Genomic DNA, 49,644 nt, shown 5'->3' with positions numbered 1-49,644 from the left:
GCTGCTTGACCATGTCAGATGATCGTGTGCTTTCAGCGTGTTGAGCTTGCCGACCCCGGCACCCGCCGCATTCGCAGTGTCGGCGTCAGTTCCGGCCATCCGCAAGAAAACATCCTGCAAATCGGGCGCCTTCCAGTCGCCGCCGCCGAGGTCAGCAATGCGGCCCCAGCCCTTCGCCCAGGATCCTGAAGCAACGGTCAGGCCCTGCTCACGGAACCAGGCAATCAGCCGACGCTGCTTCGGATCGGACTCCGACCAAACTCCGCCCGTGACCGGCATTTCCCATGCCCGGGCCGTAGCCGCGAAATGCTGCGGGATCGTGGCGCACAGCGGGTTTCGGTAGCCGGTGAAGTACGCCGTGTTTGTCCAGACCCAGGGCATGCAGCCCATGTCGGTGACGATGATCGGGCCCTGGTCAGCGACAAGAGCGTCGACCTCGGCGAAGGTGGCGCCGGGGATGCCGGAGATCAGCGGCTTGTACGCAGCCCCGACCCATTCCGCCGGTCCCTTGCCGATGATGTAGATCGGCCCGATGTCCAGCGCGGGCACGTCCACCTGGGCATACATGGGCAGATGCGCGCGCAGCAGCCGCCCCTCGATCGCCCAGGCGCTGTTCGCGGCATTGCGGCGTTTGAACGTGCCGGTCCCCGTGTCGGCCCAAGTCGAGTACGCCCAGGCCATAGCCGCCGGATCGGTGCTGCCCGCGAAATCGGTCGCGATGGTTTCCAGGGCCTTATTCATGTCCTGCACGAGCTGCAGCCCAGGCAAAGGCGGTGTGGTCGTGATTTGCACAGCTTCTTGGGTCATGTCGACTCCAAAACAAAAGGCCCGCTCAGGGCGGGCCGGGGTTGATGCGAAGGAAAATCAGAATCCCTGGCTCAGCCAGTTGATGACGGCGGCCTTCGGGGTGGATGCGTTGAAGATCTGAATGTCGAACCCGGTTTCGTCCGAATTCGTCAGCACGTAGCGGTCGCCGTCCACGGCATCGAACAGTGCGATCTGGACATTCGGCACGGCGTGGAAGATCTTTTCGTATTCGATCCGCAGGCCGGTAGTCGGCACGGTTATGCCTTCAGCCTTTTGGATCAGATCCGGCACGTCCACGACCCACGTGAAATGCTCGACAAATGGCACGATCAGCAGGTCATCAGTCTCGATCACCAGTCGGACCTGGAAATACCTCGCATTGACCAGGCCAGGCGTGTAGTTCAGCCACGGCCCGTAGACTCCATCCTCGCCGGCGGTCCGATGCTGCGGCGTGGCTATCCAGTGCTGGGCATTCGATGCGTTCAGGATGTCTGGGTTGGCCAGGACATCGGCCATGCTCAACACGTCTTCGCCGAAATTCAGGGCGTAGGCATCGATATGGAAATCCAGCCGCACGGGCGCGACGAAACCAATGTCCACGGTCTGTGCAGACGTATACACGCCGCGCGGCTGAGCACCGCCGTACCACAGCACATCACGCACGGCCAGGATGTCAGGCTCGTCCAGGACATCACCGGCGCCCACCAGGGTCAGCATGTCATCCCAGACGTAGGCGCCCTCGCTGAGCACGCCATCCCAGGCCGGATCCTCGACCTCGGTCAGCAGGACATTGCGCACCAGCGCGGCCCCCGACACCAGCAGGCTGTCTGGCTGACCGTAGATCGCCTGCCCCTTGTAGACGTAGCGCGCAGCGACCCAGTACAGGCCGTTGCCCGCTGTCAGGGATTCGAGCATGGGCGTGACCGCCACCGTGCGCGAGTTCGCCCAGGACTCGCCGACACGGATCTCGTAGTCGGGCTGCCGGACATCCACGACGCGGCCCCAGGTCAGTACGGTCAGGCCGTCACGAAACACGCTGGTCAGGCCGGTCACTGCGGGCAGCGGTGCGCGCAGGCCCTGAACCGTGTAGCTGCGCATCGCTGGCTTGCCCCGGCCCAGCACTGAAACCGGCGTCACTGTGATGTCCAGCACGTCGCCCGTCTGCGCCTGGATCGTCATCTTCCGATCGACAACGCGCACGGCGGGCTGTGCGGCGCCGTTGACCGCGATCACGACATCAACCGGCATGGCGACCGAGAGCGCCCAGCCAATCTGCACGCTGTTGATGTCGGCCAGGACGTTGACGATGCCCTCCACGACCGTGATGCCGAACACAATGCCGGCCAGCAGCGCACCATCACGCGGCGGCGTGTAGCCGTACGGGTTCGTCTCCGAAGCGTAGTATTCGGGCTCGTCATCGACCGCCGAGAACCGCACGCCATCCTGGGTCGGCTGCACGTCCACGATCTTGAACCGCCGCCCAGGGGTTGCCAGGGGGTCGAAGAAGAACGCCCAGTCGAGCGCCGGCACATCCTCGAACCCGGCATCGCCGGGCAGCGCAAACCCCGTCATGTCGCTGGTGATCGTGACGGTGTCGGTATCGGTTGCAATCCCGGCAACCACGACAGTTTTCATGTTGCCCTCGGGGTCGCGCAGCATCATCGTGCCCGAGCCGGTGGGGACAGATTGCGAGAGCATGATCTGGTTGCCAGACCGCCCCACTAGGCGCCCGGAATATCCCCACACGGTCAGGTCGTGGCTGATCTGGACGACGTCGCCGCGGCTGGCCACCCAGCCCTCGATGTCCGTCTCCCAGGTCGTGCGCCGGCGGTGCCAGACCTGGGAGGCCGCGATCAGATTGGCTTCGCGTCCGGCCATGTCGGCGACCGTGCAGCCGTCCAGATCGAGCTGCAGGGGGTTGTTCGTGGTCGTGGCGCCCGGCACCTGAACCCGAACCTCGTCCATCTGGTAATCACGATTCTCGTTGTCGAAATTCAGGACGATCTCGTCGGGCGTGTCGTCATTGATATACGCGACCTTGAAGCTGCCGGCCTTGATGTTGAACGGCCCGAACATCGCCACGACCGGCTGATCAGCGGCATCCCACACCACACCCAGTTTGCCGGTCTGCCACGTGGGCGAAGCGCGGCCGGCGCGCGCGATCATCTGCAGGACCTGGGCGCTGCTCATCTTGCGGTCCAGGACATAGTCGAACGTCAGCTTTTTCAGGTCACACCACGCGCCCCAGGCCTTGATCGCCTCGATGTCGATCTGTGCGTCGGTGAGGCCGGCGCCATAGATCCGCCCCTTGCCCTCGATGGACTTGCCCATCGCGAACCACAGGTACCACCAGGCCGGATTGCGCGTGTGCTGTACATCGAAATGATCTCCAGTCCACACCGGCGCCTGCGCCTGGGCCATGGCCGAGAACTCATCGATGGCGCCATTGAGCTGGCTGGTCGCCTTGATCCGCAGCGCGACCCGCAACTGGCCTGTGTAGTCTGCGTCGTCAGTCTGGAAGCACAGGATCTGGGAGACGGCCGTCTCATTGCTCTGACGACTGCCCTTGATGTCTGCGGTGCTTTTCCAGATGCGGACCTCGTACTGGCCTTTCGCGACGGCCCAGGACACGGTCTTGCGCGTCGGCTCCTGGCGGGCGCCGTAGATGCGCACGCCCGGGCTCGTGACGTAGCCCAGCAGCGGGTCCGGCGCAATGCCACGCCATGGGCGGCCCTGGCGGTACGGATGAGGTAGCCAGCGCCAGACGCCAACGCGCTCACGTGTGCAAATTGGAGTGTCGCCGTTCGTGCACCAAGCCGGAGAGATGACCACTGTCTCCCCGTCCGTGTGATCGGAGGGGTTCGTGGAGCCATACTGGATTTGCTGGTAGTAATACGACCACGTGCTATCGCCCTCATTGATATACCGCTCTTGGAATGACCAGTAATGCGTCGCGTAGATGGCGTCCGTGATTGAGCCGGCATCGATCCAGGCGGTATCTCCCACTTTGCGGTACTGGACTGCCACATCAACGGACATGCCGCCGATCGAGCCTTGATCGTTGATGTTGAACAGTTGCGCGGCCAGATCCACAGAGATCGAGGTTGTGTCCAGCGGCGTGGTGCGGCTGTTCACCACGCCGGATTCCAGCACGAACCCATCCAGAGTATCGACGTTGCCCGGGAACATGGACAGCTTGCCGTCCTCGTCGGACACCTGGATCTGGACGTCCTGGTAATCATTGATCGAGGTCGCGCCGATCTTGAAATCCGTGAGCACACACTGGCCCGCTTGCAGACCGAAGTGGAAGACCTGATTCAGGTATTGCGTGTCGCCGACGTACTCGGTGAAATACTTGGCGCCAAGGTCCGGGACAACCTTATGACGCCCGAAAATGAGCGTCATCGGCTCCCACAGGCGCAACTGATTGCGGCCGCCCGAGATCGAGTAGGTCGGCGAGGCGTCGTACTTCGCGCCTGTACCCAGGGCTTCGGCGGTTGCGGTCGGCGGCGGCAGCAAGGCATTGATCAGCAAGCTGCCGCCGATCATGATGCCGGCAGTAACCAGCGAATACCCAACCGTCCCGGCAACAAATCCCATTGCGCCGGCGAGATACGGCGCGGCAACAACCAGCGCGATCATCGCGACCGTGCGCAACACCTTCCCGCCACCGCCGCCGCCCTGGGCGATGGCGTGAATCACGATCTGGTCACCCGTGCGCGGGATCAAGCGCTGCCACAGGTGATGTGGCACCACGCGGCCATTGTGCTGAACGCGGAAAGCTGAACGCGGCAGGACAATGCCATTGCGCTCGACGTACGCACCCAAGGTCTCGCCCTGCAAAAAGGCCGCGACGGTAAGCGTGCGGCCTTCGGGCGTAAACGGGTGCGGCTGGACGACCAGCGGCGTTACTTCGTTGCGATCCACCGGTAATATCCTTCCAAGGAGTAGGCCCAGCGGGTCAGATCCCGCATTCGCTGGCAGACCACCATGCCAGCCGATTGATCGTTGTGCAGTACCCAGGTTTCGCCGCCGATCAAGGCAACGGCGCCGCAGTGAAAGAACCGGCCCCGCGCCACGAACAGCACCGGCTGGGCGTCAATGGGCGCATCCACGCGCTCGGCATACGTCGCCTTCAGCCGGTCCAACTGCTCAGCCTGGCCGCGAAGGGACGTTTCGTGCGCGGTCGGGATGCCGGGATAGATGCCCAACACCTCGTTTGCGACCTGCTCAGCCAGGTTCATGCAATCCGCCACTCCTGGGATGTAGGGCTGGCCGATGTATCGTCCGCTCCAATGCGCCATCAGTACGCTCCCGGCGTAGTTTTCGGGTCATACCGCACGGCCACGGCAGGCAGCATCAGCGTGTTCTGAAAGCCCAGGTCAGCGGTGACGGCCAGGTTGTCGATCGAGATCCCGGACATATCCAGCGTCATGTCGTACTCGAAGACGTCCGGATCACTGCGCAGCGCATGGATGATCCGGCACTTCGCGCCCTTGCCGCCGCGGCTATATTCCAGCCACTGGGTGAGTTCGCGGCCGATGTTGTCGACGCGCAGTTGGGCCTTGGGCACCTGCTCGGCCACGTCGTCGGGCAGCACCAGTTCAAATGGACAGGCCACATATTCATTGCCGCGCGCAGTGATGTTGACCGTGTCGTTGACCACGCGCACCGGATCATCGAGTTCCGGATGCTGGATTTCCAGCAAGACCAGGAACGGCTCATCGGCGGACGTGGCCAGGAGATTCCGGCGTCCGGCGGAGGTGTAGGTGTTGGGCATAAAAAAACCGCCTCGCGGGCGGTCGGTCAGAGTGTCGTAAGCCTCAGGGGATGATGTAATCCAGGTCCGGCCTGGTTCCGGTCAGCGCCTGAACCGTGTCGGCGATCTTGGGGAAGTCCATCTTCAGGAAATCGGCACGTCCCCTGATTCGCTTCTCGTCCCATTCCCCCGCCAGTGTGTCATCGACGCTGGCCTGAAGCATACGCGCATGCATCGAAAGCAGCATCCAGGCTCTGACTGTCTTGCCAGCAAGATCAGCCCCGAGCAGACCAACCTTGCCGGCCATAGCTGGCCATACCGTCAGATCAGGCGCCCGCAATGCTCGCACGATTGCCATGCTCTTTCCTGAGTCCGGAGGGACGCACGCCTGCATATACAGACTGCCCAGCATTTCCGCATACACGCCCATCTCAGCGCCAATGGCAGCCGCAATGGCTTTCGCTTCATCGTTCATGATCATGTCATCCCGGCGGCGCATGAGGCGGGCGTTGTAGAGCGCACCCAGCAATATCGCCACCAATCCAATTGCGCTACCCAGCGCATCTCCAAACCAATTCGGCATGGCTTCCCCCCTTGTGAGGGATTCAGCTTACCGCCCCAGGGTTTCGATCTGGCAGGTGGCCTGCCAAACAGCCCCCTGCGGTTCGCCCCACTTCCATTTGCCGGAAACGAGCCGGGCCTGGACGCTGTTGCCTGTCAGTGGCTCGGTCCAGGTGAACCAGGCTGCGCCGCCGGAAAGGTCAGCAGCGATCCAGGCATCCAGCGCATTCTTTTCGGCCAAGCTCATCACGATCACCGTGGCGTCCCGGGTGACGATGGGTGTGGAATACCGCGCGCGCTGCTTGGCGATGCCGTTGTCCATCTCGGAACGCAGGACGCCGTAATCCGCTTCTTCGCCGTATCCAGCGACGATGAGCCGGGCGTATGTGGGCCAGGTTGCCATGCGAAATCCCAATGAAAATGTCCGCCAAAACTTGGAGCCCTGGCGGGCGGGGTGGTACGTTACTGGTTCCTACGCCTGTAACTTACCGGAGAGAACTATGGCGATTGCCGCTCAAAGCATCCGAAACGCTCTTATCGGTTTCTCAGAAAAGGGGATTGACCCCAACAAGCTTGCGGGGCTGATCGGCCAAATTGTGGATGATCATGCTGCCCTAGCGCGCGTCGTAAACCAGCAGGCCGCAGCCATCAAGCGCCTTGAAGAGCAGATCCAATCTTTGAAGAAATCGAATCCACCCGCCGAATAACTGCTGTCATCCGCTCAGCAATCTCGTCATCAGACCCGGCAAGATTGCCTTGATCGTCATACAGATCACGACGCGCCTCCTGAGCCAGCGTATGCGCCAGAGCGATGAGCAATTCGTTCGTGATTTGCTGTTGGCCTATCCTTCCAAACCCGCCCATATCAACCTCCAAGTAAAAAGCCCCGCTCAGCGGGGCATCATCAAGTTGTCAGTGCACTACGCAACTGGCTCCTGATCGACTGGTTGCGCATCACCTTGGTCATCACCACATCAATCACCCACTGCTCGCCGTTGAAGCGTGGCTGGCCTTGCTGCGTGGCCTGCATCTGCTCGCCGCCCTGATTGATCAGGTTGATGGCGACGTTCGGGGCAACGCCCCCGCCATGCGTTGACACCCCAAGCCGTCCATCCGGACCGCGCTTGAGCGGCATGATGGCCTCGGGGCCGGCTTCTCCCATGAGACCAAAAGCGCCGCCCTTGGCGAACTGAAAGAGCGTCGGGCTGCTGACGATGGTATTTCGGTAGTGCTCAAGGTCAGATCCAGGGCCGAACACGTTGCCCTTAGCTGACGGCATGACCGGCAGCGCCCAGGATGATGTGGCAGGCAGCGACGATCCGCCAAACATCCCGGACAGCGCGCCGCCCAAAGCACCAGCCAGCGGCCCCGTGATGGACTGCTGGATCATGATCCGCACCATGTCGCTGATGATGCTGTCGGCCAAGTCCTTGAAGGAGAGCTTGCCGGTCGTGACAAAGGTGGTCAGCGCATCTTCCATGCCCCGGAAGCTGTTCTGCACCATCTGGCCGATGGATTGGTAGACGTTCGCCGACTCATCGTGATAGTTGATCAACGCATCTTTCGCGCCTAGCAACCAGTCGCCCTGCTTTTCCTTCAGCCGGGCGTAGAAGTCCACCGCCATCTGCTCTTCGCGCTCCATCGCGGCCCTGAGCGCGGCTTCGTCTTGTTCGGACAGGCCAACGGAGGAGTTGCGCCGCTGTTCAAGCAAATCTTGATACTTGTCGCGGATTTCCTGCAGCGACTCATTGACCCGCCGCGCCCAGTTGCCCTGCCCCATGGCTTCGAGCTCGCGGTTGTATTTCGTCTGCGCGATGGTCAGGCGGTTCTCGACCAGATCGCCGATCTGACCGTACCGTTTTTCCACATCCGCCAACCGGGCCATGCCATCGGCGGAGCCCATCCAGTCCTCGATGCTGTCGTACAGGATCTTGCGTTTCGAGCCTTTGCCGGATTTGCTGCCGCCGGACGGCTTTACCGTAACAGGGGCAAGCTGCGGCGGATCGAACAAGGGCATGTCGAACGCATCGTTCAGCCCACGCAGAGCCTTGTCGCGCTCACGGCCCATCATCGCTTGCCAGTAGGACCGCTCTTGAAGCAGGCCGCGCATCTGGCCCTCATAAGAGTCTTTCGGGTCCCCAACAATAGCCATGCCACCGCCAGGGCGCCACAGCCTCAATTTGTCGTTTTTGGTCCCCTCTAGCTTCTCGATCTGCGCGTTCACCTCCGCCAACTGTTGCGCCGCTGACTTGGCAGGATTCGTCAGACCGTACTTCCCGAGCGCATCGAAGAATCCGTCGGAATAGCGCATCCCGAGCGCGAACTGATTGGTCAGATTCAGAACCTCTTCAGCCACATTCGCCAGCAGCCCGACAAACTCTTGAAAGGACCGTCGGGTTTCTTCCGACCCCAGGCTGGCGGTCAGAGAATTGATATCTGATGTCAACCCGTCAATCGAGCCGTCGCCACCCGTCATCAGGTCGCTGACCTGGTTCTGAAGCGCCTGCATCGCGCCGCCCAGCGTGTTCCGTGCCGCAGCAGCAGCGCCCCCGTAGGACGATTCCAGCGCCTCTATGACGATGCCCTGGGCTTCAGCAATGCGGCCAGTGTCCTCCAGCGCCTTGGCCATCTTCTTCTGATCGTCGGTGAACCGGAAGCCCTGACGCGACAGCGAAGCAAGGCCCTCGCTCGGAATGTCCAGCGCCCGCCCGACGGTCTCTGCGGCCTGGGTGACGCTCATGCCCATGCGGATCGACGTATCGATCACCGCCTGCATCGCACGCGGAAACATTTCATGCGCGATGTTCGAGTAGGACAGCAGTCGCGTCTGCGCTTGGTTGATCTCGCCCGCCGTGAAAGTGGACATGGCTGCCATGTCGGAGGCCATCGCGTTCAGCTCAGCCCGGGTGAAGCCAGCGGCCATTCCCGTGGACTTCAGCACGGCGGCCAGCTGCGCCTGCTCCATCTGCGCGTTCTTCGTCTCGCTGATGAATTTGCCGAAGATCGCGCCCAGCGACAGCGTGCCGCCGATGCCGGCGATTGCGCCAAGACTTCCTAGACCGCGCATCAAGGTGCCAAGGGACGAATTCGCCATGACCACCGCCTGGCGCATCCTGTCGGTTTCTGCCTTGACCCTTGCTGCAGCCGCCCCGACGGCGGTCACGCCAGCCGCGCCAGATGCGCCGGCGCCCCTCAGGCGATTGAGAGCCTGCTCGACAGCCGGGCCAGACTTGGCAAGGTCGTTCAGGTCCTCCTTGGCTTTACGGGCCTGAGAGCTATCAACCTCAAGGCCGAAGCTTACGATGTCATCTGCCATTTCTTGCGCCCATGAAAAAGGCCCTGCATAAGCAGAGCCTGGGGATGAAGAGGCCCACTAGACAGGGCTGAAAATAAAAGCAGCCATGATATTATTTCATCGCCTCAAAGCATGCCAGTCCACCAAGCAGCAACACAGAACACTGCTACGGCACACATGGTTTTCAGCGGAAATACGTGCAGCGCACTTATCCAAAATGAAATTTTTCTGCGAGAGGTTTCTTCTGACTTTACGATTTGGCCATCTTTAAGAAAGGGAAGCCAATATTGTTCCATGTGGCCGTCATCGAAGAATGAACTGTGACCGCCACGATGGTAACGATCATGGACAGCCTGGGTCTTGAAGCCACTGGTTCCGCTTGATCCATACCCCCAAGACGAAGCCTTAGCCAACACGGGCCAGAAATCCGACACTGCGACTTCATTTACAATCGCGCCGACCCTAGACTCTACTTTGTCCCACCTGTACTCAGTCGAGATAATCGAGCCGCACAATATCACCCGATTGACGCGCACGTCAGTCGCATCCTCAAGCATCTTAGCCAACAAGTAAGTACCAAAGCTGTGCGCTACAACAGACACTCGCGGCTTAGGCTCACGCTTCAAAATACCACGGAATTCACGCTCTATTTTCTGTAGCGGCTTCGCACGCGTAAACAGCGGACAAAGAAAACGGAAAACATCCATATATCCGTACCCGATCGGTACGGCGTCAATTCCCAGTTCAACCAACCGGTCTCGCAATCGTTCCTGCCACTCTGCGTGAGTTCTAATACCATGAATCAGAACAACAACATCACCACCATCGCCCGCTGACTTTCCAATCTCAAGCCCTAGGAGAAATGCATGCTCTGCAATCTGACGCTCTCTATCAGAGGACAAGGCAGCCAGGTGCGCCTGAACATCTGCCAACGTCTGGGCGGTAGCCTGACTTTTGACACGCCTAGCAGCCTCACGCATTCGCAGAACGCTCCTGTGTGGGGGCATACATCAAACAGACTTGGTCTAGCCGAACCTCAACATCAATACCCAACCTAGTATCGAACATCACCTGAGGGACGTGAGACACCGAAGGATAATCGCCAATACCGCCCATTGCGTCAGACTCGACGCGGACGAAGCGACGCATAAGTCCCATCTGGACCAAGCTTGACAAAACGAGCACCAGAGCACGATTTGAACTCGGCTTCGCTATATCGAACAAACGGCCGGCTTTGAACTCAGCGTTGATGGGCAGCCCCGGACTATCCAAAAATTGGCATAGCCGAAGAATCGCCTCTCCTTCCTCTGGAAACTCAGCGATTAAAGAGTCGTATTTGCTCAAGAACGTGCTCATAGTCGCTCTTCGCGCACTTAGCGGGTAGAGCAAATTCATTAGGCTCTCCCGACAATATTACGTGGGTCTCGGCCGACATTTTTTGCGTTGGTTTGAAATATATATTCGTCGAATCACAGTAGGCGTTTGCGTCACCACCCAACAACACATCCAGGCTATCAGAAACAGCGTCATCATCACTTAAATCGCTGCCCACTCGACCAGTTGCGCCGCGAAGCACATTTCCTGCCGCGTTTCTCATCGTCGCGTCCACGCTCCGAATTTGCTCTGACAGTGCCTTACGATTCTTCCAAATATAGTCTTTACCGGTTGTGATGGAGTGCTCGGTAAACTCCAAGGAATCTATCAGTCCATCTATTCTTCCGAAAAAATCGTATATATCCTGTTCATATTTCGTGGTATTTCTACGAGAGGCAATCCTGATCTCCAGTGCGCCGCTAATATGCAGCCTTGCTATGTTTACGGCTCGTTCGTTAATGCGGTCGTACACCTTTAGTAGTTGCGTGCCGCGCTGCTCTACTCCAAGATACTTGGTGTATACCCTAAGCTCCACCTCTTTGATGACGAGAGCAAAGTCCTTGTTACTACCCGACTCCCATCGGACATCAACTATTTCTGTGCCCTGAGGATCCTCTACAAGCTTCGAGGCGCCAATAAGCCTATCTAATCCCCGCGACCTAAGCTCTCGGTCTACTTTGCCCCTATCCATCATCGCTCTGGCAGCTGATGGATCACAAGAGTACAGAAATACGTGCTGTCGCCCGTATTCCTCTGCCTCCTGTACAAGTTTTTCCAGATCATTGTTCGAAATCGCTTCATCCTGAAGGTGCTTTAGCAACCTCAGATTGCGCATAGCCGTCCAACTGCCTGCAGAGTGGTGTAGCCCCTTGCTCTTCAAAAAAGCAGAAACAACAGCAAGGCTGGTGGATATTTCCAACAGGTTAATCAACAGATGTGAGCGCTGCAAATCGACTGGCATACGTGGGGTTCTCCGACTCTTCGGAGGGCAGCATACCATTACATTATGTTTCATGGACAGAGGGAGTTCCCTACATCCATCCCGCTCAACGTCCCCCTGCCTCGCCCGGCGCGCCTCCTGTCTTTCCATGCAGCAGGGAAAGCGCCCGGTGGCAGAGTCAGATGCTTATATTTCTTGTATAAAACTTATAATTAACTTATAATTTGTCCATGAACTCGATCTTCTGGACCCCCAAGGCAGCCAAGCAACTGCGCAAGATTGACCGCCAACATCAGGCGACGATCCGCGATGGCGTCAGTACCTTGGCTGCGATGCCAGACTGCCAGAACATCAAGGCGCTGACGAACCACCAGTACGGCTACCGCCTGCGCGTCGGTAACTACCGCGTCTTGTTCGATTGGGGCATCGAGGTCAAGATCATTGAAATTCAGGAAGTGAGGAAACGCGATGAACGCACCTACTAACATCCAGATCATCAACGGGCCGGGCGGCACCCCGGCCTTCGTGGTGATCCCCTATGATCAATACATGGCCGACCGCGCCCAGGGAGACGGCCTCATCCCTCATGATGTTATAAGCCGCACCGTGGATGGAGCCACGCCCGTGCGCGCTTGGCGCGAACACCTCGGCCTCACGCAGGCCGAAATGGCGAAACGCCTAGGAGTCAGCCAGTCCGCCTATGCCCAGCAAGAAAACAGCGAGCGCCTGCGCAAAGCCAGCATCGAGAAGATCGCGGAGGCGCTTGGCATCTCGCCTGCGCAACTGGATATATAGCAGCGGGGCGGCCCACTACTGTCAAAAAATAGCCGCCCGTAGGCGGCTTCATATGCTTTCATGCTGGCTACGCCTTGTCTTCATACCCTGGCGGGATCCAAGACTGATCGCGCTGCGTAATCCGACCAGTCACGCTGGACTGCAGATCCACAAGCCCCACGTTATTCTTGACCATTGGCGTTAACTTACAGCCGCAGTGACAACACACCACGGCCTCATTGCGCACAAACTCCGCACAATCTGGGCAGGTCACATGAGTCTTCGGAGACGGCCTTAACCGCTCTTCGCCCCTATCTGGGAGACCTACAACAGCCAAGAGTCCAACAGGCCCAAATAAAAGACCAACAACAAACCAGCACGTAGTGCAGCGATACTTTTCGCTAGCCACGAATGCCGCAAGGAATGCGCATGCCAGCCAGGACATGAGCGCCCAAGATGCGAACGACATCCCCAATAAGGCCATCAATTCGTGCATCCGTGCCTCCGTAAGTTGTTGTTACGGAAACTATACCCTACTCCCGCCTCATTTCCTCCAGCGCCGCCGCCTCCATCGTCCGGATGTCCTCAAATAACCGGTCATATTCGTCCCGCTCCAGATCCATCCGGTCCATCTCGTGGAACAGCACGTTGTAATCCAGCCCAACCACACCGAGAGCGCCCGCACGCCATTGCGACGACAGCCTGGAGAAGAGCGCCACGGCCTGGACATTCTCCGGCCACAGCGGCACATCCCGCTCATAATCCGACGCGGAAATACCGAACGCGGCCGCCGCGCTCCCGCCAGGATCCTTCCCGTACAGAAACGCGGCGACCGCCTTCAGTTTCCCCGACGGGCCCCGGCCAGCTCCCGCAGGTAGACGGTCAGGAATTCGGACGCCGCGCCAGGGTAGTTATCCAGCAGCACGGCCAGCGTTTCCTCGGAGAACTCGACGTCCTTGTCCTTCCAGCCTACCAGAACCTCCTGGACAGCATCCAGGTCGAACTTGTGGGCCGCCAGGAACGCTTCGCGCTCGGCCGCAGTCTTGTGCCGAAATTCGCAGTCGATGTCGAAGGGCTTGCCGTCGCCGGGCGGCTGGATCGTGACCTTGGCCCGGAAAGTGGGGTTCGGCGTCAGTTTGATGGCCATGAATCCCCCTTACACCAGCGGCTTGTAGCGCATGAAATCGGGCGCCGCCATGGTCAGCACCAGCGGGTTCGTCATCATCTGGCCCTGGTCCAGGGACGGATGCTTGTCGAAGCCGACGTACATCATGTAGACGATCTCGGAGCCGTTGGCCAGAACCAGCTTGATAGCCTGCGGCGTGAGCGATGCGTCAGCCGCCACGAGCGCCTTGAAGATGTCCGTGTCGCCGCCGTCGTCGGTCGTGCGCATGGACAATTTCTTGGCGTTTTTCACGGTCGGGATCTGGCGCTGGATGCGTTCGGCTAAATACTGGAACTGGTAGAACTGCTGGTCGCCGCCGTCCATGGCGGGCTGGGTGATCTTCGGAATTTCCAGCCAGGTGGTGACCTTCTTAGCCTTTGCGGTATTGGTCGCCGCCGGGAAGTTGGTGGTGTTGGTGGTGTCGAACCCGCCCAGATCGAAGGCGTCGGTGGTCGATCCTTCAACCCGCAGAATCATGCCATCCAGTTGCGCCCAGGGCGACGTCATGGCGATGTAATCGCCATCGGTGTAGCCGTGAGCGACAGCGCTGGCGACGGCAGGGTTGGCGTTGGTGATTGCAGTGATGCTGACTTCGGTCGCCAGCGCGGTGCCCAGGAACAGGCGGGCGCCGTCGGGGAGGGTTTCTCCGGCCATGATGTAGCTCCAAAAAAGAAAAGCCGCACACGGCGGCACAGATGAAAAACCCGGCGCGGAGCCGGGTCAGTGAATGAAGAGTGACGGCTGCAACTGGGACTCCAGTGCTTCGCGCCGTCGCCTGAAATCGGGAATGGCGTACTTACGCTCCAGCATCAGGCGCGATCCGAAGGACGCTTTGACCTGGGTGGAGACCTCCTCTGCCACCAGCGCCTGAAGTTGCTGATACAGGTTCTGCGTGCGCTGGCTTAGTGCATCACGCATGCGGTAGAACTCGCGGATCAACCGGACCTTGAATGCCACAACCTCGTCTGTGTTGCGCATCATCGAAATCAGCAGAGCGGCCTGCTGCTCGTTCAACATGGCGTATTCGGTCGGGGCGCCGCCGCCCTGTGGGCGTTTCACCACCCGCATTTCAAATGCCAGTGGGCCGAACTCCTGGAGGATGGCCGCATGCTGCCGGATCAACTGGATGACGCTCTTGTGCCTGGCCTTCATGCCGCGCGCGATCACGAGGCTGGATGCCAGGGGTTCACCGCCGATGACGGAGACCAGTGGCTCGAATGGTGTTTGCATATTCACTCCCTGCAATGCCCTGGAAATGAGGATGGCCGCAGCAGCGCCCCAGGGAAGGCGATTTCGGATGCCTCCTAGCTGCGGCCAAAACAAAGGCCGCCCAACCGGACGGCATGAAATTGATTGATGAACGGGTTACTGAACAGCCGTATACCGGCAGTCCATCGGGATCGTGTAGGTGCTGGTGTCCTGCAGGGCCGGGCGCTCGCGCATGGGCGTCGCCACCATCACAGTGAACCCAGCAAAGGTCATCCGGGCCTTGGCCGGGTACTGCGCGGCGATCGCTGCGGTCAGCGCCTCCGCTGCGGTCGGGCCAGTGCCGGCAGGACAGACGACGTTCACCTGAAACAGCCCTCGGTATTCGCTCAACTGCCCGGCCATGGTGTTGTCGACCGTGTCGGCCGGCAGCAGGAAGCAGCGCAGGTACGGGCCGGTCGCGGGCGGCTTAAACGCCACGTTCTCGAAGGCGACCGGAATGGCCGGCGTCTGTGCAGCAGCCCAGTCGGCCAGCGTCTTCTCGAAGGCGGCACGGATGATGGCTTTCAAAGCTGACCCCTGACGTAATCTCGGATGGCATTGGGCAGGTTGGCGATGGTGATCCGCACCATGCCGGCCGGCGCCTTCGTGTGCGACCAGCCTTCGTATTCAATCCGCTTGGCATACGGCAGCGCAGTCGTGATGTAGAACTTCGGGCCGGCCTCCTGACTTTTGACCGCTGCGGCGATCTTGGTCAGCGTGGCGCCGCCGGCCTTGTCGGTCGTGTCGGTTGGGCCGTTCTTGGGCACGCTGACGCCGAACCCCCAGGAGCCGCGCAAGCGCCCGGTATCTACTGGCGTATTCATAACCACGCCCTGGGCGGCCAGAATCAGCGCCTGGCGCACGGCCTTGTCGATGTTCCCGTTGGCTTTCTCGACCAGGCGGGATAGGTCTACAGCGCCGCTCATCGCCGCAACTGGCATTCGTAGAGGACCGGCACGCCAGCGGGCGCCGTAGCCTTCACGCTCACCACCGTGAAACTCTCCCCGAATGCCTGAACACGGAACCCGGGGCCAATAGCCGCTGGGACGCCTTCGGGCGACAGATACAGCTGCTTGTCCCCTGCTTCGATCAGGCTACCGGCCGTGAATGCCGCGCCAGACTGATGCAGGCCGAAGTCGAACACCACGCCAGTGCAGGGATGCTCGATATCTGGCTGTGTCACCATGCCCTGTCCGGGGATGTATTCGGACGCCCCGGGCTGAATGAGCGTCACCGGGCCGCCCGCATCCAGCAGGGCCGCGTGGGCGCTCTCGGCGATCTGGGGGTAGTCGATAGCCATGTCAGCCCTCTGCCTGCGCCGTCGCCACGTCGAACGGGCCGGTTATCTCGACTTGCTCCGGCGCAAGCACCAACAGAACCCGATTCGATTCCCCGACCCCAATCCGAACACGGGCCGCGACCGCATGCGTCAACTGCACGCCATCCACAAACACCTTGCCGTGGCCATGGCCCGTCATTTCAATTTTGATGGTCTGGCTCATTTCAGTCGTCCTCGTCTTCCACCGCTGCGTCTTCGATCAACTGCGCCTTGCACATTTCCAGCACGCCCACAGCCAGCGCAAACGGAACCGTGCCGTCGTATTTGTGGATCGCTTCCAGCACATCGCGCACCATGGCGCGTGAAAGATCAGCGGGGCCTGATCGAAGCAAGTCCATCACGCCCTCACCACCGGAACATTCCATCCGCCGCCAGAAACCCAGCGACGCAGCAGCGAATCGACAGCGGCAAACCGCTTCTGTCCGCCATTGACCGGCTCGGCATAGGTGGTGCTGATCGGGCCCACGGTCTGGCTCACGATGGCGCGCGGATCGACGTCCTGCCACAGGTCACCAGCCTTGCAGGCCAGTTCGCAACAGGCCGACACAATCTCACGCGGCACCACGCCAGGCGCCGCAGTGCGCGGCCAGGCCAGCGCCTGAGTATCGGTCGATTCGCCGCCCTTGAAGCTGTACTGCGCGTCCAGGTATTGGGTGGCGCGTCGAAGCCGGGCCTCTTGCGCGGGCTCGTCGCCGGCGAAGGTCAGGCCGTGGGCGGCGGCGTAGGTGGCGCAATCAGCCGCGCTCACGTAGCTTTCCGCGTCCGCCTTGCCGGTGCCGTCCTCGACGATCAGCGCCATGGCTTACGCCCCCTCGCCGCCCTGGGCTGCGGCGTCCAGGAGCGCCTGCAGATCGGCCTTCTTGGCCTTCGGGTCGAACTCGATACCAAGCTCGATGAGCTTGCCGCGCAGTTCGGCCACGCCGAGCTTGTCGCTTACGCCCTCGCCGCCCTCGCCGCCCTGGGCTGCGGTGTCTTGGCGCTTGGCGCACTGCGTCCAGCCCAGTTTCTTGTGCTCAGCCAGCGTATTGGGATGCACTTCCAGATAGTCAGCGCCTTTGCTGACCGGGATCAGATGGGACATTTCGCATTCTCCAGAATGCTGGGGCCGAAGCCCCAGCGGTTCATCAGCCGATCAGCAGGGCGACGTGTTCGGGCTTCACCACCGCGCAGCCCCAGGCCAGGCAGACCTCGTACTTCACCTGGCGGTACTGGCGGTACACCCGGACCTCGAACGTCATGCCGGTCACGGGATCCGTGATGGTCATGGCGTCGTCGGCGGAGTCACCACCTTCCGGCACGGCGGGCGCGCGGGCGGCCAGTACGATGGCACCCCGGGCAAACGCAGCGTTCGGCGTGTAGTTCGCGCCGATGGTCATCGCGCCACCATCGGCCAGGGCGGCCAGCAGGCCGGGCTTGCCGATACCGAGCGTGGCCGGCCCGGTGATGCCAGTATTGACGACATACTTGTTGGTGTCCCCGTTGAAGGTCACGATGTCGCCAGCCAGCACGGTGCCGGTCCCGGTTTTCAGCACGATGCCGGAGACGCCCGCAGCGTGCGCACCATCGGCCACGTAGCCCGCGCCAGTGCCCTTGGTATGAAGATTGATGCCGCCCGAATAGCGCAGGGCGAAGTTCTGCACGCGATCGGTCATACCGTTGCGCAGCATGTCATTGGTGCCGGCTTCGTTCACCTTGAAGAGCACCGATTGCTTGCCGCGCAGATTCGCCATGGCCATGGAGCCCAGCACCAGCTGGCGGTCCACGATGGGCGCGCCGTTGACGTCCAGGATCTGGGCCACGCCCGCGAAGTCGGACAGATCGCCAGCGGTGCCAAACGGCGCCGTGCCAGCCGTTCCATGGGCCCGCGAGGCGCCCGCCATGGCCGCCAGGGACAGATCGACTTCCACGGCATTGACCAGCTTGCGCATGGCGTCGGTGAACTGATCGGCCAGGATCTGGTTATAGACACCGGTCGAGCCGACTGCCCGCTGCTCTTCGCCGTTCCAGCGCACCGGAGCCGCCTTGGACTTGGTGATGGTGACGTCCGTGTGGTCGACGGTGGTATCGCCCGAGTTCGCTGGTTGCGCGCCCGGGGTGATGTCTTCCAGTTCGCCCGCTTCGCCCAGAGGCACACGGACGGTTTGGCCGACGGCGGCCCGCTCGGCATTGGAGTCGCGGCGAACCGCAGGGATGAAGCCGACCATTTCACGGGAAACCGTATTCAGGGCGGCATACAGGGTCGGGATAATCCCAGTCAGGGTGTTAGCCATGATGTTGATCCTTGAAAAATGAAACGAAGGTTGAATTGCAGGATCATCCGACCCTGATAGCGCCAGGCCTCATCCGAGGCGCCAGCCGGGGCAATGCGTTAATCGGTGAGCGTAACGGCCTTGTCGCCGGTGACGGCGGCCATCTGCTCGGAGGGAGACAGCTTGGAAAACTGCTCGCGGCTCATGGTGCGGGCGCCACCTTGACCGCCGCCACCGCCGCCAGCCCCGCCGCCGTTCGCGCCGGAGGACTTCAGGATCTGTTCCTTGTAGGGGTAGCCATCGACCAGCACCTGCAGGGCTTCGTCGAAGTCGGCCAGTTCGCCCGGGCGGGCCGCGGAGAAAATCTTGTTGCCGTTGGCGTCGTACGCCACGGTCTTGCCGTCCTCGACCTTGAAGGCCTGACCGAAACGGGCCTGCACCAGATCGGCGGGGATGGCGAATTTATCGGCGATGATCTTGGACCGGGCAAAGCTGCCGCCGATCTTCTCGGCGTAGAGTTGGTCTTCCAGCGCCTTGGCCTTGCTGTTCGCCTCGTCCAACTGCGCCTGGAAGGCCTTGCTGGCTTCGGCCTTCACTTTTTCAACCTCACCGGCGTCGATAAGCTTCTTGCTGTCCAGGTTGGCGACCGTTTCCAGCGCCTTGATGGCGGCGGCCGGATCCTCGATGCCTTCGAAACCCTTGAGCGCCTTCTCGGCAGCCTCTTTGGCTTCGCGGTGGCTCTTGGCTTCGGCGTTCAGGCGGCTGATCGTGTTGCGAGTTCCGGGGGCGTCGAACGCCACTTCCTTGCCGTCGTCTTCGACGTACACTGGCTTGCCGTCCTGCACCTCGGCGTAGGTCTTGCCGTCCACTTCCAGGATTTTGAGCTTCATTGCTTTGCTTCCTCGGCCATCCGGCCACTATGGGCATCTGCCCAGGGCGCCTGCTGCCGTCCGGCGATCAGGCATAGAAAAGCCGCCCACAGTTGCCTGGGGCGGCCAGAAAGAAGAAACCCGCCGAAGCGGGTCTATTTGATGGGTTTCAACTCAACATTCATCGGCACGATCAGCCCGCGCTTGTAGCACTCGGCGCAGATATTCTTGTGGATCAGTGTGCCATGTCCGGTTTCAGTGACGCCAGCCCGGATCGTAGCCGCAGCGCGCCCGCCGCAGCGGTTGCACTGAAGCATCCCTGGCGGGCGATCCATGCGGCGGATCCTGCGGCGCGTCTTTTCCTTCTCATCGGGCGCGGCAGGCGGGACGATGTAGAGCATCGGCTCATTCTATCCCCGCTCGCTCGAAAGCAGCGTGATTTCGTTCGGCCAACTGGTCCAGCGTGAGGAGCCGCCCCTTGTCGTTGTGGAAGGCCTGGATATCCAGCCCGCCATCCCTGAACAGCTTCCCGCGCGTCGGGCCCAACACATCATCCTGGACGCTGGCCGGCTGGCTTTTCAACCATGGGCCATAGGTCAGGTTTGCGTCCACATAGCCGTCCTGGCTCGATTGGGTTCCGCTGAATTTCGTCTGTCCCTTGAGCAGCCGCAGGCCTGTCGATCGGCATTGCCAGTGCGCGCGCCCAGGACCCCCCAAGTACGGATACTGGTGGCCGACCGGCTTATGGCCGGGCGTGTATTCCAGCCCAGAGCGGAGCCGGCAAATATCGCTGGTGCGCCCGTCCAGGGTCGAGATCCAGACCTCGTTTCCCAGAATGCCGTCGTTCGCCTCAAAAAAATCCTCACGCGCTGACTGCGCCGTGTGGCCCAATGCCGTGCGGACCACACGCTCGACGCTGCGCCGGTCGCCTTCCAGCAGGCCGTCCGCATAGTTGTTTGCCCTGGTGCCCCTGATCTGTTTCACGATCTGGCTCGTCGTCTGCCCGGACAGATACCCGGTGCGGATCGTGTCGCGGATGCGCATCATGCGGCCGCTCTCCATGCCAGCGGCCCACTCTTTCAGCAGTCTGCCCTGGAATGGCCGAGACAGCGCGGCCGCCCGGGTCTGGGCGGCCGTGATGCCGGCGAAGTCGACCTCGGGCACGGCATGCCGGTACAGGTTTCGAATGAACACCGCCTCAACCGGGGCCAGATCCTGCATAGCGCCCTTGATGCCTTGATGGACCGCCGCATAGGCTTCAGCGTTCAGCGTACGCACCGACTGCAACACCTCTTCGATCTGCTTCAAGCTGGCCGAGGCCGGCAGGCTATCGAGCGCCACCGCGATGCGCTCCATGAGCGCCGCATCAGTGCGGTTCAGGATGGCGACAATGCGGCGAACCTCGGAATTCGAATAGCGGGTCAGGTCGATCTGGTGGCGCGTCATCGCGTCCAGGACGCTGCGCGGGAGCGATGCCATTACAGCGTCCCCAGCGCCGGACCGTCAGCCTGCGCACGTTCGATTTCAGCCGTCGGATCCAGGTCCGGCGCCAGCATGCCGCGGCGCTGCTGCTCGCGGATCGCCGTCTCCTTGCTGATGAGCCCCGCCTGCTGCATGGACAGGATCAGTTGGGCCGATGCGTCGGTCAGGGTCGCGGCACCGAAGTCCTTGAAGAGGCTGACGTGGCCACCCTGCGCCTCGCCCACCCAGTCCGCCATGAATTGCAGGCATTGGTCCAGGCTGTCCTCGAAAGCCTCGGTGATGCGCTGCAGTTCGGACTTGTTCGCCTCGGCATCGTTGTTTGCCTCGGTGGCGGAGCGCTGACCAGGCTTGGCGACCAGCAGTTCCGCGCCGGTCTGGATCATCTGGTCTTCCAGGTCCTGCAGCGACTGGCGGCCGGCGGCAATCGCAGCGCCGCCATGTTCGACGAACTTCAGGTCGCCGCCCTCGGGAATGCGAACGGCAGATGAAGCGCCGACGGTCAGCTCGAAACCTTCGTCACTGGTGATGGCGGCCAGGATCGGCACCCGGGCAACATGCAGGATCGTGTCCTGGTCGCTTTGGCTCTGCCAATGCTTCACGTTCAGGTGCGCCAGATCCAGCAGCGGCGACACGCCGGCCATGAATCCGGTCTTGCGGCCATAGAACGGCACAAACGGGATTTTCTGCAGGGTTGTCACGCCAAAGTCCGTCAGGACATATTCGCCCTTCTCGCCCTCTTCCCACAACTCCCATGAGCCGGGCCGCAGCACACGCACCCGATCGACGGCCTTGGTGCCATAATCGCCGTCCTCGACCTCGGCTGATTCGGACAGCCGCAACTGGGTCAGGACCGTCACGCCGCTCAGACGAAACGAGCGCCAGCCAAGGATCTGGTTGTGGTTGTAGCGCACCAGATACGGGCGGGCATTCACCGCCCGTTCATCGGCAACCGTCCTCACGCCATCGGTGCGCGGATACTCGACCAGCACGCCCGCAGTCCCATAACCCAGCGCCTCTTCCATCATGCCGGCGGCAAACGTGTGCAGGTTCGTGCCCTGCAGATCGGCATCGTCGCACCACTCACGGATGCGGGCGGGGACATCATCGCCGTAGGTCAGCGCCTTGGAGAACGGCTTTCCGGCCATGACACCCAGAGTGCGGGCGAGCGCCGGAAAGAGCGTAGCCGTGGACAGCCGTGCCTGATAGCTCTCGGTCGACTCGTTCGGCCACTTCGGCAGCCGTCGCGCCGCAGCCGCCCGCATCGCTCGCGTGCCGCCCAGCAGATCGGCGACAAGCTGCCAGTCTTCGGCGTAGCCTGCGACCTGCGCGGATGGTTCTTGGACTTTGAGTGCCATTACATTCTCAGGGGTTGAACGATAGCCGCCCCGCGCCGCTTGATTAGCGGCGCCAGCGCATAGCGGCTCGCGTCGATGTAGTGGTTGTTCTTGTCCACGATGTCTGTCAGCACATCACCGGTCAGCCGATCGACCTTGTAGCTGTACGTCCTCGCCTCGTGGAGCGTCTTCGTGCAGCGCGGATGGATCACGATCTCGCGGTATGACCGCAGGTGTGCTATGCCGTCCTCGACGCTGCCCTTCCACTTCTCCACGCCGACAATGCGCGGCAGGCACTTGCGTGTGTCACGGCCGTTGCTCTTGACGTGGCTGATAGTCTCCGGCCGGGCCGAGTCGGCGCGCACCGCGTGGCTCTCGATGCCCGGCAGCCGGGCAATCATGAAGTCCGCGATGTCGTCGTTCTCGAGCCCGACCTTTCCGGCCTCATGCTCGATGTACAACCGCTGATCGTGAATCCAGCACTTGACGCCTGCCGTCGGGTCCTGGCTGAAACCCCAGTCGATACCGAAGTACGGGCCGTCCCAGTCGGCGGCCGGCGTGAACTCGGCCACTCGGTACTTGCCGGACAGGATCTGCGCCTCGCTGTTCTCACGGTAGGCGCCATCCCAAATCCAGGCGTAGGTCTGGTCGTCCAGCAGATTGCGGTCGTTGAGCCGTTCCTCGTCGAGCTCGGGTGGAAACCAGGGGTTGTCCGTGTAGTTCAGTTCGGCGATCCGGCTGTTGACCGGCGGGCTTTTCCGGAACCGCTTGTCGGTCGGGCTGCCGTCCTTTTCCGGGTTCCAGGTGACCCAGATCTCAGAGCCAGCCTCGCGCACGGTCGGGCGCAGTTTGATCCACGCCGTCTCGCTGACGTCCTCGGCCTCATCGACCCACGCGATCAGGATGCGGGCCTTGGACTTGATGCTGTTCAGGCTGTGGCGCAGACCGGCAAAGGCGTATGACACCCGCCGATTCTTCGTGCGGATGTACTTCTCGCCGATGTCGAAATAGGCGTCGAGCCAGGGCACGGACAGGATCGCCTGCTTGACCTCCTCCATCGAGGAGTCTTCCAGCGAGTTCATGTACTCGCGACCGCACAGTATCTTGCCCGAGACGCCGGCCTCGGCGAACATGTACGCCCGCACAGCCGTCATCAGGGCGAAACTGCGCGTCTTGCCGCTGCCACGCCCACCATGGGCGCCGCGATACCGGGCCGGGCCGCTGAAAACCGGGATCAGCTTCGGCGGTAGCTCAATCCTCGCTTTGCTGGACATTGGGGGCCACCAGTTCGATCGTGGTGGGCATGGTCGGGATGGGACCGCCGTTGGGGCCGCTCACCTCTCGTTTGTTCGTGAACATGCCGCCCTGCTCCTTGGCGGCCTGCTCGAGCACAGCCGCCGCGGCCGCCACGTTGCCTCGCGCCATGTGCCGGTCGTAGATCTTGCCCAGGGCGCGCAGCCGGAAGGCCTGGTCCGCGATGGGGATCTCTGCCACGGCCTCACGAAACTTCTTGCGGGTGTCCTCGAACAGATCGCGCCACTTTCTCGCCAGCTTGGCGCCAGCCACCTTCGTGGGGTCGTACTGGGCGACCTGCATGCGCGACACATCGATACCCATCTCTTCCTTCAGGGCCGCCGATACCTCGCTGGGGGTGTCGTAGCAGGCCAGCGCTTGGACGATGAAGCGCTTGGCCGCATCGGTAAGCGTTGCCATGCAAAACTCCTTTCAGGTCAGGCGGCGGCCCTCAGGCAGGTGCCGCATGCGTGCGCGATGCTGGCGCCTGAGACGGCCGGCGGATGCTTGGCTGCCTCGACCATCCGCGCCACCTGGGCGCTGGCGCCGTAGCGCTGCACCACGCCGACGAACTCCTCGACGTCATGGCCGCGCATTGCCAGCCGGGGCATGCCGTCTTTCGTGAACTTGGGCGCCCCGAATTCATCCTGCTCCTGGCCGATGTGATAGAGCTCGTGCTCGATCAGCGCGCAGAACTCGGTGTCGCTGCACTGGGCGCAGTAGTCGGCGGCCAGGGTGATCAAGAATTCCGGCACGTGCCCGAACCACTCGCGCAGTTGCTGCTCCTGGCGGGCCTTCTGCCAGCCGCCGGCGCGGATCATGACCTGTTCGGCCTGGCCCACTACCGTGCGGCCGCGCTTGGTGAAGGCCGACGACGCCCACAGGAAACCGATGTCGGCGTCCAGCAGGTGGGCATGGTCGGGATTGTGGAGCGGACCGGTGTCGGCCAGGATGGTGTCTTGCACCCAGGCGGCCACGTCCGGCGCTGGCGCCAGGATCGTGTCATACAGGTCGTCGGCCAGCGGAGTCTGTGGTGGCGAAGGTCGAGAGTTGATGGCAGCCCCTTGCATCAGTCGATCAACCCCGCTACAAAGGACTTTTTACGCATCGGAACTAAATATGCCAGACGCACAGAAATCAGACCTGTCCGATCTTCCTATGCACCATCTTCTTTTTTTGAAAGTTCGTGACGGCGGAGGGCCAAGTGTTGCTCACAGCGTTGCTGAGCTGCACGAAATATCGGTCGACGCTGTGAAACAAGCGTGCCGCATTGCTTGTGAGGAACAGTTGCGGGAGCGCGGTGAACTGCAACCCTACGAAGTTTCAGTTTACAACTGGGCGCGCTCGTGATTGTCAGAATGCTGTCGACCTAGAAGCCCCTCCCAGCTCTCTGGGGGGTTTGTCGTGGTCTTTGGCGCCATCCCTCGGTTAGCGACGGCTGGCACTCCTGAGCCGATAGGCAACTTGTAGCCCATGCCGATATCGTCCGAATCTTTGCGCCTGAAAGTCCGAAGATCCAGCGGTGCGCACTGACCATCAGGTAGGCTGAGGCGCAGCCATGTCCGGCCCGATATCGATCACGACAGCATGGCGGCCTGGCTTAGTGATGTTCAGCAACTTGGCGATCTCAGCGGCGGACTGGCTGTGGTCGTAGTGGACGTAATCAGCGCGGGCCGTATTGGGGAGATCGCTCTTTGGCGCACCAGGGCGGCATGCATTTCCATTCTCATCGATCAAACAGTCCCCGCCGAAACCCACGAACAGCCCTTGCCGCCTTGCCAGAACATCGATCATGTCGCGGTTCTTTTGGATATGACCCATGCTCCACTGACGGCCTTCTTCCAAATCATCCAGCACCGGAGCAAGTATGAATTTCAAGATGCGGAAGTAAAGACGACGAATCATTTTCGTTTCCCAAAAACACCGCGCCCCACTCAGCATTCACCAAGCGGGGCGCGAAACGAGGCTACGAACAGCCCCGGGAGGAGACAACCAGATAGCCGTGGTTTGCGGTGGCGTTACAAAACTCATCCGAAACCACGGAACTAAAAACTAGATTTATCTGTCAACCTTACTTCTACCTTAACAGCAGAAGGATGGATCTATGAAGTGCCCTGTATGTAAAGACATGGATCTGACCATGTCATCGCGCCAGAACATCGAGATCGATTACTGCCCACAGTGTCGCGGAGTGTGGCTGGATCGTGGTGAACTCGATAAGCTGATTGAGCGTAGCGCCCAAGAAACCTCGCCAACACCCCAACATCAACAGCCCTCACCCCCTGTACGCGACTACGACAGGACATATTCTGGTTACGAAAAACGATACAAAAAGAAATCGTTCTGGCACGAAATCTTTGATTGATTCGATCGGCCGGAGATCAACCCGGGCGGCCTGCAATGCAGGACTTGCGCCGCACCCACGAAGGGCCGGAAATGAAAAACCCGCCTCGATGGGCGGGTACGTTTTCTCAGGGCGTGAGGTCTCTGCCGATATTCTGGCAGTTAGCGTGGCAACTCTCAACAACTCCATGTGGCAGATTGCCACGCCACACATAGAACGCGGATGTCTCGCCATCCTTGATCTTGGCCACATGCCCAGAGTCGATCAGATGATCCAGTACGCGGCGCACGCCCTCACGCACAGCGTTTCTCTCCCTCTGCGACATTGTCCGCCCGCGTGACACATCGCGCACGATCTGGGCCATGCGATATTCACGCCCTGGGTACGGCCGCATCAAGCCCAGGATTTCAGGCGCATACTTCACACTCAAACTCCTTGAAAACCTCGATCTTGAATTCGTCCAGGCAGGCCGCGTACTGATCCCTGGTGATCTTCAGGTCAGCCCTGGCGCGCCGCTGGCGGCTGTTTCCGATCCGAACCCATGCCGGCCGCATTTCTCCCTCGTGCATTTCCATGTGGCGCTCCCACTGGTCATAGCGGGACCGGTGCGTGTACTCGTACTGCAGCACCCGGCGGGTGAGTTGCGACATGTGGTCGAAGATGACCTGCACCCGGGCGGCCCGCTCGGCATTGAAGATGATCTTGGGCGGCAGGTCGTCTGGCTCAGATTCCCAGTCCGGGGCCTTCCAGCCGCGTTCCGCCGAATAGCAGCGGCTCGGCTCCCTGGGTTCCGGCGATTCGCCAGCCCAGCACCAGGCAATCCAGTTCTCGATCTCGGCGCGCACGAAGGACGGATACTGCATCACCGCCTCCAAATGGGTGAATTCTCGTTCCCATTCCCCGCCCTGCCGGCGGTCGCCTGCATCTTGGGTTCCGCCAGCGCGGCGCGGTCCAGGTTGTGACGCATCATGGACAAAGGCTTGATCGTCAGCGGCCTGAACTCGGGCGGCGTCCGGCGGCCCGCGACCGGCATGGAATCCAGCCAGGCGCGGATGAATTCGGTTTGATCGCCCACGCATGCGCGGCCGGTCTCGACTTCGATGGCGTAGACCAGGGCGTTGATCTTCTGCAGCGGCTCCTTGTGGCCGGCCTTGCGCAATGCCTCCCTGGCGCGCTCGTGGGTGTGGGATTTTCGGTGGAGGTAGTCGGCCATCAGCAGGCGCCCCCGATTTCGATCATGACAAAACCCTCTTTCTTTGCGTCCAGCACGCGATCGAGCGTCACCGGCACAAACCGGCTGTCGTCCACGCCCAGGGCCTTGGCGATGCCGTCGAGACTCGCCTTCATGGCGGCGTGCAGGTTGTCCAAGTCCCGGCGGATCCTGTCGGGCGCGGCGAACGTGATCTTCACGGGGATCTGCTCCGGCAGGCACACGGTGTTGCGACCCACGGCCTGCTTGGCCGACATGGCGCCATCCATTCGGGCCCGGGCCTTGGCTGCTTGAGTTCCGGCCCAGTGTCGGCCGTTCTTGCGGTTGGGCATGAGCCTGGAGTCCGGCCAGGGAAGAACGATGGTGATGTGGTCTAGGGCTTGCATCTTGCGTATCGCCCCGGTATTGAATCTTTCCGCACGCTTGAGAGCCGCCAGTTGATCAGTTGCCGTGGGAGGAAATGCCAGGTCTTCCAGGGTCATACTTCTTCCTTCTTCAATCTGAACTGTCGAATCACTTCTTCTTCCAGGTATCTCTGTGCGGCCTTGCCGCGGCGTCGGCCGATGGCGTCCAGTTCAGGCTTGCGCTGGCCGTAGGGCAAAGAAAGGATGTGGCGGGCCTCGCACTCGCGCCGGCGCCGTTCGATTTGTTGGGGCGTCATGCGGACACTTCCTCGCCCAATGCACGTTTTGTCATCGTGACGGCAATGGATGCGTAGGCCTTCGGGTTGGCAATGATCTTCTTGGCCCAGGCTTTCGGGTCGCACGGTTTTTCTATCGCGGCGGCGGCCATGGCCTTGATTCCGGCGTCGGCTTGTTCCTTGGTCGCGGCGGTACCGCCAGGGGCTGGCAGCGCGGCGGTAGGCGCCGGAACGCCATCCCAGGATTGGCGGGCCAGTTGGATGCTGTACGCGGCTTCCCAGCGACTTTTGAGCGTCTGCCAGGACTGGTTGAGCATGTCGTAGTTGCCGATTTCAACGGCAGCCCAGTACACGGCCGGATGCGGCCAGACGCCAATCTCACCAGCGCGGCGACCTTGCATGCCGGTCACGGCCAGACGAAACGCCACTTCCGGCTCCAGCCAGGGACGGCATAGCCGCTTGAACTCGGGCAGCGTCGGCGCGAAAGGACGATTTCCGCATGCAGCCAGCCCTGCGGACACCTCGTCGCCAGTGAAGCCGGCAAGCTGCTCAGCCCAGGCCCGAACCATCGTGGCTTTGTCGATGCCGTCCCACTGCTGCATGAATTTCGAGCCGTACAGCAGGTGCAGGCGTTCGATCACGCGGGCTGCCCAGGTCTCCGGGATCGGTTGGATTTCAGCGAGTTGCATCGATTGTCCCCATGTCGATTTCGGTTTTCCCGCGCGCCAGGTCACGGATGATCGCGGCGTCAGCGGCGTAGCGGTCCTGGCGGCTTGGGGCCTGATGCGTCCTGCTCAAGCCGGACGATTTCTCGCGGCGCACCCAGTTGCGCCACGTTGCTTCCCAGTCGACCTTTCTGGCGTCGGCGCCGCCCTTCGCCGCCCAGTAGTCGCGGAACGAGTCGGCCACCCGCAGCGCGTCATCCGGCGTCCAGCTGGGTTGCTCCAGCAGCGCCCAGGACATCCAGGTGTCCGGCAGCCGCCAGTCGGTCGGCAGTCGCGTGGCCCTGGCGGCCTTGGGCGCAGGCGGCTGCGCAGCAGGCGCGTCCTCTCTCTTTTCTCCTGGAGATTGGAGATTGGTGTCTGGTGATTGGTGAGCTTTCGGTTGGGTTTCTGAATCGGAACCCGGAGATAACCCAGTGGGTTTCTGTTGGGTTACTGAATCGGAACTATTGGGTTTCTTCGGCGGGCGTCCGCCTTTCTTTCCGTTTTCCTGCGCTGCGCTGATGCGCTTGTTCGCGGAAACGATTTCGCGTTCCACCCTGCGGTGGAGCCAGACGCCGTCTACCAACTCGAAAAATTCTTCGAGAACGACATCCACGGCGCGGCACTCCTCATCTGAGCGAGCCCTCGCCAGGCGGTGCGCCTGGTCGGCCTGGATTCCCCGTTCTGTCGAATAGTATCTGTCGAGCAGGATTCTGTAGGCGCCATGCTCCATCATGGACAGGTGCCCTGTGTCTTTCGCATAGTCACCCAGGTGGTGTTCGTAGTAATTCATGCTGGTGCGACCTCCATGCAAGCGGCCATCAGCGCACCATCAGGCACCGCGCAGCCACGATCCAGCAGGATCTGGACGCACTCGCGCTGCAGATCGCGCTGAGTGCCATAGCGGGCCTCAAATTGAGCCTTCCAGGGGTGTACGGCGACGACACCAGGAATGCCGGCGTCCTGATGATGTGGACCACACAACGGCAGAACCATCCAGTGCGCCCAGGGCTTCGTGCGGCCGTCGATGTGATGCACGGAGACGAAGGGCGTAAACATGCCCTCCTTCGCGCAGGCAATGCAGCCGATCTCCCGGCACAGCATGTCGTGGAAGCGTTTCTGCTCGGCGGTGGGTGCACGGCCTTTCATCCCCTACCCCTTCAGCAATGCCTGCAGCTGGCGCAGCGTTTCCAGCGCCTTCCTGTCGTCGTTGCTCTTCTCTTCGATGCCGACTGCGACCGTGTCGATGTCGTCCGCGGCTTGGCGCAACAGGTCGGCCGCCTGGCGCACGCTGGCCGCGATATTGCCCAACGCCTCCATGGCGCCCAGCTTCTCGGCGGGATTCTTTTCGGCCTGGACCGGCTTCAATGCGGGCATGGTTTCCTTCTCCTTGATGGCGACCTGGCGGAATGATCCGGAGACGACTTCGTTCACGAGGCCGGATTCCTTCAGCGCCCTGAGGCACCCGCGCAGGACATGGATGTCCACGCCGGCGCCGGTTTCTTTGTGAATGGCCGAGCAGATATCGAACGCCGTGGCGCTGGCGGTTTGGCTCGACGGGATGAATTCGTAGACCTTCCTGGCAATGGAGGTCTGACCTTGCAAAAGGCTGCTGCGGCGCTGGGGGCTGAGGCTCATGCCGCCCTCCCGATGCTGGTGGGCGACCACCGCACGCCCTTATCCGCCCCGAACGCATGGGCGAGCTCGATCAGGTCCGACAGCTGGCGCACGGTCATCTTGCTGGTGCGCTGGCCCAACAGCACCATGCCGCCGTCGATACCCATGGCCATGCGCGTCTCGCGGCGCAGACTGGCCGTCAGAATGTCTTTGACCTCTTCGGGCGAGACCTTCACCAGAGCGCCATTGACGACGAAATCCACTTGCCGGCTGATGTCCGTCAGGATCGACCACAGAATGTCGTTCTGGGCCAGCGTGCGCGTCTTGGCCTTGATCTCCACGCGGTAGCCGTCAGGGGCAGTCGCCGCCAGGTGCGCGACATTCCTGCGGGCCGTCGGATTGGTGAGGTAGATGACCTGGCGTTCCATCACCCCACCATGCCCTTCATCCGCTGCACGACCTCTGCAACTTCAGTCATGACGTGATTGCCGGCGTTCTCAACGCGTCCGACCTCACGCTGATCAACGCGGCCGTCGGCCAGGGAGTCGTAGATTTCCTTGCCAAATACGCCGCTGGCGATCATGAAGGCCGCAACCTTCTCCAACATGCCCATGTCGCACTCGGATGACCCGGCCGGCGCCTTCACCAGCAAGAGCCCGCGCTGCCGCGCCCAGGCCCGCAGGATCCTGTCGTCGTCCGTGAAATCGGTGATTCGCACGGCCTCCTCCAGCGTCAGGTGATGCCGCTTGCCCTCCTTCGGCGGTGTGCGGTTGACCTTGTTCCTCAGCACCGCCGCAGAAATGTCCACCCGAGGCCCCAGGGATTCCGATCCGCCGGGATAATCGTGGACGACGTGGTAGGCCGCATCGGCTGTGTTCATGTGTGTCTTCCTCGAACGTATTAATTGACGGCCGGCCGGCCTACAGTGGAGCCATGGAAATGGAAACTACGAAGACCGAAGCCCTGCTCAGGCAGGCCAAAGCGATCTGCCAGGAGGTGACGGGCCGCGAGGATGTGTCCGATGACCTCCTTTGCAGCGTCTTTCGACGTCTGGAACTGGAAGCCGATCTTGTGGACGACGATCTTCTGGACGCGCTCGATGCGGCCCAGCAGGGGCTCATGCACTGATGTGTCGGGCGGCCCGATGGGGATGCGGGTGTCGACCGGATCGGGGCGCCAGGGGTGTTGGGCGGCCGGATCCACCCGGGTATGCTTGGGAGCGCCAACAACCAAACGTTTCCGGGAGGAACCGACCATGGACTTGATGGGCTTATTCACGGGCGTCACCCAAGGCATCAGCGCCTACAAGACGGCGGTGGAAACGCTCGATGAAGCGAAGGTCGCGGCGGCCACCAATGAGCTTCAGGTTCAACTGACGCATCTCGGTGCTGAGGTAATCGCCATGCAAAAGGAGAGCCTTCAGGCCGCCGAGCGCGAGCGCGCGACCTTGCGAGCGAAAAATGAGCTTGAAGATCGGGTTCGAGAGCTTGAAACACGCATTAGCGAACGTGCGCGCTACGAGCTTGTTGATGCTTTTATGGGCGCGTTCGTCTATCGCCTGAAAGAGGCGTCCGCTGATGGAGAGCCGATGCACTACGTATGTCAGACATGTCTGGACAACAAAGCGGTGAAATCCGTAATCCAGCGACACGCAGCCGCAGGCAGCGACGCTTATTGCCCGACTTGCAAAACCACGTTTCACCTCAACTGGTTTCGGCAGAAATGAGGTCTCACCCATGGCGCCCTCCCCGCTTGTGATAGTTCATCAGGGCATGGATATGACCGACGACGTAGCCGCCAGCGAACGCGACGACACCGATCAAGAAGATGGTCAGATCAGACATTGGCGGGCTCCTTGGGGGTGCGGTTCGCGCGCGCCTCAGCCGCCAGCACCCGGTCAGCAATCCGCCGCGAGAGCGGATCGGGCCATTTCTTGACCGCCTGATAGGAGATCCCGATGGCTTTGGCTGTTGAGGAAATCGAGCCGCCAAGTCGCTCGATGGCTTCGGTCTTTTTCATACCCACATTGAACCATAGTTCATGCAAACAATGCAACTATAGTTCTTGCCACATGGGTTACTTTTAAACCATGGTTGAATACAAAGACAGGCTGGCCGAAGCCATGAAGAATGAGAACGTGTCCACCAACGATCTGGCGGGCGTTCTCGGCATGACCTATCAGGCCGTGAAAAAAGTCCTTGATGGAAAATCAGGAGCTTTCAATGCCATCAACCACGCCAAAGCCGCTGCACATCTGCGCGTCACCAGCGACTGGCTGGCGCTTGGCATAGGGCCGCGCAATGTGGGCGATGAGCCACAAGCGCCAGAATCCAAGAAATCGAACACGGATATCACAATTCGCCAGTACGACGCGGCTGGATCCATGGGCCACGGCCTGGATTTGCCCGACCAGCCGGGGGTGATCCAGAACCTACGTGTCAACAAAGAATGGCTGTCGAAGAACATCAGGGCCTACAGCGCGGCGAAGAACCTGTGCGTGGTAACCGGGTTCGGGGACTCCATGCAGCCCATGTTCAACCCAGGCGATCCGCTGCTGGTGGATCTGGGCGTCACATCCGTGGAATTCGATGCGGTGTACTTCTTTCGCGTGGATAACCTGGGCTACGTCAAGCGTCTGCAGCGCATCCCTACTGAGGACGGCCTGGTGATCCGGGCGATTTCTGAGAACAAGGATGCCTACGATCCGTTCAACATCACCGAAAAGATGGACTTCCAGGTGATCGGGCGCGTGTTGAAGGTGTGGCGCAGCCAGGAGTTCTGAGGCCGCGCCTTCTGATGCGGCTTCGGCCTGTAGGCCCAGCAAACACTGATGAGGGGGTACCGCAAATGATGAATGGCTCAGGAATGTTATTGCCGCTTGTCGGCTATCTCGTACTGATCGGGATCCCGGCAGCGGTCATTGTGGGAAAGGCCGGGTACAGCAAGGCCTGGGTGATCTTGGCATTCATTCCGGTGGTGAACCTGATCGCGCTTTGGGTGTTCGCGTTTTCCAAGTGGCCCGCGCTTCGCGGGTAGCGGCCTCGGACTCTGAGAAACCCTGATTGATGACGTGCTGGTGAGGGGTTACTTTGGGCCTGTAAGTAACAAAACCTTAATGACAGTGTGGGAATGTGAGGGACTGATTGATGGAAGTGGTTGTAGTCTTGGTCGTCCTCGCGGCGCTCATTCTAGTGCCGGTTATCGCCTTCGTTAGGTGGCAACAAAAACGCCGTCGGGCTGCGTTACTGCTGAAGTACGGCGACGAAGATATCGTTGACAAGATCATGCAACGCATGATGTGGCAAGGACAAACCGAAGAGCAACTATCTGACTCCCTTGGCAGCCCGGAGAGCACGGATAGGAAGGTCCTGAAGCACAAAGTGCGCGAAATCTGGAAGTACAACCGCCAAGGCAACGCAAACCGTTTCAACCTGCGCATCACGCTCGAAGATGGGGTTGTCGTTGGGTGGGACAAAAAGGGGCAATAGGTCACAAGGGAAGAAGATGAAAAAGATCATCGCAGCCGCCGTCCTCGCCGTCTTCGGCGTCATCGCAACGGCACCAGTCTGGGCACACAGCGGCGGTACCGACAAGAACGGCTGCCACATGAACCACAAGACCGGGACCAGGCACTGTCATTGAAGTCGACAAGGCCGTCCTACAACAGGCCCGCAGGGCCAACACAAGGAGGAGCAGATGGCTAGGTTTATTCTGAATCGAGACCAACAGCCCAACGGAGACAACGAAGTCCACAACGCGACGACGGGCTGCAACTGGATGCCGGCGCCGCACAACCAGATCAACCTTGGCGAGTACCCCAACTGTCACGGAGCCGTTGCTGCCGCCAAGGCCGCATATGGCAATGCACGCATCAATGGGTGCGCCTACTGCTGTGCGATATGTCATACCACTTAAGCCGCAGGCGGTACAAGAAGAATGCGGCTCTTGACTGAGTCACGGCCTAACCAGCATCAACAACCACAAAATCAAGCACTCCGCGAGAGATAGAGACTCATGAAAGGCAAGAACATTACCGATGTCTGCAAGCTTTTTGCATACCCGATGCTGAGCGGATTCTTAGGTGCTGGGCTATTCATGCTCATTCTGAACTGGGCGCGCCCGTTCGGAATGGCTCCGTCGGACGCAGTCTCGGTAGCCAACACCTACATCGTCTTCACAACGCTGATTTTTACTGGCTTTGCCGTCGCCGTTGGTGTCATGGGTTATCTATTCACCCAGCAATTCACCGCAACGAAGCATGCTCAATTAGCGGAGGCGCTTGAGGACCTGTGCCGAAAGATTGCGACGGAGGAGCAAAAGGGCACAAAGCTTCTGGAATCCCTCATGGGAAACGATGATGTGCGCCAACATCTTGACGAAATGCTAAAATCTAAAGTAGACGCCCTTCTCAGAGAGACTGCGGCCGACTGGAAAGACCAAGCCAGTAATGCAGCCGCAATGGCTGCAGTAGCGGAAAAGTTTACTGGCCTGGATCAAGGATCTGTGCGCCCGCACCCCCCTGGGTCGGTCAGACAGACAGCAATGATGGGCATCAGGCGTCCACCTAACGGAACAGGGAGGTAACAATGTACGACATCGCTACCCGCACATTCCAAAATGCCGTCGACTTGCTTCACCTCCTAAGGGACGAATACTCCTTCCCATATAGCGCCCCGATAAATGTGGATCAAGTGGCCGAAATGCTTGGGATACGTATCGAGTACGAAGACATGCCCAACGATGAGGTGGGGAGCATCAAATTCACGGATGGATCTCCGGTCGTCACAATCGACCGCTTCGAGAACTCTTACGAGCCAAGGCGGCGATTCACGCTTGCTCATGAAATAGGACATTACTGCCTCCATTCTGATCAAGCGCGCCAGGGCTTTACTGACAACAGAAAGACCATGAGCAGGACAGCGTCCTATTGGGATAATTTCGAATTCGAAGCGAACAGCTTTGCTGCTCAGTTGCTCATGCCAAAGCCGCTACTTGTGCAGGAAGGCGTTCAAATTATCGGCGCGTACAACGAGGCGCATGCTCCTGAAAACGGCATGCCTGTGGATAAATTCATTTCTAAAATGGCAAGCCGATTCGTGGTGTCTCAGAAAGCTATGACCTATAGACTGAAGAATCTGAAACTAATAGAGTAGGCATGCCCTCCATCACAGCCCTCTCCGGAGGGCTTTTTCATGCCTGAGGGGCAGTGGTTACTTCGGGAGGTACTTCAGCAAGCTGGTCGCTATGCTTACCAAGACTCCAATCACAGCGCCTGCGCCAGCAGAAATCCACAGGATGCGACTCAGCTTCTCTGCTGTCTTTGTTGTTTTTTCTTCGACGTTCGAGAGGCGCTCCTTAATGCGAGCCTGTCCCTCCTCAATTCTACCGAGGCAGCGCTGGATGTCTCCAAGTTGCTGCCAGATGAACGGCTGCATGTCGGATGGCATTGCCGGAGATGGAATGTCCCTCGGATTGGTCTCTCTTTGACGAGGAGGCCCCTCTTGGTAGAAATCCTGACCCTGCCTGCTCATGCCAACCCCTTGGCAAGCCATTCCCACAGGTCGGCCGGCGCCCGCCCGTTGTAGGTTGTGACGCGCAGTACGACACCAGACCCCACTGATCCATCGCGGATGCCGATCTTGGTGGAAACCTCAGACGTAGGGTCGTCCGTCGTAACAAAAAAGCCATTTGCGTACGGGAACACCGCGCCCTCACCATAGACCTCATTGGCCTTGGCGAAAAGCTCGTCCTGCTTGTAGGACGGCGCGACGTAGTGTACGAATTCCATAGCCTTATTCTACCTTGGCTGTCTAGGCGCACTGCCAGAAACAAACGCTAAAAAAAATGCCTTACTGCTTATATGCGGCCATAAGAACCTACGTCAAGCCCCCCTCACCACCAGCCGGCTAGAGCGGCTTTTTTGTGTCCTAACCCAGCACCCGCAGACCCGTCCGCTTGACGAACTCCTCGTAGCTGATGGGTGCGCCGGGCCGCGCATCTGGGCTGTTGGCCAGCCAGTGCACCCAGGAACGGCCTGTCGTGGCGTCGAAGACGACCTTGAACGTGTAGTCGGGCACCGCGACCCTCGCGGCCCCGATTGTCTGGGGGTGATCGCCATAGACTGGACCCGAGATCACATACACGTCACCCTTGGCGCGCATCACATACTTGCGGGTGTCCTGCTCGATCTTGTTCCAGGCGCCTCGATTCGCCTGCGGGGCCTGCGGGATCATGTTGGCCAAGCTGAAGCTCTGCGCCATCGCCTGGTCGTCGGGCATGTCGCCTGCCGGCGCCATGTGGCCGCGATCAAAGCCCGACCCCCTGTAGTCGTCCAGCCCTGCCCGCTCGGACGCCGGCAGGCGTGCCTCTTCGTAGAAGCTATCGGTGCGCGCGATGCTCTGGGCGGCGATAAGCGTTTGTCGGTTCAGGCGCTCGGCAACCAGCACCGGGGTTTTCCGCTGGCCGCTGTACAGAATGGCAAAGGACGAGAAGCATAGCTCGCGCTGGGTCGGCCTGGCCGGCACGACGGGCGGCGTCTGATGGGGGAAAAATTCGCGGCACTGCGCGAAAGACGTCTGGATGTGCCCGTCATGCGCCGCCGGCGCGGCCTGCCGGGTGCTGGCGACGTCCTGCCGCGGCTGGGCCTGCTCCAGATTCGCCAGGATCCGGTCGACGCCGATCTGGTCGAGTAGCTGCGGATGCAGCGCCCACAGCATGGCGGCGAAGGACACCGCCGCCGAGAGAAATGCCGTCTTGAGGAGCTTTGCGAAGCCGCCGCCTGCCTGCTTCTTGCGTGGGGCCGACCTGCGCTTTGCGGTACGGCGGCCCGCCTGTTTCTTTGTTGCCATGGCCGCCGATTATAGGAAACCTATTCTGCCTTCCATCTGCAGGCGGTTTCAGTCCTACGCGCGCTTCCTGGCCACAGCCTTCTTCAGGACATCGTTCATCCGGGTCTGCCAGCCAGGGCCGTCAGCCCTGCCCCTGATCTGAGCCCGGCCAGGCCCGGCTCCCCACTCGCTCCAGAGCCGGATCAGATCGGCACACGCGCCACCCTCGGGCGGCTTTTTTGTGTTCTTTGCGTGAACTTTTGTTCCTCGTATTGAACTATGGTTGACAACTCTTTATGAACTATGGTTCAATTACTCCAACGCATCCCCAAGCCTAGGCCCCAGGGCCAGCGACAGGGATGCAGCAAGACCCCGCTCTTTAACACGACGAATCACAGAAACGCCCCGCAACCGCTGCGAAGCGATGCGACAGGGAGACGGCAGCCCTGGGCAGAAAAGACGCCGAAGATCACGACCGCGACGGGCGCAGAACCTGGCGCGCAAGTGTTCCGCAATTCCCCCGAATTCGAGGAAATTGGGACGCCAGTAATCAGCCGATGGCGAGTAATCGGCAGATGACCACCGGGAGAAGTCCGGGACACTGCGAGCCTGCATAGCAGGGAGTTGCGCAGGGCAATACATCACGGCCTGTTCGCAGGCCGCATCCGAAGCCGCATTCAACCGAGTGCTGCGCCGGATGACAAGGAGAACGAGATGGAAATCAGCCAGACGAAACAGGTCAAGGTAGACGCCAAGACCATCAATATCCACATGAAGGTCAGCGATCGATTCAGCTACCAGATTCTGGACGCCCAGGGCGACATCCTGCACGAACAGGATGACGGATATGTGCCCGACTTCATGCCGGGCGACCACTACGGCGATTACGTGATTCTGGAAATCGACATCGATACCGGCGTAGTGAAGAACTGGAAGAAGCTTGATGCTTCCGATATCGAGGCGGTGATGGAACCCAATCATGACCACTGAAACAATGGCTGAAGAAGCCTTACGGTCTGGCGTGTCCACATTTCGCGGCCATCCAATCGTATGGCGCAACGACATGTGGGTCTACGCAGATAACGGAAAACCGATTCCGGGGTGGGGCGGCGAAGTCAGGCCTTGCGCCGTTTGTGGCCAGAAAGAGTGGTCGGGCGACGGCGCGGTCGATCAGTGCCTTGGGCTCCTTCCGGGCGTATCGAATGCCTGTTGCGGCCACGGTGACCCCACGAACTCATACATCCAGTTCACCAATGGGCTATTCATTCGTGGGTTTCGAGTCGTTCAGGCTCGGAGGGCAAATCATGACCACTGAAACCCAGATCCTGACGGACGAGCAGATTGCTCAGACGCTCAACGATGCCGGAGTGACTGAGTATGCCGACGTGCCGCTCAGATACGACCTTGAGATCGCCCGCGCCATCGAAGCCGCCGTCCTGCAATCACCTGAGATACAGGCGCTGAGGAAGGATGCGGAAAACTCGACGGGATACGCGAAGCTGCTTGCGGGGGCCGCTGCCATCCTGGAGAACGCGACCGAATCCATGGAGAACGGCGGACGCGATGAGTGCGCCGCTCATGAGGCCAGAAGCATGGCGCAGACCATCCGGCTGGCCCTGATTTCAGACAATGAATACCAGAGCGACGTCCAGGCGGCGGCGGGCGGTCTGACTCAAACGCCGCTTGAATACTGACCCCTCAACGCCTGCATGACTCGGATATGAGCAGTGCCGAGGTCCAGGCCGCACCCGGTTGCGTCAAGCCGGGGCCATCGCACAGGCTGACGAACTGACCCCAGAGATTAACCCTAGCGGTGACGTTTGCCGGGATTTTTCTTGTGATGGATATGCGGGCCACGCTCTTTACTCACATGTTTGCTGCTTCGAGTGGTAAGGGTCACGCCTTTTGGGAGGACGGGACGGGGAGTGCGCTTACGGTCGGCTTCAGTAACGATCTTATTGCCCATGGAAATCTTCCTCAAGTTTAGGTAAAGCCTGTCATTGTCACACATTTGTACTCAAACGCCAGCCTGCAGGCGCATAGGCCCATTCCCCGCATGGTGAAAGCCGGGGTCATCCACCTAACCCGGCCGTCTCGCACGGCCGCCGGACTCGGGGTAACCGGCACCCAACAAACCCGCAGCCAGAGCGGCCCGCAAGGGATCGTCTGGACGTCCCAGCCGGCGGTGGGCGCATAGGCAAACACCGGCATTCAGAGCGCCAAAAAAGCGGCCTGCGATCATCGGCAGACCCCTTCTCCTTTTCCAAATCTGATTCTTCCCCTACCCCGTAAACCAGGTCGGCCTGGCGGGTAATGCGAGAGCGTGGGGTGGACGAGGTTTCAGTTTGGCCCCGGCGTGATCTGGACGCCTGGCCCACGAAACGGGCCAATTCCCATCAGCCTTCCGCAGACAGCACGGCGCGGCAAGCGTCGGCGGCTTGTCTCCTTTCCCATTCTGCTGAGTACGTGCGCAACCGGTGCCATATCCGGGGGCTTCGTGCTGTCTGCCGAGGGCTGAGCTCCTGAACCCGCCAATACCGGACGGTCATGAACGGACGTGACGGCGGGGAACGCAAGCAGACCCTCGACCTTTTTTGGAGACTGACATGAGCGCAGTGGATTCGCTTTTCATGTGGCTGGCGGCTGTCTCATTTGCTGCCGCTGGCGACGCGCTGTGGGTGAGCAGGATCCGCCCTGCCCTGGCGCCCCGCTTCGGCTGGCGCAACCTGGACCCCGACGAATTGATCCCGGCGAAGGCCTGGATCGGCGCCCTGGCTGTGCTGGCCATGTTTTTCGTCGTCGTGCCGTTTGTCGGCGCGGCTGCGGGGTACTGACATGGGCTGGCAGCATCTGGGCGGACCCAGCGCAGAGCCGCCAGACGACGAGGCCCCCGAAGACGACGAGCTCAATGGGCCGGACGATAACGAATACGCCGCCGATCTGCTGGCAGACGCGGCTGAGGATTTATGGCTGAAAAGCCGAGGATATTGAAAATGAGCGAAGTCGCAGAAGTCGAAACCACTGAACTGGATCTGTTGCCGCCGGCCGAAACCGCGCTGCAGGTCTACCAGCAGCCCCAGGGCCTGGATCCCTACATCGAGCGCATCCGTGCCGAGGTCATGGGCCATACGCCGGTGCTGACCACAAAAAAGGGCCGGGATGCCATCGCCAGCCTCGCATTCAAGGTGCGCCGCGCCAAGACGGCGCTTGATGGCATGGGCAAGGATCTGGTGGATGGCCTGAAAGACATCCCCAAAAAGATCGACGCCGAACGCAAGCGCATGCGAGAAACGCTGGATGCCCTGGCAGATGAAGTGCGCCAGCCACTGACTGAGTGGGAACAGGCGGAGGAAAAGCGGATTGCCGAACACAAAAGCAATGTGGCCTGGTTCAGCCAGCAAGCCGAGGCTTGCACAGGCCAGGACGCCGCAACCATTCGCGAGACCATCGCCCGCGTCCAGGCCGTAAAGATCGGCGATCCGTGGCAGGAATTCGAAACCGAGGCGCTGCGGGCGAAGGCGGACACCCTCGAAGACCTGACCGCCGCCCTGGCTGCCCGCGAGAAATACGAAGCCGAGCAAGCCGAACTCGCCCGCCTGCGCGAAGAAGCCGAGGCCCGGCGCATCCAGGACGAAAAGGACCGCATCGCCCGCGAGGCAGCGGAGCGGGCCACTCGGGAGGCCGAGGCCAAGGCCCGGGCCGAGCGCGAAGCCGCGGCCCGGCGCGAAGCCCAGGCCAAGGCCGCAGCAGAACAGGCCGAACGCGACCGCCTGGAAGCCATCGAGCGCCAGAAACTGGCCGAGGCCCGGGCCGAAGCCGAGCGGCTGGCCGCCGAACAACGGGCCAGGGACGCCGCCGAGGCCGCACGCAAGGCCGAAATCCAGCGCCAGGCTGATGAAGCCGCCCGCATCGAGGCCGAACAGAAGGCCCGCGAAGCCGACCGGGCACACAAGGCCAAGACCAACAGCGCCGCCGTCGCCGCCCTGGTGGCTGGTGGGCTGACCGCTGAGGCCGCAAAGCTTGCCATCACCCTGATTGCTCAGGGCAAGGTGCCGGCAGTGCGGATCAACTATTGAGGACGCTATGAGCGCAATTCAACAAGCCATGCTGGCTGTCATGCGTGACGCCGCCGAGGTCGGCATCGGAAAAGACGACAAGAACGAGCACCAGAAATACCGATATCGCGGGATTGAGCGCGCCATGAACACCATGGTCGGCATCTTGATCCGGAATAAGGTACTGGTGCTGCCCAGCTACGAAACCATCATGGAGAAGGATCTCCCCACTCAGAAAGGCGGCTCGGCGGAGTACGTCAAGGTGCGCGGGAAATTCCGCTTCATGTCCGCTGAGGATGGCAGCACCGTCGAGACCGAGTATTTCGGCGAGGCCATGGACTCCGGCGACAAGGCCACCACGAAAGCGCAGAGTGTGGCGTTTCGAACGGCCCTCTTTCAGACCTTCGTCATCCCGACCATGGCAATTGACCCAGAAGAAGATGACGGGCAAGCCGAGGTCGTATCACCCGAAACCCAGGCGCTGCTGAATGAGGCCCAGGCCGCCGCAGAAACCGGCATGACCGCCTACAAGGCGTTTTGGGAGCGGATCTCGAAAGAACAGCGCACGGCAATCGGCGCCGAACATGAGGCGTTCAAAAAGATCGCCGCCATGGCTGATGAGCAGGTGCCGGCATGATCGTCTACAACGCCCCTCAGGGATCGGCCGAATGGCTGGCCTGCCGCGCCGGCGTAATCACTGCCAGCATGTTCTCCACCGTCCGCGCCAAGGTCAACGGTCTGGACGCCAAGCAAACCCTGTATGTCGGCGCGATCCTAGCTGGCAGGACTGAGGCCCACGCCCGCGAGATTGCGGGCTACAAGGCTGCGCCAAAGGCTGATGTGGTCGGCCGGGCGATTGCTGGGGAGCGCGTGGGCGAATGGTCAGACGCCGCCAAAAACTACGCCTTCCGGCTGGCCGTCGAGCGCATCGCTGGCGAACCGCTGGACGAGGGTTTTCAGACCTGGACGATGCGCCGTGGTCACGAGATGGAGCCAGAGGCCCGTCGGGAATTCGAAGCCCAAAGCGGGCTGATCATCGAGCCTGCGGGGTTTGTCACCACCGACGACGGGGCCTTCGGCGCCAGCGCGGATGGATTTGAAGGCAAAAGGGCTGGGGCCGAATTCAAGTGCTTCATTGCCCCGGAGAAGCTGCGCGCCTTCTGGTTTGACAATGACGCCGCCAGCGTCACGGATCAAGTGCAGGGCGGCGCGTGGATCACTGGGCGTGACCTTTGGCATTTCGGCCTGTACTGCCCCGCCCTGGCTCCAGTTGGAAAACAGCTCTGGATGTACACCTACGAGCGCAACGACAACTACATCGAGGCCATGGAGCTTGATCTGATCGAGTTCAAGGGGCTGGTCGATGAATACGAAATCAGACTAAGGAAACAGTAATGGCAAGCGTCAATAAAGTCATTCTCGTCGGCAATCTGGGGCGCGACCCGGAAGTACGCTACAGCCCCGATGGCGCCGCCATCTGCAATGTGTCCATCGCCACCACCAGCCAGTGGAAGGACAAAGCCAGCGGTGAACGCCGGGAAGAAACCGAATGGCACCGCGTGGTGTTCTACAACCGCCTGGCCGAAATCGCCGGCGAATACCTTAAAAAGGGCCGTTCGGTCTATGTCGAGGGCCGTCTGAAGACCCGCAAGTGGCAGGACAAGGAAACCGGCGCCGACCGCTACAGCACCGAGATCGTCGCCGACCAGATGCAGATGCTGGGCGGGCGGGACGATGATGGCGGGCAACGGGAAGCACCGCAAAGGACGGCCCCGCAGCGCCAGGCCCGGCCTGCCGCCCCAGCCGCGCCCGCTTCCGGCAGCTTGGCGGACATGGACGACGACATCCCGTTCGCCTGCCTGGGTGCTGGGCGGGCCTGGGCTGTCATCTAAAGGCTTCTATGCGCCAGGACACTTTCAATACATCACTCTTGCAGACAATTGATATGGAAGGGCGTTTGAGCACTCTTCTTCTGCCACATCCAAGGAAGACATGATGTCTTGAAGTTGGTGAATCCATGCTTGATAAATTTCGAGCCGTTCCTGTTCGTTTTCCGGGTGTTCGCAAAATTCACGCCAGCGGCTTGCCTTGTGCTTCAGTCGATCAAGAGACATAAGCGCCCTAAGCGCAGCTAAGGCAGCATCACCGCGCAGAGCAGAAAGCGGCTCAATGTCAGACAAATCGTATCCGACATCTGTTTCGGCAATGCTTAATTGGAGATCCTCAATCTCCCTTGGGAAAACGCCGACCCATGCGCCATTTAGGCGCCTCATCAATACTTCTAACTTCGCTCTAAGGCTAGCCAACCTTGGGCTCATCTTGGCGGCAGCAAACACTGCGCGCTTTCGGGCCGCTTCGTTTTGGGCGGATTGATTAGATAGAGCGACAAAAAGAGCGACGATTACAGCGCCAACTGTCCCAAACGCAGTCATCACCTGAAGCCATTCGATCTCTGCCAACACCCCAGGCCTGATCGTCCATAGCCACCCGGCAACGCATCCGGCAGCGAACACAAGCGCCCATTCGGCGTAGCGCTTTCCATTGTCCATGATTCCGCCTCCTTTGTTTGGCGAAATCATACCCCCCAACCCCGCGCACCCAGGCCCTCGGCCTCGGATAGTCGCGCCTATACCAGATCAACGGGCACTCAAAAGCCAGCAGCGGCCCCCCATTCCTGCGCTGCTGGCTGCCCACCCTATTGGAGATTGAGATGACCCAGCAAACCGTAGAAATCGCCGATCTGGTCAAGCCGAAATTCAAGGCCGGTCAGATCGTGTACCTGCGCCACTCCGACACCCACGGCATCGAATCCATCCGACGCGTCCTGATTGAAGAGATCAGATTCACCGTCTCCTTCAAGCGCGGCGGCGGCAACAGCCAACACCGCCAGACGGACTTGGTCTATGACCTGCTCAACGCCGGTCAAGCCAGGGAAAGTGACCTGTTCGCCAGCCCCGAGGATGCAGCCAGGGAGCGGACATGAGCACACAGCGCGGCGCGACCGCAACCTACAAATGCGCAAATTGCGGCGACCCGTTCACGGCCCGCACCGCAGACCGAAAGCGCGGCTGGGCGCGGTTCTGTTCGAAGTCCTGCAAAGCGATCCGGCAGGAAAAGCGCACCGGACAACACGCGGCGCACAAGATGCGCGAGGCAGGTGAATGCTTCCCGTCTCATGCTGATGGAGATGTCCAATGAGCAACCCACACCGCAAAGCGGCCCGGGCCAAGCGCCAGAGCCGGTATGTTCCGCCTGCTGGCCTGATCGGCTTCCTCGAAGCCTATGACCATGATGACCTGCCTGATGGCGCATGGCAGGCCATGATCGAGGACGGCGTCGAGGCCTACAACAAGGAATTCGGCGCGCACATTGCCCCATTTGATGGCTTCATGGCGTACGCCGAGGCGAAGAAATGATGGGCTGTCCAATCGCCCTGCCGCTGCGCATTGACGTCGATTTCAGCGCCAAGGTGGCCCATCTGCTGGACCAGGCCTCTGGCCGCATCGCTGGGGATCCCGGCGTCCTGCATCCGATCTACGACGGCACATTCCGTCTGTCCTGCCCCATGCCTGACGGCTACACGCCCCGCATGAACCACTGGGGACGCGAGTTGTCAGCTCGGGTGAACCGAAGCGGCTGGCTATTCGAGATCACCGAGGAATCGGACGGCGTGTCAGGAGGCTGGATGGCCTCATGCATCCCGCCTCACATGTACCGAACCTTTCTGTCCGCGTGGCTGGCATCGAACCAAGCGCGGCAACTGGAGCTTTTCGCATGATCGACGCCCGCACCCTCTTGCTTGCCGAGCAAGCCCACCGCGCTGACGGGAGCCACGCCACGGCGGATCTGCTGCGTGAAGCCGCCAGCACGATCACCAGCCTGCGCACCGCCTTGCGTCTCGCCCGCGCTCAGATCGCCGCCGAGCGTGACGCGCTGATCCAGACACACGGTATCGGCGGCGTGATCCCGGACAGCGACGAACTTGGGCTGGCCGGCGTGGCCGATCTGAATGCCGTGCTGGCTCAAGCTGACGAGGCTTTGAAATGACCATCAACACACAGAAGCTGCGCGACCTGCTGGCAATTCTCGAAGACGACGTGGGCGCAGTTCCCATCCTACTCGACCACATCGAGGCCCAGTCAGCGGAAATAGCGCGGCTCAATGCGATCCAGGCTTGGCAGCCCATCGAGACGGCGCCGAAGGATGGGACAGCTATTTTGCTTGGGAGCAGCGACGGCGCATGGATTGCAAAGTACGACCCTGTCTACCCGTCCGGATATAGGCCGAAGAATCCGTGGTTCAGCCTGATGCTAAATCGCGATTACATGGGCAGGGTGCCGAACGCCAAACCCACCCACTGGATGTCGCTCCCTGCTGCACCGTCCGCCCTATCAGGAGAATCCAAATGCTGATGACTCAGGAGCACTACGACCTGATGGCGGCCTTCGAGCGCTTCCATTCCGGGCGCTTCGACCGGGAAGACAAATCGCTGTGGCCGAAGGGCGTGATCTATCAGGACGGTCTCGTGAATGAGATGTTCCTGGCCTTCCGGCATGGCTACGCCTACTCCCAGGCCGACACTCGCGCCGACATCCAGAACGTCGAAGCGTCACGTGATGTATACCGCAACGATGCCCGCACTTTGCACGCCGCACTTGAGCGCATGGTTGCAATGTACGAATCCGAGTTCGACCACGAAAACACGCATAAATGGCGTCCAGACTGGCTTGTTGACGCGCTGGCATGCAGGAACGCCCTATCGGGAGAAGGAATATGACCGAAAACTACAAGCAATTGCGCGATGCGCTGGCCGCTGGGCCTACGCCGGGGCCGTGGGATTACGGCGCAGACCCATGCCCCAACAATGAGGCCGCGTTGGCTATCTGCAAGCAGAATATCGACGCCCACACGAAGCCGAGTAGCGGGTATTTCTTCGTCGTTTATGTAGGCGATGGACGGCGCACGGCACTTGTTGGTCATGGCCCTGACGGGGAGGCTAATGCCCGTTTGATCGCAGCCTGCCACCCCGAAACCATCCGCGTCCTGCTGGCCGATTACGACCGGATGCGGGATGCGCTGGAAACCATCGCCGTCTACCCACATGCACGTGATCAGGAAATGAGCACTGCGGCCATGCGAAAAATCGCCCGCGCCGCACTCGCACAGGAACAGGGAGGCAGCGATGACTGAAGAACTGAAAATCCAGAAGCTGGAAAAGGTGGGGTACATCGGCGGCTGCCAGTCCAGCGCATCTGGCTATGCCAGTTATATGGGCAGCAGGTGGTCTACGCCGACGCCTGAGCGGGTGGCTGCATACGCGCTGGAAAAGCTGGAAGAAGCGAGGAAAAAGGATATCGAGGCGCACGAGCGAAATATACCGCTCATGGAAATCAACAAGGCGGTTGAGCAAAAGATCACGGCCCTGATGAAAGAAGTGGGCATGCCGGACGGATGGAGCGAGGTGGACCGCAAAAGCCGGGCTCGATTCCCGAAGCAGATACGCCACAGCGCTGGATATATCAGCGACCTGATGCGCGAAGTCCGCACTGATGACGGATTCGCCTACGCCACATCCACCTATGAGCGCCTGAAAGCGTCATACACGCAATACGCGGAACGCGCCAAACTCGAAGCCGAGCAGAAGCGCACCGAGGCCGAACGCCAGCGCAATGCCGAAGAATCGAAGCGCCGGGCGGACATGGAGCTTGCCGCCATCCTTGTCCGCTACGGCCTGGACGTGATGTCCACGTGGCGCGATGTCGTCGATGAATTGCGCGCCAAGGATAAATACCTTGATCTTGCGATTGCTGGCCAGCGTGTGCGCTGTGATTGGAGCGGGGGGCCGGGTGAGGTTGAAGACGCCCTCGGGCGGTTCGCAATACAGGATGCCCGCGACCAAGAAATATACGACGACCTTTCATGCCATCTTGAGGACTTCGAAGATGGGCGGTGCTTCCGCGACACCGAATGGAGTTATGGAGCGCTGTTCGGGCTGGTCGAAGACAAACAGCTTTTGAATGATTGCCAGCTTGCCGAGCAGCGGGCGGGAGACTGACCATGACAACCAAGACTGACGATATCAAGCTGCCGCCGCTGCCGGAACACATGCAGGATGTGGCTGCATGGCTTGAGGCCCATAATGACGCCGAGATTGCGCGAGACATCCTGAACTACGCCCGCGCCGCAGTCGAAGCCGACCGTCGCGCCCCTGTAGCGCAGGGGACGCCACAAGTTGCCGATGCGGAGATCGAGAAGATCGTCATAGCTCTTGGCGCCCGTTGGAATGGGTCGGTATGGGCGGTTGAGGACGCTGACTTGCACCCTTTGGTGCGCAGCCTGCTGTCTCGCCACACGAGCGCTCCCGTTGCCGCCCAGGCGCAGCCCACGGGCTACGAAGAAGCTGGCAGCTTCATCTGGGACGGCGATGAATGGCGTATGGCCGCTGCGAAATACGGCGAAGATCCCGATGTCGTCACGCTGTACAAGCGCGTGAATGCTCAGGATGAGCCTCAACCATCCGGAAATTCCGGAGAGTTGCCCACCGCCCAGGATCGAGAGGATGCGACATACCAGCGTGATGTAGCCATAGGAATGCTGGCCCACTGGGTGGTCGCCATAGAGAAGAACGGAACAGGGTGGGACGATTGGGACGAGCACTTTAAGAATGCCAGGTTCCGAGACACCCCTATTCGAAAACTTTTGGATGAAGCCATCGACGCCGCCCGCGCAGCGAAGTGGGTTGACCATGGCTGACTTACCCACAGCCGCGGTGGAAAACCATCTGGAAAACCCTATGACAGATTTGCGACAGCGAGGGCTGGCGCGGGTCGAGAAGACTTTGAGCGGGGAATGATCATGAGCACCAGGACCATCATCGAGATCAATCACGATCATCTGACGCCCAGCACGTGCGCGTCCTTGTGTTCTCTGGTCAGCCAGCTTGGGCTCTCAACAATCACGGGCGAGCTCAGCCGCCTGGATGGCGGGCCGATCAACTGGGGCGTCGGCGTTCGGATCCTGGGCCAGCGGCATCACTCGGAAACATTGACTCTGGAAGTGAAATGACAGACTACAGCAAATTCGACAAAGCCCTATTGGCGGCGATCATCAGCAAGCCAAAGAATTTCACTGAGCTGACAACGATGCGCCCGCTGGTCGCTTTGGCCCAGTCTCTGGGCGCGAAAAACGGGTTCGGGCATCCGGTGCCCACGGATCGCATCTTCGACCGTCGCCTGCAGGCCCTGCGCCGGGCTGGGAAGATCCGCTACGCCGGGACGAAATGGGAAATTCTGCCGTGACCGATGAAATCGCCCAGGTCATCGAAACGACCCGGAAAGCATGGAACATACCCCGCTGATGCGGGGTTTATTTTGGGAGGCTGTATGCTGATATGCACCCCGGAAGACATCGAGCGCATCACCGGCAAGACGAAATTCAAGGCCCAGGAGCGGGCGCTCCGCGAAATGGGTATCCCATACTTGGAACGCAAAAAGGACGGCCCTGTAGTCGCTGTCGCGGTCGTGGAGGCCAAGCTTGGCGTGAGAGTGGCCAGTCGCGGCACACCAGCTCCGCAGTTGCGCCGGCCCACAGCATTGAGGGGATCTGGCCATGAGGCCACGCAAAAAGGATAGGCATCTGCCGGCGTGCGTGTATCAGCGCCACGGCGCGTTCTACTACGTCAGCAAGGGCAAGTGGATGCGCCTGGGCAACGATCTGCACACCGCCTTGCTGGAGTACGCCAGCATCGTGGCCGTGCCGGAGAAAGGCTTCCCTGCCCTGGTCGACAAGGCCCTGCCCCACATCACGCGAGACGTGTCGGCATCAACCGCCCGAATCTATCAGCGCTGCGCCGGGATCCTGAAAGAGACATTCGCCGAGTTCCGGCCCGAGCAAGTCACGCACGGCGCGATCGTGCAGATGCAAGACATGTGGCGCGAGCGTGCAGCAACCGGGAACCACCTGCTGACCACGCTCAAGCTGATTTTCCAGTGGGCCATGGATCGAGAAATCGTGGAAGCGAACCCGACTCTATCGGTCAAGCGGCTTCCCGGAAATCAGCGCGATCGGCTGATTACCTGGGCGGAATACCAGGTGATCTACGCCCGGGCGCCGGACTGGATCCAGGTCATCATGGACTTGTGCTACCTGACCGGCCAGCGCATCGGCGACGTACTCAAGATCGAATACGGGCACTTGCTGGACGACGGCATTTTCTTCGAACAGGAGAAGACCGGCAAGAAGCTGATCGTGGCCTGGACGCCAGAGCTTCAAGCCGTGACAGAGCGTGCCCGGAAGTTGAAGTACAGCGTGAAATCGGTCAAGTACCTGTTGGCCGGGCGCGCCGGCAAGAAGCGGTTTCACACCAACGTCTGGAGGCACTTCAAGGCGGCGGCGCGCGCCGCCGGCGTGCCGGATGTGACGCTACACGACTTGCGGGCAATGTCGGGCACCGAGGCCGACCGAGAGGGCAAAAACGCGACCGAACTGCTGGGCCATACCGACGCGCACACGACCAGAATCTACCTGCGCGACAAGGCCCCGAAGCAAGTCAGCGGGCCATCTAAGCCCGGCAAAAAATCGGCGTAGTTTTGGACGTCCAATAGAAATCGACTTCACGACCTCTGGAAACCCGCATGAATAAAGGCTTTCCAAAACGATGATGTAATCGACCATCGCCTGCCTGTATTGACCCATCAGAACCTGCACAGATCAGGCGGCTAATGCAAATGCCTCAGCCGGGGTTTTCATCTTCAGCGCC

Annotated in this window: 78 protein-coding genes and 1 pseudogene; 34 read left to right on the top strand and 45 right to left on the bottom strand. The window is 60.8% G+C overall.

The window, feature by feature from the left end; genetic code table 11:
- The 6 genes and pseudogenes from O4H32_RS14285 to O4H32_RS14260 form a co-directional block, all read right to left on the bottom strand.
- Positions 1-807 (bottom strand): annotated as a pseudogene (locus O4H32_RS14285) (hypothetical protein); the annotation flags it as partial.
- 57 nt (positions 808-864) lie between these two features.
- A complete protein-coding gene (locus tag O4H32_RS14280; protein ID WP_269360282.1) occupies positions 865-4,734 on the bottom strand; it encodes a TipJ family phage tail tip protein in 3,870 nt (1,289 codons plus the stop codon).
- A complete protein-coding gene (locus O4H32_RS14275) occupies positions 4,716-5,051 on the bottom strand; it encodes a hypothetical protein (RefSeq protein WP_269360280.1) in 336 nt (111 codons plus the stop codon). Before O4H32_RS14275 ends, O4H32_RS14280 begins: the two co-directional genes overlap by 19 nt.
- Positions 5,052-5,110: 59 nt before the next feature.
- On the bottom strand, positions 5,111-5,587 hold the full coding sequence (locus O4H32_RS14270) for a DUF1833 family protein (RefSeq protein WP_269360277.1): 477 nt from the start codon (positions 5,585-5,587) through the stop codon (positions 5,111-5,113).
- A 43-nt stretch (positions 5,588-5,630) separates the two neighbouring features.
- Positions 5,631-6,149, bottom strand: coding sequence for a hypothetical protein (locus tag O4H32_RS14265; protein WP_269360275.1), 519 nt, complete (start codon positions 6,147-6,149; stop codon positions 5,631-5,633).
- Between the two features lie 27 nt (positions 6,150-6,176).
- Positions 6,177-6,530, bottom strand: coding sequence for a hypothetical protein (locus tag O4H32_RS14260; protein ID WP_269360272.1), 354 nt, complete (start codon positions 6,528-6,530; stop codon positions 6,177-6,179).
- Between the two features lie 97 nt (positions 6,531-6,627).
- On the opposite strand from O4H32_RS14260, the gene O4H32_RS14255 reads away from it, so the two are divergent.
- Positions 6,628-6,834: a hypothetical protein gene (locus O4H32_RS14255; RefSeq protein ID WP_269360270.1), complete on the top strand. Its 207-nt coding sequence runs from the start codon at positions 6,628-6,630 to the stop codon at positions 6,832-6,834.
- Between the two features lie 197 nt (positions 6,835-7,031).
- On the opposite strand, the gene O4H32_RS14250 is transcribed toward O4H32_RS14255, so the two are convergent.
- The 4 genes from O4H32_RS14250 to O4H32_RS14235 all read right to left on the bottom strand — a co-directional run bounded on the left by O4H32_RS14250 (position 7,032) and on the right by O4H32_RS14235 (position 11,757).
- Positions 7,032-9,443, bottom strand: a complete 2,412-nt coding sequence (locus O4H32_RS14250) for a phage tail tape measure protein (RefSeq protein WP_269360269.1) — start codon at positions 9,441-9,443, stop codon at positions 7,032-7,034.
- Positions 9,444-9,547: 104 nt separating this feature from the next.
- Entirely contained in the window at positions 9,548-10,402 is an 855-nt protein-coding gene (locus O4H32_RS14245) for an alpha/beta fold hydrolase (RefSeq protein WP_269360267.1), read from the bottom strand.
- A complete protein-coding gene (locus O4H32_RS14240) occupies positions 10,395-10,766 on the bottom strand; it encodes a hypothetical protein (protein ID WP_269360265.1) in 372 nt (123 codons plus the stop codon). The genes O4H32_RS14245 and O4H32_RS14240 overlap by 8 nt, the downstream gene beginning before the upstream one ends.
- Complete coding sequence (locus O4H32_RS14235) at positions 10,738-11,757, bottom strand: hypothetical protein (RefSeq protein WP_269360263.1); 1,020 nt, start codon at positions 11,755-11,757, stop codon at positions 10,738-10,740. Before O4H32_RS14235 ends, O4H32_RS14240 begins: the two co-directional genes overlap by 29 nt.
- A gap of 209 nt (positions 11,758-11,966) precedes the next feature.
- Between O4H32_RS14235 and O4H32_RS14230 the strand changes: the two genes are divergently transcribed.
- On the top strand, positions 11,967-12,221 hold the full coding sequence (locus O4H32_RS14230) for a type II toxin-antitoxin system RelE family toxin (protein ID WP_269360261.1): 255 nt from the start codon (positions 11,967-11,969) through the stop codon (positions 12,219-12,221).
- A complete protein-coding gene (locus tag O4H32_RS14225) occupies positions 12,205-12,531 on the top strand; it encodes a helix-turn-helix domain-containing protein (protein ID WP_269360259.1) in 327 nt (108 codons plus the stop codon). Before O4H32_RS14230 ends, O4H32_RS14225 begins: the two co-directional genes overlap by 17 nt.
- Positions 12,532-13,043: 512 nt before the next feature.
- Here O4H32_RS14225 and O4H32_RS14220 read toward each other — a convergent pair.
- The 19 genes from O4H32_RS14220 to O4H32_RS14130 form a co-directional block, all read right to left on the bottom strand.
- Positions 13,044-13,286: a DUF1799 domain-containing protein gene (locus O4H32_RS14220; RefSeq protein WP_269360284.1), complete on the bottom strand. Its 243-nt coding sequence runs from the start codon at positions 13,284-13,286 to the stop codon at positions 13,044-13,046.
- Between the two features lie 62 nt (positions 13,287-13,348).
- On the bottom strand, positions 13,349-13,657 hold the full coding sequence (locus tag O4H32_RS14215; protein ID WP_269360256.1) for a phage tail assembly chaperone: 309 nt from the start codon (positions 13,655-13,657) through the stop codon (positions 13,349-13,351).
- Between the two features lie 9 nt (positions 13,658-13,666).
- A complete protein-coding gene (locus O4H32_RS14210; protein WP_269360254.1) occupies positions 13,667-14,329 on the bottom strand; it encodes a phage tail tube protein in 663 nt (220 codons plus the stop codon).
- A gap of 66 nt (positions 14,330-14,395) precedes the next feature.
- Positions 14,396-14,905, bottom strand: a complete 510-nt coding sequence (locus O4H32_RS14205) for a Rha family transcriptional regulator (protein WP_269360252.1) — start codon at positions 14,903-14,905, stop codon at positions 14,396-14,398.
- Positions 14,906-15,040: 135 nt separating this feature from the next.
- The gene (locus O4H32_RS14200; RefSeq protein WP_269360250.1) at positions 15,041-15,451 is read right to left on the bottom strand and encodes a phage tail terminator-like protein; all 411 of its coding nucleotides are present in this window, start codon (positions 15,449-15,451) and stop codon (positions 15,041-15,043) included.
- A complete protein-coding gene (locus O4H32_RS14195; RefSeq protein ID WP_269360248.1) occupies positions 15,448-15,849 on the bottom strand; it encodes an HK97 gp10 family phage protein in 402 nt (133 codons plus the stop codon). Before O4H32_RS14195 ends, O4H32_RS14200 begins: the two co-directional genes overlap by 4 nt.
- The gene (locus O4H32_RS14190) at positions 15,846-16,223 is read right to left on the bottom strand and encodes a hypothetical protein (RefSeq protein ID WP_269360246.1); all 378 of its coding nucleotides are present in this window, start codon (positions 16,221-16,223) and stop codon (positions 15,846-15,848) included. Before O4H32_RS14190 ends, O4H32_RS14195 begins: the two co-directional genes overlap by 4 nt.
- A gap of 1 nt (position 16,224) precedes the next feature.
- Entirely contained in the window at positions 16,225-16,425 is a 201-nt protein-coding gene (locus tag O4H32_RS14185; RefSeq protein ID WP_269360244.1) for a hypothetical protein, read from the bottom strand.
- Position 16,426: 1 nt separating this feature from the next.
- Complete coding sequence (locus tag O4H32_RS14180) at positions 16,427-16,600, bottom strand: hypothetical protein (protein WP_269360243.1); 174 nt, start codon at positions 16,598-16,600, stop codon at positions 16,427-16,429.
- Positions 16,600-17,061, bottom strand: a complete 462-nt coding sequence (locus tag O4H32_RS14175; RefSeq protein WP_269360241.1) for a DnaT-like ssDNA-binding protein — start codon at positions 17,059-17,061, stop codon at positions 16,600-16,602. Before O4H32_RS14175 ends, O4H32_RS14180 begins: the two co-directional genes overlap by 1 nt.
- 3 nt (positions 17,062-17,064) lie before the next feature.
- Complete coding sequence (locus O4H32_RS14170) at positions 17,065-17,343, bottom strand: HeH/LEM domain-containing protein (protein WP_269360239.1); 279 nt, start codon at positions 17,341-17,343, stop codon at positions 17,065-17,067.
- A gap of 43 nt (positions 17,344-17,386) precedes the next feature.
- Positions 17,387-18,532: a major capsid protein gene (locus O4H32_RS14165; RefSeq protein WP_269360238.1), complete on the bottom strand. Its 1,146-nt coding sequence runs from the start codon at positions 18,530-18,532 to the stop codon at positions 17,387-17,389.
- A gap of 98 nt (positions 18,533-18,630) precedes the next feature.
- Positions 18,631-19,401, bottom strand: coding sequence for a DUF6651 domain-containing protein (locus O4H32_RS14160; protein ID WP_269360236.1), 771 nt, complete (start codon positions 19,399-19,401; stop codon positions 18,631-18,633).
- A 134-nt stretch (positions 19,402-19,535) separates the two neighbouring features.
- A complete protein-coding gene (locus O4H32_RS14155) occupies positions 19,536-19,781 on the bottom strand; it encodes a hypothetical protein (RefSeq protein ID WP_269360235.1) in 246 nt (81 codons plus the stop codon).
- A gap of 4 nt (positions 19,782-19,785) precedes the next feature.
- Entirely contained in the window at positions 19,786-20,859 is a 1,074-nt protein-coding gene (locus tag O4H32_RS14150) for a structural protein (protein WP_269360233.1), read from the bottom strand.
- The gene (locus O4H32_RS14145) at positions 20,859-22,217 is read right to left on the bottom strand and encodes a DUF4055 domain-containing protein (RefSeq protein WP_269360231.1); all 1,359 of its coding nucleotides are present in this window, start codon (positions 22,215-22,217) and stop codon (positions 20,859-20,861) included. The genes O4H32_RS14150 and O4H32_RS14145 overlap by 1 nt, the downstream gene beginning before the upstream one ends.
- Positions 22,217-23,470 carry a PBSX family phage terminase large subunit gene (locus O4H32_RS14140; RefSeq protein WP_269360229.1) on the bottom strand — a complete coding sequence of 418 codons (1,254 nt, stop codon included), beginning with the start codon at positions 23,468-23,470 and terminating at the stop codon, positions 22,217-22,219. Before O4H32_RS14140 ends, O4H32_RS14145 begins: the two co-directional genes overlap by 1 nt.
- Positions 23,448-23,909 (bottom strand): DUF2280 domain-containing protein, encoded by a 462-nt coding sequence (locus tag O4H32_RS14135; protein WP_269360227.1) that lies wholly within the window; start codon positions 23,907-23,909, stop codon positions 23,448-23,450. Before O4H32_RS14135 ends, O4H32_RS14140 begins: the two co-directional genes overlap by 23 nt.
- A 17-nt stretch (positions 23,910-23,926) precedes the next feature.
- Complete coding sequence (locus O4H32_RS14130) at positions 23,927-24,559, bottom strand: putative metallopeptidase (RefSeq protein ID WP_269360225.1); 633 nt, start codon at positions 24,557-24,559, stop codon at positions 23,927-23,929.
- A gap of 49 nt (positions 24,560-24,608) precedes the next feature.
- Between O4H32_RS14130 and O4H32_RS14125 the strand changes: the two genes are divergently transcribed.
- Positions 24,609-24,839 carry a hypothetical protein gene (locus O4H32_RS14125; protein ID WP_269360223.1) on the top strand — a complete coding sequence of 77 codons (231 nt, stop codon included), beginning with the start codon at positions 24,609-24,611 and terminating at the stop codon, positions 24,837-24,839.
- Between the two features lie 186 nt (positions 24,840-25,025).
- Here O4H32_RS14125 and O4H32_RS14120 read toward each other — a convergent pair whose 3' ends face one another.
- A complete protein-coding gene (locus tag O4H32_RS14120) occupies positions 25,026-25,394 on the bottom strand; it encodes a hypothetical protein (protein ID WP_269360221.1) in 369 nt (122 codons plus the stop codon).
- Between the two features lie 199 nt (positions 25,395-25,593).
- On the opposite strand from O4H32_RS14120, the gene O4H32_RS14115 reads away from it, so the two are divergent.
- A complete protein-coding gene (locus tag O4H32_RS14115) occupies positions 25,594-25,854 on the top strand; it encodes a TFIIB-type zinc ribbon-containing protein (protein WP_269360219.1) in 261 nt (86 codons plus the stop codon).
- 386 nt (positions 25,855-26,240) lie between these two features.
- Here O4H32_RS14115 and O4H32_RS14110 read toward each other — a convergent pair whose 3' ends face one another.
- The 10 genes from O4H32_RS14110 to O4H32_RS14065 are packed head-to-tail and all read right to left on the bottom strand — an operon-like array spanning position 26,241 to position 30,884.
- Entirely contained in the window at positions 26,241-26,696 is a 456-nt protein-coding gene (locus tag O4H32_RS14110) for a hypothetical protein (RefSeq protein ID WP_269360217.1), read from the bottom strand.
- Entirely contained in the window at positions 26,696-27,046 is a 351-nt protein-coding gene (locus O4H32_RS14105) for a hypothetical protein (RefSeq protein ID WP_269360215.1), read from the bottom strand. Before O4H32_RS14105 ends, O4H32_RS14110 begins: the two co-directional genes overlap by 1 nt.
- The gene (locus O4H32_RS14100; RefSeq protein ID WP_269360213.1) at positions 27,046-27,525 is read right to left on the bottom strand and encodes a RusA family crossover junction endodeoxyribonuclease; all 480 of its coding nucleotides are present in this window, start codon (positions 27,523-27,525) and stop codon (positions 27,046-27,048) included. Before O4H32_RS14100 ends, O4H32_RS14105 begins: the two co-directional genes overlap by 1 nt.
- On the bottom strand, positions 27,522-27,704 hold the full coding sequence (locus tag O4H32_RS14095) for a DUF7696 family protein (RefSeq protein WP_269360212.1): 183 nt from the start codon (positions 27,702-27,704) through the stop codon (positions 27,522-27,524). The genes O4H32_RS14100 and O4H32_RS14095 overlap by 4 nt, the downstream gene beginning before the upstream one ends.
- Positions 27,701-28,372 carry a hypothetical protein gene (locus O4H32_RS14090; protein WP_269360211.1) on the bottom strand — a complete coding sequence of 224 codons (672 nt, stop codon included), beginning with the start codon at positions 28,370-28,372 and terminating at the stop codon, positions 27,701-27,703. Before O4H32_RS14090 ends, O4H32_RS14095 begins: the two co-directional genes overlap by 4 nt.
- Positions 28,359-29,180: a YdaU family protein gene (locus tag O4H32_RS14085; RefSeq protein ID WP_269360209.1), complete on the bottom strand. Its 822-nt coding sequence runs from the start codon at positions 29,178-29,180 to the stop codon at positions 28,359-28,361. Before O4H32_RS14085 ends, O4H32_RS14090 begins: the two co-directional genes overlap by 14 nt.
- The gene (locus O4H32_RS14080; protein WP_269360207.1) at positions 29,177-29,536 is read right to left on the bottom strand and encodes a Ref family recombination enhancement nuclease; all 360 of its coding nucleotides are present in this window, start codon (positions 29,534-29,536) and stop codon (positions 29,177-29,179) included. Before O4H32_RS14080 ends, O4H32_RS14085 begins: the two co-directional genes overlap by 4 nt.
- A gap of 3 nt (positions 29,537-29,539) precedes the next feature.
- The gene (locus O4H32_RS14075) at positions 29,540-30,025 is read right to left on the bottom strand and encodes a hypothetical protein (RefSeq protein ID WP_269360205.1); all 486 of its coding nucleotides are present in this window, start codon (positions 30,023-30,025) and stop codon (positions 29,540-29,542) included.
- On the bottom strand, positions 30,022-30,432 hold the full coding sequence (locus O4H32_RS14070; protein WP_269360203.1) for a recombination protein NinB: 411 nt from the start codon (positions 30,430-30,432) through the stop codon (positions 30,022-30,024). The genes O4H32_RS14075 and O4H32_RS14070 overlap by 4 nt, the downstream gene beginning before the upstream one ends.
- Positions 30,432-30,884 (bottom strand): phage regulatory CII family protein, encoded by a 453-nt coding sequence (locus O4H32_RS14065; RefSeq protein WP_269360201.1) that lies wholly within the window; start codon positions 30,882-30,884, stop codon positions 30,432-30,434. The genes O4H32_RS14070 and O4H32_RS14065 overlap by 1 nt, the downstream gene beginning before the upstream one ends.
- Before the next feature lie 59 nt (positions 30,885-30,943).
- Between O4H32_RS14065 and O4H32_RS14060 the strand changes: the two genes are divergently transcribed.
- Positions 30,944-31,132 carry a hypothetical protein gene (locus O4H32_RS14060; protein ID WP_269360200.1) on the top strand — a complete coding sequence of 63 codons (189 nt, stop codon included), beginning with the start codon at positions 30,944-30,946 and terminating at the stop codon, positions 31,130-31,132.
- Positions 31,133-31,259: 127 nt separating this feature from the next.
- Positions 31,260-31,730 (top strand): hypothetical protein, encoded by a 471-nt coding sequence (locus tag O4H32_RS14055; protein WP_269360199.1) that lies wholly within the window; start codon positions 31,260-31,262, stop codon positions 31,728-31,730.
- Between the two features lie 110 nt (positions 31,731-31,840).
- Here O4H32_RS14055 and O4H32_RS14050 read toward each other — a convergent pair whose 3' ends face one another.
- Complete coding sequence (locus tag O4H32_RS14050) at positions 31,841-32,023, bottom strand: helix-turn-helix domain-containing protein (protein WP_269360197.1); 183 nt, start codon at positions 32,021-32,023, stop codon at positions 31,841-31,843.
- Between the two features lie 70 nt (positions 32,024-32,093).
- On the opposite strand from O4H32_RS14050, the gene O4H32_RS14045 reads away from it, so the two are divergent.
- The 6 genes from O4H32_RS14045 to O4H32_RS14020 all read left to right on the top strand — a co-directional run bounded on the left by O4H32_RS14045 (position 32,094) and on the right by O4H32_RS14020 (position 35,157).
- Positions 32,094-32,786 (top strand): S24 family peptidase, encoded by a 693-nt coding sequence (locus tag O4H32_RS14045; protein WP_269360195.1) that lies wholly within the window; start codon positions 32,094-32,096, stop codon positions 32,784-32,786.
- A gap of 65 nt (positions 32,787-32,851) precedes the next feature.
- On the top strand, positions 32,852-33,040 hold the full coding sequence (locus O4H32_RS14040; RefSeq protein WP_269360193.1) for a hypothetical protein: 189 nt from the start codon (positions 32,852-32,854) through the stop codon (positions 33,038-33,040).
- A gap of 110 nt (positions 33,041-33,150) precedes the next feature.
- Positions 33,151-33,492, top strand: coding sequence for a DUF2845 domain-containing protein (locus O4H32_RS14035; protein ID WP_269360191.1), 342 nt, complete (start codon positions 33,151-33,153; stop codon positions 33,490-33,492).
- 16 nt (positions 33,493-33,508) lie between these two features.
- Positions 33,509-33,646: a YHYH domain-containing protein gene (locus O4H32_RS14030; protein ID WP_269360189.1), complete on the top strand. Its 138-nt coding sequence runs from the start codon at positions 33,509-33,511 to the stop codon at positions 33,644-33,646.
- Between the two features lie 372 nt (positions 33,647-34,018).
- Positions 34,019-34,588, top strand: coding sequence for a hypothetical protein (locus O4H32_RS14025; protein WP_269360187.1), 570 nt, complete (start codon positions 34,019-34,021; stop codon positions 34,586-34,588).
- A gap of 2 nt (positions 34,589-34,590) precedes the next feature.
- Positions 34,591-35,157: an ImmA/IrrE family metallo-endopeptidase gene (locus O4H32_RS14020; RefSeq protein ID WP_269360185.1), complete on the top strand. Its 567-nt coding sequence runs from the start codon at positions 34,591-34,593 to the stop codon at positions 35,155-35,157.
- A gap of 374 nt (positions 35,158-35,531) precedes the next feature.
- Here the strand turns inward: O4H32_RS14020 and O4H32_RS14015 are convergent, their stop codons facing one another.
- The 3 genes from O4H32_RS14015 to O4H32_RS15035 all read right to left on the bottom strand — a co-directional run bounded on the left by O4H32_RS14015 (position 35,532) and on the right by O4H32_RS15035 (position 36,990).
- On the bottom strand, positions 35,532-35,792 hold the full coding sequence (locus O4H32_RS14015) for a hypothetical protein (protein WP_269360184.1): 261 nt from the start codon (positions 35,790-35,792) through the stop codon (positions 35,532-35,534).
- A 139-nt stretch (positions 35,793-35,931) separates the two neighbouring features.
- On the bottom strand, positions 35,932-36,852 hold the full coding sequence (locus O4H32_RS14010; protein WP_269360182.1) for a DNA/RNA non-specific endonuclease: 921 nt from the start codon (positions 36,850-36,852) through the stop codon (positions 35,932-35,934).
- Between the two features lie 54 nt (positions 36,853-36,906).
- Positions 36,907-36,990, bottom strand: coding sequence for a BrnA antitoxin family protein (locus O4H32_RS15035; RefSeq protein ID WP_407932664.1), 84 nt, complete (start codon positions 36,988-36,990; stop codon positions 36,907-36,909).
- A 555-nt stretch (positions 36,991-37,545) separates the two neighbouring features.
- Between O4H32_RS15035 and O4H32_RS14005 the strand changes: the two genes are divergently transcribed.
- From O4H32_RS14005 to ssb, 7 genes are all read left to right on the top strand, one after another.
- Positions 37,546-37,821: a hypothetical protein gene (locus O4H32_RS14005; protein ID WP_269360181.1), complete on the top strand. Its 276-nt coding sequence runs from the start codon at positions 37,546-37,548 to the stop codon at positions 37,819-37,821.
- A gap of 314 nt (positions 37,822-38,135) precedes the next feature.
- Positions 38,136-38,525, top strand: a complete 390-nt coding sequence (locus O4H32_RS14000; RefSeq protein ID WP_269360179.1) for a hypothetical protein — start codon at positions 38,136-38,138, stop codon at positions 38,523-38,525.
- 912 nt (positions 38,526-39,437) lie between these two features.
- Positions 39,438-39,665 carry a hypothetical protein gene (locus tag O4H32_RS13995; protein ID WP_269360178.1) on the top strand — a complete coding sequence of 76 codons (228 nt, stop codon included), beginning with the start codon at positions 39,438-39,440 and terminating at the stop codon, positions 39,663-39,665.
- A 159-nt stretch (positions 39,666-39,824) separates the two neighbouring features.
- Positions 39,825-40,907, top strand: coding sequence for a coiled-coil domain-containing protein (locus O4H32_RS13990; protein WP_269360177.1), 1,083 nt, complete (start codon positions 39,825-39,827; stop codon positions 40,905-40,907).
- Positions 40,908-40,914: 7 nt separating this feature from the next.
- Complete coding sequence (locus tag O4H32_RS13985; protein ID WP_269360176.1) at positions 40,915-41,523, top strand: ERF family protein; 609 nt, start codon at positions 40,915-40,917, stop codon at positions 41,521-41,523.
- Positions 41,520-42,281: a YqaJ viral recombinase family protein gene (locus O4H32_RS13980; RefSeq protein WP_269360174.1), complete on the top strand. Its 762-nt coding sequence runs from the start codon at positions 41,520-41,522 to the stop codon at positions 42,279-42,281. Before O4H32_RS13985 ends, O4H32_RS13980 begins: the two co-directional genes overlap by 4 nt.
- Positions 42,281-42,778, top strand: coding sequence for a single-stranded DNA-binding protein (gene ssb, locus O4H32_RS13975; protein ID WP_269360173.1), 498 nt, complete (start codon positions 42,281-42,283; stop codon positions 42,776-42,778). Before O4H32_RS13980 ends, ssb begins: the two co-directional genes overlap by 1 nt.
- A 24-nt stretch (positions 42,779-42,802) precedes the next feature.
- Here the strand turns inward: ssb and O4H32_RS13970 are convergent, their stop codons facing one another.
- Positions 42,803-43,435, bottom strand: coding sequence for a hypothetical protein (locus tag O4H32_RS13970; protein ID WP_269360172.1), 633 nt, complete (start codon positions 43,433-43,435; stop codon positions 42,803-42,805).
- A 161-nt stretch (positions 43,436-43,596) separates the two neighbouring features.
- Between O4H32_RS13970 and O4H32_RS13965 the strand changes: the two genes are divergently transcribed.
- From O4H32_RS13965 to O4H32_RS13905, 14 genes are all read left to right on the top strand, one after another.
- Positions 43,597-43,869, top strand: coding sequence for a hypothetical protein (locus O4H32_RS13965; protein WP_269360171.1), 273 nt, complete (start codon positions 43,597-43,599; stop codon positions 43,867-43,869).
- A complete protein-coding gene (locus O4H32_RS13960) occupies positions 43,866-44,084 on the top strand; it encodes a hypothetical protein (protein ID WP_269360170.1) in 219 nt (72 codons plus the stop codon). Before O4H32_RS13965 ends, O4H32_RS13960 begins: the two co-directional genes overlap by 4 nt.
- Positions 44,081-44,302: a hypothetical protein gene (locus tag O4H32_RS13955; RefSeq protein WP_269360169.1), complete on the top strand. Its 222-nt coding sequence runs from the start codon at positions 44,081-44,083 to the stop codon at positions 44,300-44,302. Before O4H32_RS13960 ends, O4H32_RS13955 begins: the two co-directional genes overlap by 4 nt.
- Positions 44,299-44,664: a hypothetical protein gene (locus tag O4H32_RS13950; protein ID WP_269360167.1), complete on the top strand. Its 366-nt coding sequence runs from the start codon at positions 44,299-44,301 to the stop codon at positions 44,662-44,664. The genes O4H32_RS13955 and O4H32_RS13950 overlap by 4 nt, the downstream gene beginning before the upstream one ends.
- The gene (locus O4H32_RS13945) at positions 44,661-44,933 is read left to right on the top strand and encodes a hypothetical protein (protein WP_269360165.1); all 273 of its coding nucleotides are present in this window, start codon (positions 44,661-44,663) and stop codon (positions 44,931-44,933) included. The genes O4H32_RS13950 and O4H32_RS13945 overlap by 4 nt, the downstream gene beginning before the upstream one ends.
- Complete coding sequence (locus tag O4H32_RS13940; RefSeq protein WP_269360163.1) at positions 44,930-45,298, top strand: DUF551 domain-containing protein; 369 nt, start codon at positions 44,930-44,932, stop codon at positions 45,296-45,298. The genes O4H32_RS13945 and O4H32_RS13940 overlap by 4 nt, the downstream gene beginning before the upstream one ends.
- Positions 45,292-45,663: a hypothetical protein gene (locus O4H32_RS13935; protein WP_269360162.1), complete on the top strand. Its 372-nt coding sequence runs from the start codon at positions 45,292-45,294 to the stop codon at positions 45,661-45,663. The genes O4H32_RS13940 and O4H32_RS13935 overlap by 7 nt, the downstream gene beginning before the upstream one ends.
- The gene (locus O4H32_RS13930) at positions 45,660-46,076 is read left to right on the top strand and encodes a hypothetical protein (RefSeq protein ID WP_269360160.1); all 417 of its coding nucleotides are present in this window, start codon (positions 45,660-45,662) and stop codon (positions 46,074-46,076) included. The genes O4H32_RS13935 and O4H32_RS13930 overlap by 4 nt, the downstream gene beginning before the upstream one ends.
- Positions 46,069-46,941 (top strand): hypothetical protein, encoded by an 873-nt coding sequence (locus O4H32_RS13925; protein WP_269360158.1) that lies wholly within the window; start codon positions 46,069-46,071, stop codon positions 46,939-46,941. Before O4H32_RS13930 ends, O4H32_RS13925 begins: the two co-directional genes overlap by 8 nt.
- Positions 46,942-46,943: 2 nt before the next feature.
- Positions 46,944-47,639, top strand: a complete 696-nt coding sequence (locus tag O4H32_RS13920; protein ID WP_269360156.1) for a hypothetical protein — start codon at positions 46,944-46,946, stop codon at positions 47,637-47,639.
- 102 nt (positions 47,640-47,741) lie between these two features.
- On the top strand, positions 47,742-47,951 hold the full coding sequence (locus tag O4H32_RS13915) for a hypothetical protein (RefSeq protein ID WP_269360154.1): 210 nt from the start codon (positions 47,742-47,744) through the stop codon (positions 47,949-47,951).
- Positions 47,948-48,184 (top strand): hypothetical protein, encoded by a 237-nt coding sequence (locus O4H32_RS13910; protein ID WP_269360152.1) that lies wholly within the window; start codon positions 47,948-47,950, stop codon positions 48,182-48,184. The genes O4H32_RS13915 and O4H32_RS13910 overlap by 4 nt, the downstream gene beginning before the upstream one ends.
- A gap of 3 nt (positions 48,185-48,187) precedes the next feature.
- On the top strand, positions 48,188-48,517 hold the full coding sequence (locus O4H32_RS15030; protein WP_407932663.1) for a DUF4224 domain-containing protein: 330 nt from the start codon (positions 48,188-48,190) through the stop codon (positions 48,515-48,517).
- Positions 48,495-49,472, top strand: a complete 978-nt coding sequence (locus tag O4H32_RS13905; RefSeq protein ID WP_269360151.1) for a tyrosine-type recombinase/integrase — start codon at positions 48,495-48,497, stop codon at positions 49,470-49,472. Before O4H32_RS15030 ends, O4H32_RS13905 begins: the two co-directional genes overlap by 23 nt.
- Positions 49,473-49,644: the final 172 nt, after the last annotated feature.

This window comes from Castellaniella denitrificans (genome assembly GCF_027214045.1).
GTDB lineage: Bacteria > Pseudomonadota > Gammaproteobacteria > Burkholderiales > Burkholderiaceae_B > Castellaniella > Castellaniella denitrificans_A.
Note: the sequence above shows the minus strand (reverse complement) of the source record. Positions and strands in the feature narration are given on the sequence as shown.

Coding starts and splice junctions, on each gene's coding strand:
- O4H32_RS14275 (WP_269360280.1), bottom strand. CDS start 5,051: ATGAACCTGGCTGAGCAGGTCGCAAACGAGGTGTTGGGCATCTATCCC.
- O4H32_RS14270 (WP_269360277.1), bottom strand. CDS start 5,587: ATGCCCAACACCTACACCTCCGCCGGACGCCGGAATCTCCTGGCCACG.
- O4H32_RS14265 (WP_269360275.1), bottom strand. CDS start 6,149: ATGCCGAATTGGTTTGGAGATGCGCTGGGTAGCGCAATTGGATTGGTG.
- O4H32_RS14260 (WP_269360272.1), bottom strand. CDS start 6,530: ATGGCAACCTGGCCCACATACGCCCGGCTCATCGTCGCTGGATACGGC.
- O4H32_RS14255 (WP_269360270.1), top strand. CDS start 6,628: ATGGCGATTGCCGCTCAAAGCATCCGAAACGCTCTTATCGGTTTCTCA.
- O4H32_RS14250 (WP_269360269.1), bottom strand. CDS start 9,443: ATGGCAGATGACATCGTAAGCTTCGGCCTTGAGGTTGATAGCTCTCAG.
- O4H32_RS14245 (WP_269360267.1), bottom strand. CDS start 10,402: ATGCGTGAGGCTGCTAGGCGTGTCAAAAGTCAGGCTACCGCCCAGACG.
- O4H32_RS14235 (WP_269360263.1), bottom strand. CDS start 11,757: ATGCCAGTCGATTTGCAGCGCTCACATCTGTTGATTAACCTGTTGGAA.
- O4H32_RS14230 (WP_269360261.1), top strand. CDS start 11,967: ATGAACTCGATCTTCTGGACCCCCAAGGCAGCCAAGCAACTGCGCAAG.
- O4H32_RS14225 (WP_269360259.1), top strand. CDS start 12,205: ATGAACGCACCTACTAACATCCAGATCATCAACGGGCCGGGCGGCACC.
- O4H32_RS14215 (WP_269360256.1), bottom strand. CDS start 13,657: ATGGCCATCAAACTGACGCCGAACCCCACTTTCCGGGCCAAGGTCACG.
- O4H32_RS14210 (WP_269360254.1), bottom strand. CDS start 14,329: ATGGCCGGAGAAACCCTCCCCGACGGCGCCCGCCTGTTCCTGGGCACC.
- O4H32_RS14205 (WP_269360252.1), bottom strand. CDS start 14,905: ATGCAAACACCATTCGAGCCACTGGTCTCCGTCATCGGCGGTGAACCC.
- O4H32_RS14195 (WP_269360248.1), bottom strand. CDS start 15,849: ATGAGCGGCGCTGTAGACCTATCCCGCCTGGTCGAGAAAGCCAACGGG.
- O4H32_RS14190 (WP_269360246.1), bottom strand. CDS start 16,223: ATGGCTATCGACTACCCCCAGATCGCCGAGAGCGCCCACGCGGCCCTG.
- O4H32_RS14185 (WP_269360244.1), bottom strand. CDS start 16,425: ATGAGCCAGACCATCAAAATTGAAATGACGGGCCATGGCCACGGCAAG.
- O4H32_RS14180 (WP_269360243.1), bottom strand. CDS start 16,600: ATGGACTTGCTTCGATCAGGCCCCGCTGATCTTTCACGCGCCATGGTG.
- O4H32_RS14175 (WP_269360241.1), bottom strand. CDS start 17,061: ATGGCGCTGATCGTCGAGGACGGCACCGGCAAGGCGGACGCGGAAAGC.
- O4H32_RS14170 (WP_269360239.1), bottom strand. CDS start 17,343: ATGTCCCATCTGATCCCGGTCAGCAAAGGCGCTGACTATCTGGAAGTG.
- O4H32_RS14165 (WP_269360238.1), bottom strand. CDS start 18,532: ATGGCTAACACCCTGACTGGGATTATCCCGACCCTGTATGCCGCCCTG.
- O4H32_RS14160 (WP_269360236.1), bottom strand. CDS start 19,401: ATGAAGCTCAAAATCCTGGAAGTGGACGGCAAGACCTACGCCGAGGTG.
- O4H32_RS14155 (WP_269360235.1), bottom strand. CDS start 19,781: ATGCTCTACATCGTCCCGCCTGCCGCGCCCGATGAGAAGGAAAAGACG.
- O4H32_RS14150 (WP_269360233.1), bottom strand. CDS start 20,859: ATGGCATCGCTCCCGCGCAGCGTCCTGGACGCGATGACGCGCCACCAG.
- O4H32_RS14145 (WP_269360231.1), bottom strand. CDS start 22,217: ATGGCACTCAAAGTCCAAGAACCATCCGCGCAGGTCGCAGGCTACGCC.
- O4H32_RS14140 (WP_269360229.1), bottom strand. CDS start 23,470: ATGTCCAGCAAAGCGAGGATTGAGCTACCGCCGAAGCTGATCCCGGTT.
- O4H32_RS14135 (WP_269360227.1), bottom strand. CDS start 23,909: ATGGCAACGCTTACCGATGCGGCCAAGCGCTTCATCGTCCAAGCGCTG.
- O4H32_RS14130 (WP_269360225.1), bottom strand. CDS start 24,559: ATGCAAGGGGCTGCCATCAACTCTCGACCTTCGCCACCACAGACTCCG.
- O4H32_RS14125 (WP_269360223.1), top strand. CDS start 24,609: ATGCCAGACGCACAGAAATCAGACCTGTCCGATCTTCCTATGCACCAT.
- O4H32_RS14120 (WP_269360221.1), bottom strand. CDS start 25,394: ATGATTCGTCGTCTTTACTTCCGCATCTTGAAATTCATACTTGCTCCG.
- O4H32_RS14115 (WP_269360219.1), top strand. CDS start 25,594: ATGAAGTGCCCTGTATGTAAAGACATGGATCTGACCATGTCATCGCGC.
- O4H32_RS14110 (WP_269360217.1), bottom strand. CDS start 26,696: ATGCAGTATCCGTCCTTCGTGCGCGCCGAGATCGAGAACTGGATTGCC.
- O4H32_RS14105 (WP_269360215.1), bottom strand. CDS start 27,046: ATGGCCGACTACCTCCACCGAAAATCCCACACCCACGAGCGCGCCAGG.
- O4H32_RS14100 (WP_269360213.1), bottom strand. CDS start 27,525: ATGACCCTGGAAGACCTGGCATTTCCTCCCACGGCAACTGATCAACTG.
- O4H32_RS14095 (WP_269360212.1), bottom strand. CDS start 27,704: ATGACGCCCCAACAAATCGAACGGCGCCGGCGCGAGTGCGAGGCCCGC.
- O4H32_RS14090 (WP_269360211.1), bottom strand. CDS start 28,372: ATGCAACTCGCTGAAATCCAACCGATCCCGGAGACCTGGGCAGCCCGC.
- O4H32_RS14085 (WP_269360209.1), bottom strand. CDS start 29,180: ATGAATTACTACGAACACCACCTGGGTGACTATGCGAAAGACACAGGG.
- O4H32_RS14080 (WP_269360207.1), bottom strand. CDS start 29,536: ATGAAAGGCCGTGCACCCACCGCCGAGCAGAAACGCTTCCACGACATG.
- O4H32_RS14075 (WP_269360205.1), bottom strand. CDS start 30,025: ATGAGCCTCAGCCCCCAGCGCCGCAGCAGCCTTTTGCAAGGTCAGACC.
- O4H32_RS14070 (WP_269360203.1), bottom strand. CDS start 30,432: ATGGAACGCCAGGTCATCTACCTCACCAATCCGACGGCCCGCAGGAAT.
- O4H32_RS14065 (WP_269360201.1), bottom strand. CDS start 30,884: ATGAACACAGCCGATGCGGCCTACCACGTCGTCCACGATTATCCCGGC.
- O4H32_RS14060 (WP_269360200.1), top strand. CDS start 30,944: ATGGAAACTACGAAGACCGAAGCCCTGCTCAGGCAGGCCAAAGCGATC.
- O4H32_RS14055 (WP_269360199.1), top strand. CDS start 31,260: ATGGACTTGATGGGCTTATTCACGGGCGTCACCCAAGGCATCAGCGCC.
- O4H32_RS14050 (WP_269360197.1), bottom strand. CDS start 32,023: ATGAAAAAGACCGAAGCCATCGAGCGACTTGGCGGCTCGATTTCCTCA.
- O4H32_RS14045 (WP_269360195.1), top strand. CDS start 32,094: ATGGTTGAATACAAAGACAGGCTGGCCGAAGCCATGAAGAATGAGAAC.
- O4H32_RS14040 (WP_269360193.1), top strand. CDS start 32,852: ATGATGAATGGCTCAGGAATGTTATTGCCGCTTGTCGGCTATCTCGTA.
- O4H32_RS14035 (WP_269360191.1), top strand. CDS start 33,151: ATGGAAGTGGTTGTAGTCTTGGTCGTCCTCGCGGCGCTCATTCTAGTG.
- O4H32_RS14030 (WP_269360189.1), top strand. CDS start 33,509: ATGAAAAAGATCATCGCAGCCGCCGTCCTCGCCGTCTTCGGCGTCATC.
- O4H32_RS14025 (WP_269360187.1), top strand. CDS start 34,019: ATGAAAGGCAAGAACATTACCGATGTCTGCAAGCTTTTTGCATACCCG.
- O4H32_RS14020 (WP_269360185.1), top strand. CDS start 34,591: ATGTACGACATCGCTACCCGCACATTCCAAAATGCCGTCGACTTGCTT.
- O4H32_RS14015 (WP_269360184.1), bottom strand. CDS start 35,792: ATGGAATTCGTACACTACGTCGCGCCGTCCTACAAGCAGGACGAGCTT.
- O4H32_RS14010 (WP_269360182.1), bottom strand. CDS start 36,852: ATGGCAACAAAGAAACAGGCGGGCCGCCGTACCGCAAAGCGCAGGTCG.
- O4H32_RS14005 (WP_269360181.1), top strand. CDS start 37,546: ATGGAAATCAGCCAGACGAAACAGGTCAAGGTAGACGCCAAGACCATC.
- O4H32_RS14000 (WP_269360179.1), top strand. CDS start 38,136: ATGACCACTGAAACCCAGATCCTGACGGACGAGCAGATTGCTCAGACG.
- O4H32_RS13995 (WP_269360178.1), top strand. CDS start 39,438: ATGAGCGCAGTGGATTCGCTTTTCATGTGGCTGGCGGCTGTCTCATTT.
- O4H32_RS13990 (WP_269360177.1), top strand. CDS start 39,825: ATGAGCGAAGTCGCAGAAGTCGAAACCACTGAACTGGATCTGTTGCCG.
- O4H32_RS13985 (WP_269360176.1), top strand. CDS start 40,915: ATGAGCGCAATTCAACAAGCCATGCTGGCTGTCATGCGTGACGCCGCC.
- O4H32_RS13980 (WP_269360174.1), top strand. CDS start 41,520: ATGATCGTCTACAACGCCCCTCAGGGATCGGCCGAATGGCTGGCCTGC.
- ssb (WP_269360173.1), top strand. CDS start 42,281: ATGGCAAGCGTCAATAAAGTCATTCTCGTCGGCAATCTGGGGCGCGAC.
- O4H32_RS13970 (WP_269360172.1), bottom strand. CDS start 43,435: ATGGACAATGGAAAGCGCTACGCCGAATGGGCGCTTGTGTTCGCTGCC.
- O4H32_RS13965 (WP_269360171.1), top strand. CDS start 43,597: ATGACCCAGCAAACCGTAGAAATCGCCGATCTGGTCAAGCCGAAATTC.
- O4H32_RS13960 (WP_269360170.1), top strand. CDS start 43,866: ATGAGCACACAGCGCGGCGCGACCGCAACCTACAAATGCGCAAATTGC.
- O4H32_RS13955 (WP_269360169.1), top strand. CDS start 44,081: ATGAGCAACCCACACCGCAAAGCGGCCCGGGCCAAGCGCCAGAGCCGG.
- O4H32_RS13950 (WP_269360167.1), top strand. CDS start 44,299: ATGATGGGCTGTCCAATCGCCCTGCCGCTGCGCATTGACGTCGATTTC.
- O4H32_RS13945 (WP_269360165.1), top strand. CDS start 44,661: ATGATCGACGCCCGCACCCTCTTGCTTGCCGAGCAAGCCCACCGCGCT.
- O4H32_RS13940 (WP_269360163.1), top strand. CDS start 44,930: ATGACCATCAACACACAGAAGCTGCGCGACCTGCTGGCAATTCTCGAA.
- O4H32_RS13935 (WP_269360162.1), top strand. CDS start 45,292: ATGCTGATGACTCAGGAGCACTACGACCTGATGGCGGCCTTCGAGCGC.
- O4H32_RS13930 (WP_269360160.1), top strand. CDS start 45,660: ATGACCGAAAACTACAAGCAATTGCGCGATGCGCTGGCCGCTGGGCCT.
- O4H32_RS13925 (WP_269360158.1), top strand. CDS start 46,069: ATGACTGAAGAACTGAAAATCCAGAAGCTGGAAAAGGTGGGGTACATC.
- O4H32_RS13920 (WP_269360156.1), top strand. CDS start 46,944: ATGACAACCAAGACTGACGATATCAAGCTGCCGCCGCTGCCGGAACAC.
- O4H32_RS13915 (WP_269360154.1), top strand. CDS start 47,742: ATGAGCACCAGGACCATCATCGAGATCAATCACGATCATCTGACGCCC.
- O4H32_RS13910 (WP_269360152.1), top strand. CDS start 47,948: ATGACAGACTACAGCAAATTCGACAAAGCCCTATTGGCGGCGATCATC.
- O4H32_RS15030 (WP_407932663.1), top strand. CDS start 48,188: ATGAAATCGCCCAGGTCATCGAAACGACCCGGAAAGCATGGAACATAC.
- O4H32_RS13905 (WP_269360151.1), top strand. CDS start 48,495: ATGAGGCCACGCAAAAAGGATAGGCATCTGCCGGCGTGCGTGTATCAG.